This is a genomic window from Listeria marthii, assembly GCF_014227425.1.
GTDB classification, from domain to species: domain Bacteria; phylum Bacillota; class Bacilli; order Lactobacillales; family Listeriaceae; genus Listeria; species Listeria marthii.
The window spans coordinates 345,760-403,430 of record NZ_JAASWB010000004.1 but is presented as its reverse complement, the minus strand read 5'-3'; the positions used below and the strand labels follow the sequence as shown (position 1 = coordinate 403,430).

Here is a 57,671-nt window from a genome sequence, read left to right as displayed (position 1 = left end):
GTTTTGTAGAAAAATTTGCTTCATTTCCTCTGGAGTGTGATTGCTATATCGTTTAAATTGTTTAATCAAATGCGCTTGATCCGTAAAGCCATGTAGATAAGCCAGTTCTGCACCCGGCACACTCGGATTTCCATATAATGCCTGCAATACTTTTTGAAAACGAATCAGTTTTGCCGTCTGTTTTGGCGCGAGTCCCATGTGTTTTTGAAATAGCCGTTCTAACTGTCGAACAGATACAACTCCTAGCGCAAGTTGATTAGGGTTTTGTAGCAACTGATTGATACTGTTTAGAAAATCAGGATGAACTCGTTTGCCAAGCGTCATTAATTTTCGCAGTAAAAATTCTTCTAGTAAAGCGATTCTTTCGGTGTTCGTCGTCGTTTCGGAAAATGCTTCTCGGAAAAACGGAGCAAATCCGGCAAACATAGCTTCCGGCTCATTCACCCGATTCATACTACCAGCCAAGTCCTGCTCGACAAATAAAAACAGTGACCACGCATAAAATCGCACGGCAAAAAGCTCAGAACTACTTTCATCATTGGCTTCAAAAGGTGCATCACTAACGCCAACAAACATAGCGTCCATAACTAACCCTGTTTCGCTATCAATTGTAAAAATAATATCCGCACATAAATCAGGAACTACTAAATTATTTCCCGGGAAATCTCTATCATCCGCTTCCCAAAAACAGCGAATATACCCCGCTAGCGCCGCACTTGGTAGATATTCTTTATAGCCAGCACGTTTCGGTGTAGCTACAATAGGATAAAACGAGCTTAATTTCGCCATAAAGAAACCTCCTTTTCCTCATAGTACCACAAAATTTTCTCTTTAATCATGCTTCTTTCTTTTATTTATGGGTATTAAGTAAATAAGGGGAAAACTTTTGAGAGGGTGATACAAAATGTCTGCTTACAAACGGATTCTTGTTGGTGTTGATGGATCAAATGAAGCGGAAGCCGCGCTAAGACGAGCTGTTCAATTTGCCAAAATGGACGGCGCTACGCTTGGTATTGGCTTTGTCGCGGATGTGCGCCGGATTGCACCATTAATCGATTATGAACAAACCTACGCAAAAAAAGCCAAAGCTTACGGAGAAGAACTAGTTGAAATGTACAAAAAAGAGGCAGAAAAAGCTGGCGTAGCGCAGGTCGAAACTTTTGTTCACTTTGGTACGCCAAAAACTACTTTTAATAAAAAAATAACACGGAATTTTGAGCCTGATTTAATTTTAGTCGGCGCAACTGGGCTTTCGGCAACGGAGCAATTTATTCTTGGTAGTGTTTCTGAATATACGGCCGCTCATGCACCTTGTGACGTTATCATTGTTCATGCAAAACCATGGCGCAATAGAAAGACTGTCGAAAAACTTTAATTCATGTATAATGAAGTTATTGATTATACGGCAGGAGGAGAAAAAATGACAGTTAGTAAAGTTGCCATTGCTTCAGACCATGGTGGAATTGAATTACGCAAAAGTATTATTTCTTATCTTGAAAGTGTTGGTATTAGTTATGAAGAATTTGGTCCAGAAGCGCCGGAATCAGTGGATTATCCGGGACTTGCTATTACCGTTAGTGAAAAAGTCGTGAACCAAGAAGTCGATCGCGGTATTTTAGTTTGCGGCACGGGAATTGGTATGAGTATTGCGGCCAATAAAGTAAAAGGTATTCGTTGCGCGCTTGTTGGTGATACATTTAGCGCTCATGCAACTCGCGAACATAATGATACAAATGTCCTTGCACTTGGAGCGAGAGTCATAGGCCCAGGTTTAGCAGAAGATATTGTCAAAATTTGGCTAAACACCGATTACGAAGGTGGCCGACATGCAAACCGTGTTGGACAAATTACAGCGTACGAAGATAGCCACGCTTAAAAAATAATCATAACGACCAAGTCTAATTATGGACTTGGTCGTTTTTTATAGCCATTTTATTAATTGTTCACAAATAGTAATTTGTTCCCTTTTTAATATCACAAATGAGAACATTTACGCATTGCAAACAAGAACGTTTGTTCGTATAATATATATAAGCATTAGCTAATTATTTGAAATATTGGAGGTGTCATCATATGAGCTATCAAGATCGTGGCATGAAGAAATGGGGCGGTTTTTTATTAAGTGAACATACCGAGGCGATGCAAAACGCTGAGCCAACGTTAGTATGGAAAGAAGCTATGACTACAGAATTTATCGAGAGCGTACTAGCTAGCGCGATGACACATCAGTCTACGCTTGTTATCCAGAAAAAGCCGCTAGATCCAGAAGCATTTCCCGAAAACGATATTATTGGTCGTATTTCGGGAGTGGAAAACAACATTATTTATATTAAAAACTCTGACGGTGTTATCCCACTTTCCTTCTCTGCTATTCGAAATGTAGAAGAAAGGAGTGTAGACAAATGGTACAAGTAGAAGACTACAGCCGTGCACCGCGCCGAGATATTTTGTGCATTGATATTAAATCGTTTTTTCGCTTCGGTTGAATGTGTCAAACGCCGACTGAATCCGCTTGAAGCTTATTTAGTCGTCATGAGTAACGCCGACCGAGCTGGCGGCCTCGTTTTAGCCGCCACACCAAAAATGAAACAAGTGCATCACATCAAAACTGGCTCAAGAATGTACGAACTGCCCACTTGGGACAAGCGAATTATTATCGCACCCCCACGAATGAAACTATATTTAAAAGTAAATGCTATGATCCAAGCCATTTTCAGACGGTATGTTCCCGCTGAGTTTATTCACGTTTATAGTATTGATGAATGCTTTTTAGACATCACCGGGTCGCATTTGCTGTTCGGTAGTACGGAAGAAATCGTCCGCAAAATCCAGCGTGACATTTTAGAAGAGTTGCGACTTTATGTCACAGTCGGAATTGGTGACAACCCACTTCTTGCAAAACTCGCACTCGATAATGTTGCCAAAAATCGCGATGACGGAATCGCTGAATGGCGTTATGAAGATGTACCAGAGACCATTTGGAAGATTAGGCATTTGGATGATGTGTGCGGAATTGGTCGCCGGACTGCGGTTCGACTTCAAAAAATGGGGATTTTTAATATGTACCAGCTAAGCCAAACGCCGCCCCAACTATTAAAAAACGCAATGGGTGTGGTCGGCGAGCAACTTTATTATCACGCTCACGGTATTGATTACAGCCTTTTAAATGAAAAATATGTCCCAATTAGTAAAAGCTACGGAAAAAGCCAAATTCTCGAAAAAGACTATCACGTCCCGGCTGAGGTAGAAATTGTGATTCGCGAAATGGTTGAGGAAGTAGCTATGCGTTTGCGGCAAAATCACGTGGATACCGCGGTTATTCATTTGAGTGTCGGATACAGCAAATACAGCATAAAAAAAGGATTCAGCCATCAAGCTAAAATCCCTCCTACGAGTAGTAGTCATGCGCTTATTCCTTATTTCCTGCAACTATTCAGGCGTTACGATGAACGAGAGCCCGTGCGTTCCATTGCGATTTCATGCGGTAAAATCACTTTAAAAACCGGGCTGCAACTCAATTTGTTTGAAGATGCTACCCGCACTTTAAATCATGAGCAATTAGAAATAACTGTCGATAAAATTCGTACGCGCTATGGTTTTAAATCACTTATGCACGCAAGCAGTTTGCTAAATGGAGCGACTGGGCTAAAAAGGTCTGAAATGGTTGGTGGTCATAAAGGCTAGCTTATTCTGGTTTCACGCGGAATAAGAAATCCTGTACCATTGTCGTAAATATTTTCGGTTGTTCAATTTGCAAATTATGACCCGCAAAATCAAGGATAGCAAACGATGCATGTGGATATTTTTCTAGCAAAGTAAGTCCGTCCGCATATCCTACATGGTCATCTTGCCGACCAAATAAGAATAATGCCGGCACATCAAATTGCGCTTTTTCATCCGGATCAAAGCTCAGCGCATAGTTCGCAGATAATCGGTTCAAAAATTCACCGTCCGCATTAATCATCCCAGCCATCACTTCCGACAAGAAACGATTCCAATTTCGCGCGGTTAAAATGACACCACTTTTCGAAAAGTAGGCGCGGTCTTCTTTAGACAGCGTGCTTACAAATGTCTCATCTTGATACATGACTTTTTGTTCAGGCAAGGTTCTTCGTTCTTTTTCTGGATAGATTACCGGGCAAATAAGTAAGAAACCAAGCACTCTATCAGGCATTTTCGCTGCGATTCCGCGAGCTAAATAACCACCATATGATTCCCCGGCGAGTACAAATTGCTCGCCCGGAATTACTGCTTCAATAAATTCTAATAAAAGTGTGAGCACATGGTCGGCATTTTGGATGGAATCGTAATTCTCGGTTTTTCCCATTCCTGGTAAATCCAAATAAATGCGCGAAAATGGGCTTTCTTTATCAAATACTGGTTCCATACAGCCAATCATTAACTGCGAATCTGGCGCGAAGCCATGAATCATTATAATTGGTATTCCTTCACCATATTTCTCATAATAAACGTCTACGCTACGGATTGTTTTATGCATCTTAATTCCTCCTGGCGTTTACTTTTATCATAACATATTATTCTTCTGCCATCCGGTACCCAACCCCTACTTCTGTCAAAATATAAGCAGGTTCGGCAGGATTTTTTTCGATTTTGCGCCTGATGTTACTCATGTTTACCCGGAGTGCTTGATTTTCACTTGAATACGGTCCCCAAATTTCGCGAATAATAAAATCGTGCGTGAGAACTTTCCCAGCATGGCGCGCTAACAAGAGTAAAATTTTATATTCGATTGGTGTAAAATGAATTTCCGTGTCACCCATTTTGACAAGTCGGCGGTCGTCATCGATATACAGGTTTTGAATTTGAATTACGTGGTCATTTGGCGTTTCTTTATTGCTCGGTTGAATATGTCGCAAAGCAGTCCGAATGCGCGCCAGTAGTTCTGATGTGCCAAATGGTTTCGTAATATAATCATCGGCACCGAGGTCAAGCGCGGTCACTTTTTCCCGTTCATGATCACGCGCGGATACGACAATGATCGGCACTTTGGACCAAACACGAATATCACGAAGCACATCAAGCCCCTCCACATCGGGCAAACCAAGGTCAAGCAGCACAACGTCTGGCGAATGGCTCGCCGTCTGCTCCAGCGCTTCCTTGCCGTTCACTGCTTTAATCACCGAATAATCACTAGCAGTCAACACAGCCGAAATAAAATTACTGATGCCTTCTTCATCTTCCACAATTAGCACAAGTCGCTTGCTGTTCATTTTCCATCTCCTCCGTCTAATGGCAAAGTGAACCAGAAAGTCGCCCCGCCATGTTCGTTATTTTTCGCTTCCAAAGTCCCGTCATGCGCCCGAATAATCGACATACAAATCGATAATCCAAGCCCTAAACCACGAGACATATCCGAACGTTCCCGCGCCTCTACCGCAAACGTGTCAAATAAGTCAGGCAAGCGGGTTTCCGGAATTCCTTTTCCATTATCACGCACACTGAAAATGGCATTTTGCTTCGTTTTCGTCACATTTACCCATACTTCCGCATCAGGACCACCGTGACGTAGCGCATTTTCCATCAAATTAATAAGCACTTGCTCAATGAGCGTGCCGTCCATCGGAACCATGAGCAGATCACGCGGCACTTTAACATGGATAGTTCGGTCGGTGAAGCGTTTTTTAATTCGGCCAACTGCTTCGCCAACGATCTCTTCCACGGCTTCCGGGGCGCGTTCCAAACTCACCAAGCCTTCGCTAATTCGAGTGACAGAAAGTAAATTTTCGACCATCCGAATGAGCCAACCAGAGTCATCTTTAATACCTTTAATTAAGTTTCGCTCGGTTTCTTTATCTAGCTCGGTTTCTTTTTCAAGCAAGGCTGAACTTGCGCCAATGATGCCTGTAAGTGGTGTTCTTAAATCATGCGAAATCGCTCGCAGCAAATTACTTCTCATTTTTTCTTTTGCGGATTCGATGACGATTTGGCGCTGTTCTTCTGATAAATATTGCCGTTCTAAAGCCAGCGCGACTTGCGAGCTAATCATCCGTAAAAATATCCGGTTATCTTGTGTGAGTGGACCTTCTTCCGCCGAACATGAAACCCCAATGACACCAAGCACTTTGCCTTGTGACATCACTGGCATGTAATAACCAAATGCGCCCATTAGCGTATCAGTTCCTGCGCCCGCTCGTTTTTTATTTTTAAAAACCCAGTGCGCGACAGCTTCCTCGTCCGCACCAAGAAGCGCGTTCGCATCCTCTTTTCCTTCTGCTTGCACGAAAATCCCCTCATTGCTTTTGGCAGGGTCAGTCGAATAAAAAATGACGGAACGGTTAAATAAATGCACAATATATTCATTGGTTAAATTAATAATTCCTTTTAAGTTGCGCGTTACTAACAGCCGTTTATTGATTTCATAAAGCACTTCGGTTCGACGCTCCCGCTCAACGGCAAGACTCGCTTGTGTTTTAATCCGGACGGTTAGCGCACTAGTAATTAAAGCCACTAAGAGCATAATCCCAAAAGTCACCGGATAACCGGCTTGAATCGTATTAAATGTATAGAGCGGCGACGTGAAAAAGAAATTAAATAACATGACGCCAATGATAGAACCGAGAACACCGTAAACATAGCCACTTGTTACCCGAGAAATAATTAAAACAGATAAAATATACACCATAATAACATTTTGGTCGCCAATGCCAAATTCACTTAATCCAACACATATCGCTGTCGCCAAAGTGAGTAGCAAGACCATTTTCGCCATATCGTGCCACGTTAGAAAGCTTTTAAAACGCACTTTCATTCGGCGTTTTTTTGTCTGCGGTTGGCTGGAAGGGATAATGTGCATATCGACATTATCCAGATGCGTAATAAGCTGGTCTTCAAAATCATCTTCAAACAAAGACCGCAATCCCATACGCCGACGCGATTTCCCAACAACAATATTCGTAACTCCGGTCAAACGGGCATATTCAGCTACTGTTTCTGCGATATCGTGCCCAGCGAGCGTGACAATTTCTGCACCCAGTCGTTCCGCGAGTTCCATCGTTTCACGCAAACATTTTTTCTCCGCTTTGGTCATATAATCATTTTCTTCATTTTCAATATAAAGGGCAGTCCACGGAGCACGGAAAGCCTCGGCGGTGCGCGCGGTCCAGCGAATCAGTTTCGCAGATGATGGGGACGTCCCGATGCAGACGAGCCACTTGCTACTTGCGCGCTTTTCTGGATAAATCCCGGTCTGGTCATATTCATGGCTAATTCGGTCAGCCGCTTTGCGCATCGCAATTTCACGTAGCAATTTTAAATTTTCTCTAGTGAAAAAGTTCTGCATGGCCGTGCGTGCACGTTCTGGCTGATAAATCTTGCCTTGTTCTAATCGTTTTAAAAGTTCATCCGGTTCGATATCAATTAGTTTCACACGGTCTGCTTCATCAAAAACATAGTCCGGAATGGTTTCGCGGACAGCCACTTTGGTGATGCCTTCCACGATATCATTCAAGCTTTCGATATGTTGCACATTTACCGTTGTATACACATCGATTCCCGCTTGGAGCAGCTCTTCCACATCTTGAAAACGTTTCTTATTGCGCACGCCAGCCGCATTCGTATGTGCAAGCTCGTCCACCAAAATCAGTTCTGGTTTCCGTTTCAACGCTTCGTCCAAATCGAATTCTTTGAGCGCAATGTTTTTATGGTTGATTGCTTTAGGTGGAATAACTGGGATTCCAACTAACATTCTCAGCGTTTCTTCCCGAGCATGAGGTTCAATATAACCAGCAACAACATCGACGCCGGCTGCTAGTTGATCTTTGGCATCACTTAACATCGCGTATGTTTTCCCAACACCCGCCGCAAAGCCAAAATATATTTTTAATTTACCTACTGATGAATCTGTTTCTTCTTGCAAATTCACTAGTAGCGCATCCGGACTTGGACGATTCGTCTCCATATACTCGCCTCCAACTACTTACATTTTCAAACTATCTAATGCCAAATTGACTTGTAAAACATTCACAGTCGGCTCACCCCAGAAACCTAATAATCGGTCACTTGTGTTTTCCGCAATAATTTCTTTGACTACTTTGGTGGAAATTCCGCGTTCTCTGGAAATCCGGTCTACTTGGTACGCCGCTGCAGCCTCGGAAATATCTGGATCCACACCACTTGCTGATGCTGTCACGAGATCCATCGGAATAACGCGATTGTTCGTTGGGTCTAATTTATGCCACCAAGCAATCCGTTTTTCTACTAATTGTTTTTGTTCTTCGCTAGTCGGGTTTAAATTGGTTGCCGCGCCGTCACTCGCCGCCCGCCCAATCAAGTACTCAGGCTTAGTAAACGTTTGGCCAATCTCAGCAGAACCAATTTTTCCAGTTGTGCCATCTGCTAACTTTTCTTCTATTATACTGCCATTTGCTTTGTCGTGGAAAGCTGCACCTGCAATAATCGTGACAACACCCGGATAAACCACGCCACACACCAACGTCAAAAGTAGAAATCCAACAACTGCCGGCTTCCAAATTTGCATAAATCTTTTCATGTTTTCTCCCCCTCTTAAACGATTCCTAAAACAGTTAACAGCATATCAATCAATTTAATCGCGATAAATGGCGCAATCAGTCCACCAAGTCCGTAAATCAACATATTGCGGCTCAGTAATTTCCCCGCTGGCATTTCGCGGTACTTCACGCCTTTTAAAGATAGCGGAATGAGGGCGATGATAATCACAGCATTGTAAATAATCGCGGATAAAATCGCGCTCGTTGGACTCGTCAACCCCATTAAATTAAGTGCTTCAAGTTGTGGGAAAATCCCGTAAAACAACACCGGAATAATCGCAAAGTATTTTGCTAAATCATTGGCAACACTAAACGTAGTCAGCGCGCCACGTGTCATTAACAGCTGTTTCCCAATCCGGACAATATCAATTAATTTCGTTGGGCTAGAATCAAGGTCGACCATATTCCCGGCTTCTTTTGCAGCTTGCGTCCCCGTATTCATCGCAACAGCCACATCGGCTTGTGCAAGCGCTGGCGCATCATTCGTCCCATCACCTGTCATCGCAACTAAATGGCCTTCACGTTGATATTCGCGAATTAATTCCAATTTTGCTTCAGGAGTTGCTTCAGCTAGAAAATCATCCACTCCCGCTTCTGCCGCAATCGCAGCCGCCGTCATCGGGTTATCCCCAGTAATCATAATTGTTTTAATACCCATTTTTCGTAAATCAAGAAAACGTTCTTTCACGCCATTTTTCACGATATCTTTCAAATAAATCACGCCAAGCACTTGGTTGTTTCGAACGACGACAAGTGGCGTTCCACCAGCACCAGCAACCTTACTAACAATCGTGTCACACTCTTTCGGATACGTCCCGCCATTCGCCGTTACATAAGCACGAACTGCATCCGCCGCACCTTTTCGAATCGTATTTTCTTGATAATCAATCCCGCTCATTCGCGTGTTTGCGGTAAAAGGAACAAATTCCGCGTGCATTTCAGCAAAATCGCGACCGCGAATATCAAAGCGTTCTTTCGCCAACACAACAATACTGCGACCTTCCGCCGTTTCATCCGCAATAGAGGAAAGTTGCGCCGCATCCGCCAGTTCTTGTTCTGTCACACCATCCACTGGCAAAAATTCGCTCGCTTTCCGATTTCCCAGTGTAATCGTCCCGGTTTTATCAAGCAAAAGCACGTCCACATCTCCAGCCGCCTCAATCGCCCGACCGCTCATCGCCAAAACATTTGCTTGATTTAACCGACTCATCCCTGCAATCCCAATCGATGAAAGTAGCGCACCGATAGTAGTTGGCGCCAAACAAACGAGTAACGCAATCACATTCGTAATCGAAATCGCCGAGCCAGCACCCGCCTGTTTACTCGCAAATTCAGTAAATGGTAAAAGTGTCGCTGAAACCGCCAGAAAAATAATCGACAGCGTCACAAGCAAAATTTGCAAAGCGATCTCATTTGGCGTCTTTTTCCGCGAAGCCCCTTCCACCATCGCAATCATTTTATCTAAGAAACTTTCCCCAGAAACCGCCGTTACCCGAATAACAAGCCAGTCGGAAACAAGTGTAGTCCCGCCCGTCACAGCGCTTCTATCCCCACCAGACTCACGAATTACCGGCGCGGATTCCCCAGTTATCGCACTTTCATCCACCGAAGCCGCACCTTCAATCACTTCGCCATCCATCGGGATTTGCTCATTCGCAAGCACATACACAATATCGCCTTTTTTCAAATCATTCGAAGCTACCTCGACCACATCCGATTTATCATCCAAGTGTTTCAATTTTCGAGCCAAAACGTCTTTCCGAGCCATTTTCAAACTATCCGCCTGTGCTCGACCACGACCTTCCGCAATCGCCTCCGCAAAATTCGCAAACAATACCGTAAACCATAAAATCAGCGCAATCGCGAGCGTATATCCTGACTTCTCATCCGAAATCCCGAAAAAACCAAGAAAATAAAGGCTCGTCGCCAAAATTGCACCGACATAAACAAGCAACATCACCGGATTTTTCACTTGTAGTTTAGGAGACAGTTTTTTCATCGACTGAATCAGCGCATCTTTCCAAATACCATTTTCCATCATTTCCATTCACCTCATTTGAAAGTTGTAAAGAAGTCCGCAATCGGTCCAAGTGCGAGCGCCGGCAAGAAACTAAGTGCGCCAATAAGCACCACAACCCCGATTAAAAGACCGATAAACATGCCATTTTTCGTCGATAATGTCCCGCTGCTCGCTGCAACCGGACTCTTACCGGCCATATTTTGCGCCAAGTAAAGCGCTGCGACTAGCGGAATGAAACGAGCAAATAACATCATTACTGCGCCAACCATATTTGTAAATGTCGTGTCTGCCGCAAATCCCGCAAAAGCACTACCGTTATTATTTCCCATCGAAGTAAACGCATAGAGCACCTCAGAGAAACCATGCGCCCCACTCGCCGAAACCGAAGCTTGCACACTCGGCATCATCACCGCAACCGCCGTACCAAAAAGCGTCAACAGCGGCGGAACTAAAATAAGTAAACAAACCATTTTCATATCATAAGGTTCAATTTTCTTCCCTAAATATTCCGGCGTCCGCCCAACCAAAAGCCCCGCGATAAACACCGTCAAAATAATAAATCCAATCATCCCATAAAGCCCACTACCAACACCGCCAAAAATAACCTCGCCAAGCTGCATAAAGAACATTGGCACAAGCCCACCAAGCGGCGTCAAACTATCATGCATCGTGTTCACCGCACCGTTCGAAGCAGCCGTCGTTGAAGCCGCGAAAAGCGACGATCCACCAACACCAAAACGCACTTCTTTACCTTCCATACTTCCAGAAGTCGCAACCCCTTGGTAACTTGGCCCCGCAAATTGTTCAGAAACAGTAATCGCAACGACCCCAACAACAAAAACAATCAACATCGCCGTCATAATCGCCCGTCCTTGCTTACTGTCTTTCACCGCGCGCCCAAACATCACAACAAGCGCCACCGGAATAAGCAAAATCGCCAGCATCTCAATTAAATTAGTAAAACTAGATGGATTTTCAAACGGAAAAGCAGAATTCGCTCCGAAAAAGCCGCCACCATTTGTTCCAAGTTGTTTGATCGCAATTTGACTTGCAGCCGGCCCAAGCGGAATCAATTGTTTCGCACCATTTTCAAGCGTTTCCACAACCGAATAATCTGCAAATGATTGCACCACCCCTTGCGACACCAAAACTAGCGCCAATACAAGCGAAAGCGGCAACAAAATATAAAGCGTCACCCGAAATAAATCTTGCCAAAAATTCCCGACCGTTTTCTGTTTCTTCCATATAAAGCCGCGAATTACCGCAAATAAAACTGCAATCCCTGTCGCTGCTGAAACAAAGTTCTGTACCGTTAAGCCAATCGACTGCGAAAAATAAGATAACGCCGCCTCACCGGAATAAGCTTGCCAGTTCGTATTCGACACAAAACTCGCCGCCGTATTAAAGGCCAAACTAAAGCTAAGCCCCTCCATACCTTCTGGATTCAGCGGTAAAAACCCTTGCAACATCAACACAGCCATCACAAATATAAAACCAACCGCACTAAAAGCAAGCACCGATATCGCATAACGTTTCGCCGACATCCCAGCGTCACTGACACCCATCAAACGATAACCAAACCGCTCAACTGGCTCAAGCACTCTCGATAAAAACACCTTTTCGCCAATCATCACTTTATACATATAAATCCCAAGCGGCACTGCTAAAACTAATAACAATACAATAAAAAACACATCTTGCATCACAATATACTTCATAGATCCTCACCTCTAAACAACACATAAAATAAATACACCAACAAAGCTAAACCGATGATTCCAGCAATTACTAGAACAACACCCATTTTCCGTTCACCCCTTCACCGTACTCTTTCCACCACTAATCCTACCAACAAACGTATAAAGACAGTGTTAAGATTCTAAAGGCACGCATAAAGATTCCGTTAATATTACAATGTGTGTAAAAATTACACACAAAAAAAGCCAATGTGTAAGCAAAAACAAAATGAAAACCCTTTTATAGCCACATTTAAAGTTGGCACGGTACTTGCATATATAAATAAGTGTTAAGAGAATTATCTAGAGGAGGAATAATCATGAAAACAATCATGTTAGTATGTTCAGCAGGTATGTCTACCAGCTTACTAGTTACAAAAATGGAAAAAGCAGCTGAAGAGCAAGGCCTTGAAGCAAAAATCTTCGCAGTTGCAGAAGCAGAAGCAGCTAACCATTTAGACGAAATCGATGTTTTATTACTTGGACCACAAGTACGTTTCTTAGAAGGAAACATGAAGAAAAAATTAGAGCCAAAAGGTATTCCGCTAGCTGTTATTAACAGTGTTGATTACGGAATGATGAAAGGCGACAAAGTTTTAGAACAAGCATTAGATTTAATGAAGTAAAAAAAGGGTAATTACAGCTGTCTGGCTGAAAATTATAAAAAAATGGAAGAGGTAACGTACTAACACGAAGTTTTAGAAATTATGTATTTGTCTTAATCAGTGTTATTACTTTATCCTCAAAAAAGGAGAATAAAAAATGAATGGTTTTATCGCATTTATGGAGAAATATTTCATTCCCTACGCTGCCAAAATTGGTGGACAACGTCATTTAGTAGCAATTCGTGATGGTTTCATCACAACTATGCCACTAATGATTCTAGGGTCTTTCGCTGTTTTAATTAACAACTTCCCAATTCCAGCTTACCAAAAATTCATGAATAACTTATTTGGTGAAGGAACTTGGCAAGCATTCGGCGGAAACGTTTGGAACGGTACTTTTGCTATCTTAGCATTACTTATCGCTTTCACTGTAGCTTACAACTTAGCTAAATCTTATGACAAAGATCCACTTTCTTCCGCAGTAGTTTCTGTAGCAACTTTCTTCACTATCGGCGCAATTGCTCCAGGTGCAGACGGTATTGCAAACACTGGTGGTCTTGGATCAACTGGTCTTTTCTTAGCTTTAATTATTGCAATTCTTTCCACTGAAATCTTCACTCGTTTAAGTGGTAGCCCGAAATTAATTATCAACATGCCTGATGGTGTTCCACCGGCAGTTTCTCGTTCATTCGCAGCTTTATTCCCTGCAATGATCACTGTTTCAATCTTTGGTCTTATCACTGCGTTCTTCCAAGCAGCTGGTGTGACTAACTTAGTAATTTCTTTCTACGAATTAGTACAAGAACCGTTCATGGGTCTTGCAAACTCCTTGCCAGCAGCATTACTACTGGCATTCGTTTCTGCTTTCCTTTGGTTCTTCGGTTTACACGGTGCGAACATTATCGACCCGTTCATGCAAACAATCAATATCCCAGCTATCGAAGCTAACGTAAAAGCTCTAGAAGCTGGTAAAGAACTTCCTTACATCGTTAACAAACCTTTCTTTGACTCTTTCGTTAACTTAGGCGGAACTGGGGCAACTATCGGTTTAATCATTGCTATCTTTATCGTAGCTCGTAAACATAAAGCGTACATGACAGTTTCTAAATTGTCTGCAGCGCCTGGTGTTTTCAACATTAATGAACCAATGATGTTTGGTCTTCCAATCGTCTTGAATCCAATTATGTTCATTCCGTACATCTTGGCACCACTTGTACTTGTAACTGTAGCTTACTTTGCAACAGCTATTGGTTGGGTACCAGCTTGTACTATCGTAACTCCTTGGACTACACCACCAATTATCGGTGGAGCACTTGCAACACAAAGTATCGCTGGTGGCGTACTTGCAGCTGTAAACTTAGGATTATCTATCCTAATCTTCCTTCCATTCGCGAAAATTGCTCAAATTCAAGAGCTACGTCGTGAAAAAGAAGCACTTGCTGCTGAAGGCGTTACTGCAGAATAATTTTTAAAAACCAAAACTTTAAGGACGTGTTTACAGATGGATTTAGAGCAAACTATTATGAGCTTGATCGTGTTCGGTGGTAACGCTAAAAGTGATGCTATGTTAGCCATTGATTCCGCTAAAAAAGGGGATTTCGCTCAAGCAGACGAACAAATCGCCCAAGCAGAACAAGCACTACTTGAAGCGCATCATTCTCAAACAAAACTTATACAAGGTGAAGCACGTGGCGAAAAAACAGAAGTTTCCCTTCTACTCGTTCACGCACAAGACCACTTAATGAATGCAATTACTTTCAAAGATTTAGCGAAAGAAATTGTTGACCTTTATAAGAATAAATAAAACTTAAAAAACCAGTTGTCGTCATGACAGCTGGTTTTTTTCTTCTGTTAAATTAGCATCTGATCGGATAATCGCTAGCACAACGCCAACCGCAATAAAATTACCAAGCACAGCGCTACCACCATAACTAATAAAAGGCAGCGGAATCCCCGTCAGCGGCATAAGCCCAACAGTCATACCAATGTTCTCAAAAATATTAAACGCAAAACTCACTGCAAAGCCCGCTAAAACAAGCGAAGAGAAAGTATTCTTCATTAAAAGTGCCGCCATAATTAATTGGTGAATAAGCAGCATAAACAAAATCAGTAGCAAACTTACGCCAACAAAGCCAAACTGATGGCCAATTGTACTAAAAATCATATCTGTATGGCTTTCAGGAATATACGCATTGGTCCCCGAACTCCCCGTCATCATCCCCGAACCAACCGCCTTCATCGATAAATTGAGTTGATACACCGCATCCGGATCAGTCGTTGGATCAAGCCACGTTTGAATCCTCGAAAACTGATACGCATGAAAACCAATCTTTTCCAGCAAACTAATATGATACACAATAACATACATTCCTACCGTCGCAGTAGTTAAAATCAATGTAATAATCCCAACCATTAACTTCGTCGACCTGATTGCCAGCAAAATAATCGCCAGCGCCGTAACCCCGTAAACAATTGTCGTCCCGAGATCTGGTTGCTTCATAATTAACAGCAAAACAATCCCCGTCAGAACCGCCAAAATCCCCAATTGTTTCCATTTTTGCGCTTGATATTTCACTGCAAAATGCGCCAATACAAAAATAAAAATCGATTTCACTACTTCTGATGGTTGAAAAGATAGCCCCGCAAACCGATACCACCGCGTTGCTCCGTTAATATTTTGCACTAAGGGATTCGGAATAAGTATCCCCAGTAGCGTAATCACCATAATCACATACAGCCAAATCGCATGATGCCGTAAAAACTCTACCGGAAGCCGCGACACTCCAAAACAAGTCAGCGCACCGATTGCCAAAAACACCAACTGCATTCCTAAAAAATTCGTATCATACTGATTCGTCTTCTGCGCAAAATAAATCGCCACACAACTAACTAAAGACAATAAGAACACCGATAAAATAATCCGGTTATAAAACACATCTCGCTTCATAAATACACGACCTCTCTCGTTTTGTTCCGCCTTGCCGCCGCCAGCACAAATCCTACCGCACATGAAAGCATCACGACCGAACTTCCACCATAACTAATAAATGGTAGCGGCACCCCAGTAAGCGGAATAATCCCACTCACTCCACCAAGATTCAAAAACATCTGCACCGAAATCCAAGTAGCCACCCCAATACAAACCATCGAATCAAAAATAAACTGACTATGAATAGCAATATAAAGTGCCGTAAAGCTAAGCAACATCAATAACAAAATTGTCCAAATAACACCAAAAACACCTAGTTCTTCCGCAACCACCGTCATAATAAAATCCGTATGCGGCTCCGGCAAATAGCCTAATTTCTGAACACTCCCGCCGAGCCCATTCCCAAATATCCCACCACTTCCAATCGCATAATAACCATTCCTAAGTTGATAAGAAGCATCTAAATTATTAAGGTTAAATGGGTCCAAAAAAGCAAACCTGCCTAATTTTGCTGAACTAAAAAAGTCAGGGTGAAAGAAGTAAATCAGTGTTGCAACAAGTAAAAGGAGACCGAATGCCCAAATCGACACCCGGACAAGGCGTGTGAGGCCGACTCCGCTTGTTAAAAACAAAGCGACCCCAATGACACCTAAAATCAGCGCCGTCCCTAAATCCGGCTGTAAGAACACAAGCCCCACTGTTAGAAATAAAAATCCGAGCAACCAATATTGCACACGTACCCCACAACCTTTTTTCAAGAAAACTGTTGCGATTACTAATATTAGCAGTAGTTTCACCGTTTCTGTCGGTTGGAACGTAACGCCTGCAATAGACAACCAGCGTTGCGCATTGTTCGCCGCACTTCCCGTTAAAAGCACTAAAATTAACAAGCCGACCAAGCTCCCCGCCAAAATCCGCAACGTCCACCGCCGATAAAATAGTTGCACATTAATACGCGAACAAACAAGCAAGCCGACAAACCCCAGCCCATAAAAAATGAGCTGTCTATTAAAAAAGTATCCCGTCTCCACTTTGTAACGCATGATAGCAACCCCGTAACTCGTGCTATAAACGAGCAGCAAACTCCAAACCGCCAAAAGCAAATACGTTATAAAGAGCACGCGTCCTGCCCGCATTTAAATCCACTCCCGGAATTTCCGAATGTAAAGAGTTTTCACTAACTGCATCGTTGCCATATAGCCAACTAAAATCAAAATTAACCATGGGAAATAGCTACCTGGTAAGCTGACAAAACCAATACTATGACCAAATCCAGTAAACGGAATCACAATCCCAAGCGTCATCACAATAAGCGTCGCAATCATGACAGGTGCAGTTGCCCGACTTTGGATGAATGGTATTTTTTCTGTTCGAATCATGTGTACAACCAACGTTTGCGTAAGTAATCCGACAACAAACCAGCCACTATGGAATAAAGCTTGCTCCGCTACCGTATTCGCACTAAACACAAACCACATAATTAGAAACGTCGCAATATCAAAGATCGAACTCACTGGACCAATGCAGAGAATGAAGCGCAACATCCCTTTTTGTTCCCATTGGTGTGGCTTTTTCAAAAACGAACGATCCATTTTATCCCAAGGTAGTGTTAATTGGGAGAAATCATAAAGCAAGTTTTGCAGTAAAAGATGTAACGATAGCATTGGTAAAAATGGGATAAACGCGCTCGCCACCAAAACACTAAACACATTACCAAAGTTCGAGCTGGCCGTCATTTTCAAGTATTTTAAAATATTACCGAATACATTCCGCCCTTCCATCACCGCATCATTTAATACCGTTAAACTTTTCTCAAGCAAAATGACCGAGCTGGCATCTTTGGTAATATCCGCTGCTGTATCAACCGAAATCCCAACATCCGCTTTTCGAAGCGCCGGTGCGTCATTAATCCCGTCACCGAGGAACCCCACTGTATGCCCGGCTTTTTTAAGCAAACCAATGATTCGCGATTTTTGCATCGGCGTTAATTTCGCAAAAATATGGTATTTTCGCAGTTCGCGCGTAAGTTCTTCATCGGAAAGTTCTTCTATATCCGCACCTAGTAAAAACCCATTCGCTGGAATGCCGACTTCCTGACAAATCCGTTTCGTAACGATTTCGTTATCACCCGTCAAAACCTTCACGTTAATTTGATTTTTAAAAAGATGGGCGATTGCTTCTTTCGTTGATGCTTTCACTGGGTCGCGGAAACCTAGGAAGCCCGCAATAATCATTTGTTCTTCGTCGGTCTTAGTGAACGCTTCACCGACTTTTCCAGTTTTATAAGCCACAGCAATCACGCGAATGCCTGAGCGATTCATTTCTGCACACATTTCTTGTAGATCATTCTTTTCTGCTTCATTTAGTGTTGAAATAATGCCATCAAATTCCTTATGAGTGCATACAGTGAGCATTTCTTCCACCGCACCTTTTGTAATCATTCTTGTCTCCGTACTATTTTCGACCACCACACTCAAACGACGTCGATCAAAATTGAATGGAATCTCGCCAACTTTTGTAAAACCTGATGCAGTACTTTCATCCAACTTCGCAATTACAGCATGATCTAAAACATTTTTCCAACCCGTTTGGAAATAACTATTTAAATAAGCCATTTTTAGGACACTTTCAGAAGTTACGCCCGCGCTATCAATGTATTTCACAAGTTCTAGCTTATCTTCAGTGAGCGTACCTGTTTTATCCGTACATAAAATATCCATCGCACCGATATTTTGAATGGCGCTCAGTTCTTTCATGATTACTTTTTTCTTCGACATATTGATGGCACCTTTTGCCAAGTTCGTGCTGACAATCATTGGTAGCATTTCCGGCGTAAGACCAACCGCAATCGCCACCGCGTAAAGAAATGCTTCTAACCAATTGCCTTTCATGAGTCCATTAATCATAAACACAATCGGAACCATCACCATCATAAAGTAGAATAGCAACTTCGAAATTGATTTAACACCTTTATCAAAACTCGTGTCGCCGCGGCGTTCCGTAGCTGCAATTGATAGCGAGCCGAAAAACGTTGAGCTTCCTGTCCGCAAAACAACCGCCCGGCCATGCCCACTTAACACATCTGTCCCCATAAATAATAGGTTTTCCCGTTCAAAAATTTCTGGATTGGCACGTTTGTCTTCTACAAATTTTTCAGCTGGAATCGATTCTCCTGTAAGTGCTGACTGGTTAATTAATAAGTCCGTAGCCGAAATAACACGCGCATCTGCCGGAATAATATCTCCCGCCGAAATTTCAATCAAATCTCCAGGTACGATTGCATCTTGCATCACCAGATCCATGGAGCCATTTCGAATAACATTTACTCTATTTTTCACCATATTTTTCAGCGCATAGCTCGCCCGCTCCGCTCTACTCGTTTGAATAAAACCAAGCACTCCACTCGCGAGAATCATCAGCGCCATAATCACAGTCGCTTCCATGTCGTCCGTCAAATACGAAACAATCATTAACATCACTAGAATATAGATAAACGGATCGTTGAATGCTCGAATAAACAACCGTAAATTCGATACTTTCTTTTCTTCCACCGTTTGATTTGGCCCGAACTCCGCCAGCCGTTCCGTAACTTCGACGTTCGTTAACCCCGTTTCCATTACACCTAACTTTTCCAAAACTTTCTCTCTACCCATTTGTGATTCTTTGAGCAAATTGTTACCTTGCATTTTTCCATGTAGTTTTTTCATTTTCCTTGCCTCCAATTCTTTCTAGGCAAGCTGAGAATAACGTTTATGTGCGCCAGAGATGAAGGTTAGTCACTCTTGCAGCTTGATTACTATAATACGAGTCCGGTTCTTCTACTTCCTCTTCCTGTCGATAAGCCATTTGCCTTCATCTCCTTTCGAATTTTACCTAAGCTTAATTGTCTGAAAAAAAGATTGCCATTCCCAGATAATTATTTTTATAATAAACATGAAAAAAGTCCCTACCAAAACCTTGGCAAGGACTGCTGCATTTATACGCATACTAAAACAGACTCCCCTCGCTAAAGTTTTGGCACTATGCAACGTAAAGAATACTCTTAGCCACATTATGGAAAGCCTTAATCCGACAATCCCTGTTCTACCCATTGGCGTCTTTGGACATTTTTGGGCAGTGGCCTGTGTTTGCATAGGAGCCTCACCTAACAGGCAAAACTACATATTTATTATCGCTCTAATCGTCTACGAGTTTAACATAGAAAATCTAAGCTTACAAGACAAAATGTAAAATACTTAACTTTTATTTAACTTTTCGTGATTTATTTTAATAGTTTTAACAGGACATCTGCTAAAGAATCTGCTGTTGTTGTAATCGTTGGCGGGCGCTTGTAAATGTCATCGCGCACTTTTTCCACCATGATCAGTAAAATAACACTATTTAAAATTAAAGAAATCGCATCTGCTTCTTGCGCAGAGTTCTTACTTGGAACCATTTCTTTCACTTTTTGATTAACCCGCTCATACAAATATTCCACAATCGACGGATCAATAAACTCCATATCTTTGCTGCCCATTTCGCGGACAGAAATCACCATAAAATCACGATATTTTTCATAAATATCCGAAATAAATTGACTCGCCTGACGTAAAAATACTTTAGCGCTTTCAAAATCTTTATCAAAAAATTGATTGATTTCCGCCTTCATACTTTCAAATTGAACTTCCAGCGTCATATGAATGAGATTGTCTTTACTCTTAAATTTTTTAAAAATCGTAGCTTCATTTATTCCAGCGGCTTCTGCTAATTGTCTTGTTGTGGAGCCCTTAATGCCATGTTTCGCCATCATAGAAAGCGTTGCATCCATAATGGATTCATTTGTAATCATTATTTTACCCCCGTTCAACTAAGTAAGCACTTGCTTATATTCAGTATAACAAAGACAAGCCTTTTTGACAATTTAATTACAATTTGTCGATATCATTCATAAGCAATGTGAAGTATGTAATAATGGATGTAGAATATTTAAAAGAATTGGAAGTGACTTACCATGCAAAAAACAAGAAAAGAACGTATCCTTGAAACTTTAAAAGAACAAAAGAAAAACAAAAAAAGTAACAAGTTCAAAACTGGTGCAACGATTGCTGGGGTTACTGCCATCGCAACCTCTATCACAGTTCCGGGAATCGAAGTAATCGTTAGCGCAGACGAAACAGCGCCTACTGACGAAGCATCAAAAAGTGCAGAAGCAAACACAACAACAGAAACACCCGCAACTGCCACTCCTGAAAACACAACAGAAAAAATAACTGAAACAAAACCTACTGAAACAAAAGAACAAACAAAAACACAAGAAGAAGCGAAACCCGTAGCTGACAAAGTAGAACAAGCTCCCGCAGAACCCGCTACAGTTAGCAATCCAAACAGTGTAACAAGCTACTCTACACCAGCAACTTATAACCTATTACAAAAATCAGCACTCCGTTCAAGCGCAACGGTTCAAAGCTTTATTCAAACAATCCAAGCCTCTTCTTCACAAATTGCAGCAGAAAATGACCTATACGCATCTGTCATGATCGCTCAAGCAATTTTAGAAAGCGCCTATGGAACGAGCGAATTAGGCTCAGCTCCCAACTACAACCTTTTCGGAATCAAAGGAGCATACAACGGCCAATCTTATACAAAACAAACCCTAGAAGATGACGGCAAAGGAAATTACTACACAATCACAGCTAAATTCAGAAAATATCCTTCTTACCATCAATCACTAGAAGATTATGCCAAAGTTATTCGCAGCGGCCCAAGTTGGAACCCAAGCTACTACTCAAAAGCTTGGAAAAGCAACACAACTTCCTACAAAGACGCAACCAAAGCTTTAACAGGAACGTACGCAACCGACACGGCTTATGCAACTAAATTAAATGATTTAATCAGCCGATATAACTTAACACAATACGACAACGGCAAAACGACTGGCGGCAATTCCGGAAACACTGGTAACACAGGAAATACTGGCAATACCGGAAACACAAACAACACGAACGCCAAAATGTACACAGTCGTAAAAGGTGACTCCCTTTGGAGAATTGCTAACAACAATAAAGTAACCATCGCTAATTTAAAAGCTTGGAACAACTTGAAATCCGATTTCATTTACCCAGGCCAAAAACTTAAAGTAAGCGCCGGATCTACTACAACAAATACAGACACATCCAAACCGAGCACAGGCACAAGCACATCAAAACCAAGTACAGGCACGAGCACAAACGCTAAAGTTTACACAGTTGCAAAAGGTGACTCCCTTTGGAGAATCGCGAACAACAATAAAGTAACCATCGCTAACCTAAAAGCTTGGAACAACCTGAAATCCGATTTCATTTATCCAGGTCAAAAACTTAAAGTAAGCGCTGGGTCTACTACAACAAACACGAATACAAATACGAACACATCTAAACCGAATACAAACACAAATACATCCAAACCAAGCACAGGTACGAGCACAAACGCTAAAGTTTACACAGTTGCAAAAGGTGACTCGCTTTGGAGAATCGCTAGCAACAACAAAGTAACCATCGCTAACCTAAAAACTTGGAACAACCTGAAATCCGATTTCATCTATCCGGGCCAAAAACTTAAAGTAAGCGCCGGATCTACTACAACAAATACAAACACAGCTAAACCAAGCACAAACACACCAAGCAATTCCACAGTAAAAACATACACTGTCAAAAAAGGTGACTCCCTTTGGGCCATTTCCAGACAGTATAAAACAACTGTAGATAACATTAAAGCTTGGAATAAACTACCAAGCAATATGATTCATGTTGGTCAGAAATTGACGATTAAGTGAATATAAAAAGCCTAGCTCGTGAGTGAGATAGGCCCTTGACTGCGGATAAAGCGAGAAATTGCTTTGTCTGCGGTTTTTTTATTATTAACAGTTATTTTATTGGCTTATCCGTTTTATTCTTAACAGCTGGAATAATTGCAATCGCGAAAGAAACCGTTGCAACTATTAATACTACAATATTAAAGTTGTTAAAAATAAGCGTTCCTAAGCTAAACAACACAATAAAGAAAATTAAATATCCTATCCATTTTTTATAATTCAATATTATTATCTCCTCACATGAAACATTTTTATCTTCTAACTTTTTGATAACTTGTAGTTACCGCACCTTTCCAAGTGCTCTTATTGTTTGTAAATTCATCAATAACTTTATAATAGTGATATGTTTTATCTGATTTTTTATAAATGGTTTGTCTCATGTACTTATAACCTTTAAAATTACTACTTAATCCAGTTGTTACCATCGCTCTAGCCACCGGATGCCCCATTGGAACGGCTGTCAATCCACCAGCTAACAATGCTTGGTATAAAGTATTAACGCCAGACAAATTCACTACTTGTTTCGAAACAAATTTATAAGTAGATCCTCCGGATTCCGTTTGATTAGCAAATAACATCATCCGTGGTGGTTGAGTAATTTCTACGCCCGTATTTAAATCAGATATAGCTTCCCCAACAGAAACAGAGTCTTCGATATTCGCCGAAGATGCGATTGGAACCAAATTAACAAAAATTAAAGTAGCTGTTAATGCAATCACAAGATGTTTTTTCATGATTTTTTCATTCCTTTTTATTTTATTTTATTTCTAAGAAAAGAATATCATAATAAACCAATGTATAACCAAAAATGTAATGAAATGTCCGATTCTTGTCATGAACGACTTAATTCTGGTTAAAACTCGTCTTGTTTAAACACAAATTGCGTAAAATAGCTAAAAAAATAGTTCATAATATCACTATTTGCGGTTATATACACTATTTTATTCATCAAAAGAAAAAAGTTTAATTTCAAACTACATATTTATGCCATTTTCATTCCTGCTTTTCCATAATGCGACTTTATAATTTGAATATATCGTATATTTATTCAGCGTTGCAATAACTTACAACCAGAGGAATAGCTGTATCTATGGATGAATCACTTACGTTTGCTATGGTTTTCACCACGCTCGTTGTGCCTATACTAGACTTTAATAAACCAAAAAAATAATCGTCTTTACACTTTGACGGGTGCGAAAAGACGATTATCTATCAATTTTCAAACCTTGTCCACCGTCTTTTTAACGGTGCTACTGTTAGGGAGTCATGTTAGCGCATGGCTCTCTTTTCATTTACATAGTAACACATTTCAAACTGATTTGCCAAGGTCTGAAACAAAAGAAAAACAGATAGCCCTTACCTCCTATCTGTTTCTCCACTATCTGTTTTAAAAATGATGAAAACTCTCCACCGGCATTACAAACACTGTTGCGCCGCCAACTTGGACTTCGATTGGATAAGGCACGTAGGTATCTACTGTCACTCCAAGGGACGCGGATGGTGTCATCATTTGTTCGCGTGCTTTGCAGTTTTCTTTAATAATTGCTAGGGCATCTTCTACACGTTCATCTTCTGTACCGATGATGAATGTGGTGTTGCCTGCTTTTAAAAATCCGCCTGTAGTGGCTAGTTTTGTCGCACCGAAATTGCCTTTTGTTAGTGCGTCAGACAAACGGTTGCTATCTTGGTCTTGGACGATCGCAAATATCAGTTTCAAAGAAATCAACCCTTCCTAAAAATCTATCTTTTTTCTATTATAGCAAATAAATGTCATTTTAAAGAGTGATATGCACTTGTGGCTAGGGGTTTAAGTCACATTTGATGTTAGGATAATTGTCGTAAAATATCGGCTAAAATGGTTTCTGTGATTTCTTCAGGTGTCTTTGTAGCATCCACTCGCATAAAACGGTCCGGGAACATCTTGATGACTTTTTCATAGCCGGCTTGGACTTTTTCATGGTAGGTAATGTCTTCTTTATCCAAACGATTAACTTCACGGCCTTTGTTGGCGGCGATTCTAGCTAAACCGACTTCGGCAGGCACATCTAGATAATACGTCCGGTCAGGCAATGTATCTTCAATCGCATATAAATTCACTTGTAAAACTTGTTCCATATCCATGTCACGTCCGGCACCTTGGTAGGCAAGTGAGCTATCCATGAAACGGTCGCAAAGTACAGTTTTTCCTGCTTCCAAAGCTGGGCGGATTGTTTCAACGACATGTTGACGGCGCGCTCCTGCAATAAGTAGCACTTCTGTTTTCGGGTCCATTTCTTCATTGCCAATTCCGAGGACGATGTTTCTTACTTTTTCTGAAATCGGGCTGCCACCCGGTTCGCGGGTTTTAATAAAATCGATGCCAGCTTCCGTCATTTTTTGATTGAGTAGTGTTCCTACTGTTGTTTTTCCAGAGCCATCTGGGCCTTCAAGTGTAATAAAAATTGCTTTCATTTAGTAATTTCCTTTCCCTTTCGCGTCGCTTTCTGTTTGATTATAGCATAAATTAGCGGAAGACACGGATGTAATTCGCGGCTAGTTTTTCGCCGCCTTGGTAGTGGCGTGTGCGAATGCTTTTTAGTTCGCGAATGTGTCTTTCTGTGATGCTTTCTCCACGGATTACGGCTGGTATCCCCGGCGGATAGAGCGAGATTGTTTCGGCTGATACACGGTCGCCCGCTTCATCTATGGAAATAAATTCGGTGGCGCGCGCGTGCATTTCTTCATACGTTAGCGCGAGGCTAGATGCGCAAGGTGCCGACATTTCGTACGGTTCTTTCGCGATTTCTTTTTTCACCGGAGAATGAATCCGACTAATCGGTGTGAAATCGATTCCTTTTTTAATTAATGGTAAAATCAGTAGCACTTGTGATTCGTCGGCTAGTTCTGGGAAATAAGAGCTCTCTTCAAAAATCGCTTGCAGTTCATAGCCTGTGTAGCCCGTTTTGCGGACGATTATTTTCAGTGGATCATCTGGCAAAATAACGTCAAAATGGTTTTTCGTTAGCCATTTAATCCATCTGGCGCGCATTTTCCAAAAAGCTTCCACATCAGCCGCCGTGTAGGTTGCCGCATATTTCCGCGCAGCATCCAGTGACGCCATAATTAAATAAGATGGGCTGCTCGTTTGAAATACTTGCAGATAATAAGGTAGTTTTTCAAAAATCGGCAAGTCATTCACTACATGCAAATAGGATCCCATCGTCAGCGCCGGCAACGTCTTATGCGCCGACTGAACGACCACATCCGCGCCAAGCTCCACCGCACTTTTCGGAAACTCTGAGCTTGTTAAAAAGTGGGCTCCGTGCGCTTCATCGACAAACACAACCGCGCCAAAATCATGAGCAATTCGGATACATTTTTGCAAATGGAAAGTTGTTCCGTAATAGCTTGGATAAGTGAAAATACATAGTTTTATATCTGGATGATTATGTAGGGTTTCTTCAATAAGTTCTGGGGTTACACCACTCGCGACGCCGACTTCTTTATTCGTTGCTGGTGTTAAAAAAATCGGCTCTCCGCCTGCCAGTTCGATGCCGTGCAAAATAGACTTATGCGCATCTCTCGGCACTAAAACTTTTTCCCCACGCTTCAAAGTCGCCATAATAACCGCCAAGCTTCCTCCGCTTGTCCCGTTCACTAGAAAATAACTTTTTTTACTCCCATAACATTCTGCAAGTAACTCTTCTGCTTCCAAAATCACATCTTCCGGATGGTGCAAATCGTCCATTCCAGTGATTTCGGTTACGTCCCATTTCAATAATTTTTGCCATGCATCTGGATAAATGGCTCCACTTTTGTGTCCAGGAACATGGAGTGATATTGGGCAGGATTTAGCATGAGCATCTAACCGTTCCACTAAAGGCATTTTAGATTGATCTCGCATAACAATTCCCCTTTTCAAATTCTCTCTTTCATTGTACCATTTTGCTGGATTTATGACACATTCTTGCAGTTTTAAAGCGTTTTCATTTTATAAGTTGTATAATAAAAGTAGCAACCACGTTTTGACTTTCTAGTAAAGGGAAATTGAGGTAAGAGGACTATTTTAAAGGAGGTTTTTTGTCAGATGAAGAAGATTCTTAACGGTACAGATCAAGTTGTAGAGCAAATGGTGGAAGGTTTAGTTAAATCGCACGCAGATATTGTTCACCGTGTTGAAGGAACTCGCGTCATTGCAAGAAATGATAAACGTCCAGGCAAAGTCGGGCTAGTAAGCGGTGGGGGTTCTGGTCACGAGCCGGCTCATGCTGGTTATGTAGGTCGCGGAATGCTATCTGCGGCTGTGTGCGGCGATGTTTTCACTTCCCCAACTCCCGACCAAATTTATGAAGGTATAAAAGCCGCAGATCAAGGCGCTGGTGTGCTTTTAATCGTGAAAAACTATACCGGAGATGTAATGAATTTTGAAATGGCGGCTGACTTAGCCGATGCTGATGATATTAAAGTAGAACAAATTGTAGTAGATGATGATATTGCTGTGGAAGACAGTACTTTTACAACAGGACGCCGCGGTGTAGCCGGAACAGTTCTCGTGCATAAAATTATCGGGGCTGCCGCAGAAGCAGGCGCATCCCTTGAAGAATTGAAAGCCCTTGGCGAAAAAGTCATTGCTTCTGTTAAAACGCTTGGGGTTGCACTTTCGCCGTGTACCGTTCCCGAAGTTGGACATCCTGGATTTGAGCTTGGCAATGACGAAATCGAACTCGGCATTGGTATCCACGGTGAACCAGGATTTACACGAGAAAAAATTATGCCATCTGCAAGTTTAGCTAAGCAACTATACGAACGGATTAGCAATGAAAGCAAACTCCTACCTGGTGATAAAGTGGTTGTCCTTGTTAACGGCATGGGCGCAACACCACTTATGGAACAATATGTTTTCGCAAATGATGTCCATGTACTTCTAAAAAATGCCGGCGTTCGCGCGGAAAAAACACTCGTTGGAGATTATATGACCTCGCTTGAAATGGCCGGATTATCCTTAACCATTTTAAAATTAGAAGACGAAAAATGGGTTGATATGTTGAAACTCCCAGTGGACACAATTGCTTGGTAATAAAATTTGGAGGAATGAATCATGACTTATGATAAAGATTGGGCATTACGCTGGTTAAATGATTTCGGCGAACGTGTACAAGAAAATAAACAATTATTAAGTGATCTCGACCAAGCGATTGGTGACGGAGACCATGGTATCAATATGGCTCGCGGACTCAGCGAACTCAAAAAAGCTTTTGCAGAAAAAGAACCTGCCGACCTAAAAGATGTTTTCAAAACGGCCGGAATGACAATGGTCAGCAAAGTTGGCGGCGCATCCGGCCCACTTTATGGAACAGCATTTTTAAATATGAGTAAAGCAATTGATTCGGATACAATCGATGCGGTCGGCCTTACAAAAGTAATTGAAGCTGGTCTAGAAGGCATCGAAAAACGCGGTAAATCTCATGCTGGTGAAAAAACGATGATTGATGTTTGGGAACCAGTTGTTCACGCGCTTCACCAAGAAGATTTGACCGATGATGTAGTCGATGCGGCCTTACAAAAAACCAAAGATTTAAAAGCGACTAAAGGACGGGCAAGCTATCTCGGCGAACGTTCGATTGGCCATCTTGACCCAGGGGCATACTCTTCCGCCCTATTATTCCACGCAATGATTCAAACGGAGGTGAGCTGACCTATGGCTAAACCTTATGGCATTGTTATTATTTCCCACTCCAAAGATGTCGCAAAAGGTGTCCATGATATCATCAAAGAAATCGCGCCAGACGTTTCTATCACCCACGCAGGTGGAACCGAAGATGGCGGCATTGGCACAAGTTTTGACGCAGTAAATGAAGCCATTGAAAGTAACAAAGCTGACAAAGTCTACACTTTCTATGACCTTGGAAGCGCCAAAATGAATATTGAAACCGTAGAAGAAATTAGCGAAAAGGAAATCATTCTCTTTAATGCACCAATTTTAGAAGGTGCGTATGCTACTGCGGCTCAAGTTCAAATGGACGAGAAACCAGAAGTCATCGCGGAAAATTTAAAAGGAATCGAAATTAAATAAGTTAAGCCCCCTTGAACTCTTATTGTTTGAGGGGGCTTTAATTATCCTAACTGAAAACAAAGGCGAGGGTTTTCCGTGGTATAATGACATATATAATTTCCCATTCTAAAAAGTTAGGATTTGAAACGATGAATATTTTAATTAAAATAAGAGAATTAACCAATTTAACCAATAGCGAAAAAGAACTTGCCAACTATATTCTAGCAAATCCGCGAAAAACCCTGCAGTTCAAGCCTAAAGAGCTAGCCGCGGCCGCATTCGTTTCTACTGCAACCATTTACCGTTTAATTAATAAACTAGGAATTAACGGCATCGGCGAACTAAAAATCGAAATCGCCACAAGCCTCCGCGAAGCAACCGCAGAAAAAGAAATAAATTACGATTATCCGATTTTGGAATCAGACACGCCCTACCAAATAATGACCAATCTACAACAGATTTACAAAGGAACCATCGATGAAACGTTAAACATCTCCGACCCAGAAGAACTCGTTCGTATCGGTGAAAAACTGACTAAAGCGAAAATAATTGATGTCTACGCCGCATCTGCCAATCTTTTTTTTGCTCAAAATTTCAAATTTCAAATGCAGGAAATTGGGGTTTTAGTCAACGTTCCTGAAGAAGATTATATCCAAAGCTTGTCCGCAGCAAATAGCGACAAAAACCATATTGCCATTGTTGTTTCTTACGGCGGCCGCAGCCGAACACTTCAAAGAGTCGTCAAAATTCTATCCGAAAACGATGTCGAAATCATTTTAATCACTTCAATGCAAACAAATCCGTTAGTCGAATTCGCCACTCACAAAATCTATATGGCGTCCGCCGAGAACCATTACAACAAAGTCTCCTCGTTCTCGACAAGACAGTCATTACTCAGCATTTTCGACACGCTATATTCCGTTTATTTTAATCACGATTACGACAAAAATATCCAATACAAAACCACCAATTATCAAAAAATGAACAGCGAATTGGAATGATTTTTCAAAAAGGCGATTGATTTCCTTTTGAATTGAAAAAAAGCTCTCAATCTACGCCATTTCGCACTTTCCTTTATTTTCTAATGATACAATAAAGAAAAAAAGGAGCTAAACTAAATGACGACTCAAGCGATTATTTTAGATATTGATGGCACTTTATTGAACGACGACAAAAAAATCTCCACTGAAACAAAAAAAGCACTCATCACAGCTCAACAAAATGGCGTTAAACTTATCCTCGCTTCCGGCAGACCAACAACCGGAATGCACCTTTACGCCGAACAACTAGAAATGGAAAAATACCACGGTTTACTTGTTTCATACAACGGCGCCAAAGTAGTAGACTGCCAAACAAAAGAGGAATTATTCAACCAAGCGCTCACCGTTGCAGAAGGAAAAGCCGTTCTAGAACATATGAAAAATTTCGAAGTAAAAGTGATGATTGATAAAGACGACTATATGTACGTGAACGATGTATTTGACTGTTATGTCCCTTATAAAGGCGAAGAAATCAACATTATTCAATATGAATCCCGCGGCGGTAACTTCAAACTCTGCGAAAAAGATGATTTAGCAGCATTTTTAGATTATCGAATTAGCAAAATACTAACTGCCGGCGATCCAGCTTATATGCAGGAAAATTACCAAGCGATGATGGCGCCTTTCAAAGATAGCCTGAACTGCGTCTTCACGGCCGATTTCTATTTTGAATTCACCGCACAAGGCATCGACAAAGCCAAAGCACTTGATACCATTTTAACTCCAATGGGAATTAGCCCAGAAAACATTATCGCATTCGGAGACGGGCACAACGACATCACCATGGTTGAATACGCTGGAACAGGCATCGCCATGAGCAACGCCGTCCCTGAATTAAAAGCAGCAGCCAGTTCCGTAACTTTATCCAATAACGAAGATGGCATTGCGCACGTGCTAAATAGTTTAATTCCGAGTTAATTAAGAAAAGGCTGAAATTCAGCCTTTTTTTATTGCCATCATATAAAAAATTGCTCCTATCTACCCCTTCTTTCTACAGAAATTCCTCATTTTCTGGTATGCTTAAATTAATAAACTAAAGTAGGAGGTAAATTAAATGACACTTTCTTTCTCGGATACATACAGATTGAACAATGGAATCGAAATGCCTAGACATGGTTTTGGGGTATACAAACTCACTGACGAACAGCGGATGCGCACAGCACTGGAAACTGCGGTGGATGTTGGCTATCGCTTGTTTGATACGGCTTCATTTTACCATAATGAAAAAGAGCTGGGAGATTTCTTTCTGTCCAGCGGCTTAAAACGGGATGAGTTTTTTGTAACGACAAAAATGTGGAATACGGAGCAAGGTTATGATGAAACGCTTCGTGCCTTTGAAAAATCGCAGAAAAAATTGCAATTAGATCAAGTCGATTTATATTTAGTTCACTGGCCAAAGCAAGATACTTTTTTTGAAACTTGGCGCGCTGTGGAAAAATTATATGATGAAGGGCTTGTTCGCGCGATTGGCGTAAGTAATTTCGAAGCGCATCACCTCGATCGCCTTCGTACAAGCGCCAATGTACTTCCGGTAGTTGATCAACTTGAAACACATCCACATTTCCCTAATCAGCTTCTACATCGTTATTTAGAAGAATTACATATTGTTCACCAAGCATGGAGCCCACTTGGTCGTGGTGGTGTTTTACAAGAGCAAATCCTCATCGACCTAGCGAAAAAACATAGGAAATCACCTGCACAAATTGTACTTCGTTGGCATTTACAAAACAATATCTCCATTATTCCAAAATCAGAAACGCCTTCCAGAATTAGAGAAAATGCAGCTATTTATGATTTTGAATTAACAGAAGCAGATATGCGCCAAGTCGATCGTTTAAATAATGGCGAACGCGTCAGCCATGCACCAGATGTTATGTATGTGAGATCAGAAATTTAAATAAAAAAATCTACTAAACCAACTTGGCTTAGTAGATTTTTTTATTTGCTCCGTAATTGGCGTTTGCGCGCTTCTTTGAAAAGATAGAAGTAACGAGCTTCTGCTTTTTTCTCTTCATATTCTAAATTAGGATCATATTCAAAGCTTTTGCGCATTAACACTTTTTGTTTGTGCCACTTTTCTTGCGAGACTTCAATCAATTCCATCAGATAAGCATCATAGGATTTGTGTAGTTTACCAATTTTCTTGTCTTTTTTCCGACCAAACTTATTGCTTCTGGACTCCATTTTATCACCTCGGTTTATACTTCTCTTCGTCCTTCCATCGCTTTAGAGAGCGTCACTTCGTCAGCGTATTCTAAATCTCCGCCAACTGGAAGGCCGTGCGCAATTCTTGTTACTTTTATGCCTGAAGGTTTTAATAAGCGCGAAATATACATTGCGGTGGCTTCCCCTTCAACATTCGGGTTGGTGGCTAAAATAACTTCTTCAATCGTGTCATCTTGCAAACGTTTCAGCAAATCAGGAATGTTAATATCTTCTGGCCCAATCCCATCCATTGGTGAAATAGTACCATGAAGCACGTGGTATAAGCCGTGGAAATCACGCATTTTTTCCATTGCAATAACATCTTTGGATTCTTGTACCACACAAATAACACTTCGATCGCGTGACGTATCTGCGCAAATATAACACGGGTCTTTATCCGTAATATGACCACAAACGGAACAAAAACTGAGATTTCGCTTTGCATCTACAAGCGCTTTTGCAAAATCTAGTACATCGTCTTCTTTCATATCTAGCACATAAAACGCTAGTCGAGCTGCCGATTTTGGTCCGATTCCCGGTAATTTCATAAAACTATCTATTAATTTCGTTATCGGCTCAGGATAATGCATAATTCGTCTTCCTCTCACCTTCAAAATACACAATGTTTCACGTGGAACATTCTATTGAAAAATAGTTGAGACTCTTGTATACAAGCCAAGAGTCTCAAACCAAACAATATTACATTCCAGGAATATTTAATCCTTGTGTGAATTTGCCCATTGTTTGTGAAGTTGTATCTTCAATTTGTTTTAATACATCATTTGTCGCTGCAAGTACTAAATCTTGTAGCATTTCGATATCTTCTGGATCAACTACTTCTTCATTTATAACAACATCTGTAATGACGCGTTTACCAGTAGCTTTTACTGTAACCATTCCGCCACCAGCTGTTCCAGTGAACTCTTGAGCTTCTAAATCAGCTTGAGCTTTCGCCATTTCCTTTTGCATTTTTTGCATTTGTTTCATCATACCTTGCATATTTCCCATTCCACGCATGAATAATCTCCTCTTTCTTCTATTGTTTTTTAATCTTTAATTTCAAGCAAATCTTCACCAACGAGTTTCGCCGCTTCTGCAACAAAAGGATCTTCCGCTGGTTTTCTAGCTTCCGGATTTGCACCGTCCTCCGCATCGCCGTCGCTACCATGACTTTGAAGGAAATTTTCTCTTACATCGGCCCATTGATCTTCTGGGATTCCAATAAAAGTATAATTTACTTGCGTCAGTCGTGCAATACTCGACGTGATGGTTTCAACAAAGTTCGGATTATCCATCGCCATTTGACAGTGAATCTCATGCTTAAATTTTAACACAAAAGTGTCCTGAGATGCAGCTACAGGTTCTGCGTCATTTAAAAGGGCTGCTTGAGACGCCATCAACATGGATAACAACTCGCCCCAACAACCACGAATTAATTGTAAACTCTCTTTTTTAGCCTCGCCTAGCACATGATTGATTTTACCAATCGGTGCTTTAAATTGCTTACCGTTGTTGATTGCTTTTTTAGAACCGCCACGATTTTGTGTTGGTTTATCAGCTGGTGCTGCTCCGGCTCCACTAGCAATTTGTTTTTTCAGCGTTTGAATCTCTTGGTTCATTTGCTCTAATTGGCGTTTTAAATCAGAGACATCACTTCCAGAAACCGCATCAGCTGGCACATTTCCGCCGCCTATAGCTGATTGTCCCGCTTGTGTTAACTGAACAAGCGCCACTTCTACATAAATACCTGGATGATTTGAAAAGCGCATTTGTTGTTGCGCTGCATTTAAAATTTTCACAAATTCATATACTTTGAGTGAATCTGCTCGTTTTGCCAAAGCGACAAAATCATCATCAATTAACGCCCGCTCTAGCGTTTCTTCCAGATTTGGCGCTTTTTGATAAAGCAGCACATCTCTAAAGAATACGAGTAAATCTTCCACTAAACGAACTGGGTCTTTACCTTCTGCAAGTAAAGCAGTTAACGTCGAAATAGCTTCTGCTGCGTCACCATCAAACGCTGCACTTACTAACTTTGTAAGCAAGTTTTGCGCAACAGATCCGGTGATTTCAAGCGCATCTTCCACGGTTACTTCTTCCGACCCGTAAGAAATAACTTGATCAAGCAAACTTAGCGCATCTCGCATCCCGCCTTCAGCCGCACGCGCAACAATCATCAATGCTTTTTCGTCATAAGGAATTTTTTCTTCTTCTAAAATAAATTTCAAACGACCAATAATATCTTGTGTCGTAATTCGTTTAAAATCAAAGCGTTGTACCCTCGAAATAATCGTTAGAGGTAACTTATGCGGTTCTGTTGTTGCCAAAATAAAAATGACATGTTTCGGCGGTTCTTCCAGCGTTTTTAGTAGCGCATTAAACGCTCCCGTCGACAACATATGCACTTCATCGATAATATATACTTTATATTTCGCCACAGTTGGCGCATATTTCACTTTTTCCCGGATATCTCGAATTTCTTCAACCCCGTTGTTACTGGCAGCATCGATTTCAAGAACATCTGGTATAGAACCATCCGTCGTCCCCTTACAAATCTCACATTCATTGCAAGGCTCTCCGTCATGGCCATGTTCACAGTTAATCGCCTTCGCAAAAATTTTCGCCGCACTAGTCTTCCCTGTCCCCCGAGGCCCAGAAAATAAATAAGCATGCGAAGTTTTATTTTGCACAATGGCATTTTTAAGCGTTTTCGTCACATGTTCCTGTCCAACAACATCCTGAAACGACTGCGGCCGAAAAACCCGATACAAAGCCTGATACGCCATCTGCCACTCTCCTTCACCTAAAACCATTTTAGTAGTTTTATTATAACGTATTGTTGAAGAAGTTTCAAAACGTTGTTTGTTTTGATCTACTTCTTCAATATAAATCTGAGCAAAGCGATGATTTAATCCTTAATAGAAGTTTCAAAACGTTCTGAGTCGGCTAGCCTCAAAAAACAACCCAAAAATCAAAACCATCCCAAGTCAAACAGTCTTAAAATCCACCCCAACAACCCCAATCCAAAAAAAGAACCAGACCCCCGAAAAAGCCCGATTCCAAACCCTTACTGTTCACTTTTAGCAGCTAATTTCTCCTGTTTCTTCTTACTCTCATTAATAACGGAAAGCTCAATCGATCTCAGCAAGTTTTTCACACGTTTTTTCCGGAAGAACCCAAACATAAAACCAACAATAATATTATTCATCTTATTCATTGCTTTTTCTGTTTCGATTAATTCGTTATACGTCACTTCACAAGTTGTTTCGCTCGTGGATTTAATCGTATAAGTTGTTGTATGTGTGTTTACCCGACTGCTTGTTTCAAATTGATATAAATCATTAGGAGTAACTTTCAAAATTTTTGTTGTCGCAAGCGCGCCGTTAGACATTGTACGTTGGTATTTATATCCTTCTAATTTGCGTACTTGCAGCGTTTTACCAGTGGCATTTTTGACGTCATAGATTGCTGAGCTCACAAGTGTATCAAAGCATTCTTTTTGGGATATATATAATTTCTGTGTGACATTCACTTTTCAATCGACTCCTTCTAATTCTTTTCTTTCTTATCTTTACGGATTTTTAGCACAATGAATACACAGCCAATTAAAACAACCGCAAGTCCTGTAACTAGAAGAGGTACACTAGCCATTCCATCTTTTCCATAAGAGGGACTAAACATAATAATAATAAGACCTATACTAATAAGAAATAGTGCATTAACAATTTTCATCTTCAACCCACACTAACTTGGAAATAGAGTACAGAACCTATTTCAGTTGCTTTAATAGTTTCTTTGGCAATTTTTGCTGCCTTTTCTTCATCTTCAATATTTGTTTCAAAAGTAAGTTTCATGCCTTTTTCATCTATTTTTTTAAAAGTTACACCGTCTTTATCGTATGTTTCTAGTAATTCAGTAATGTAATCTCGTTTCATTGGACAATTAAGAATAATCATTTAAAAAAACCTCCTTTTATATAGTTTAACTTTATCTCTCGCTTCTTGCAATGAATAAAAATGGTGCAGGAATTCCTACATGATATACTGGCTAGGCGCAATTTAGCTGCACCTAGCCAGAAACTTATTATTTCCTAAGCTTTCATCTCTTCTTCTGGTACACCAACGCGATTTGCGGTAATAACAAATGGTACCCAAATCAAGAACGCGACGACCATATTTATGAGTGAAATTACTGGTGCCATCCAATCTCCCCCTGTTGCTAAGAAGGAATTCAGAAGTGGCGGCATTACCCAAACTACTGCAATTTTAACTGGCCCGACAATGCCGAGTGTTGTTGCAAAGTAAGCGATTGTTACCATTACCATTGGCGCGATAAGGAATGGTATTAAGTAAATTGTATTTAATACGATCGGTAAACCAAACATGATTGGTTCGTTAATATTAAATATACCTGGTGCAAGAGACAATTTCGCAACTGTTCGTGCATCCGCTCGTTTCGAGAACATTAGTAACGCGATAATTAATACAAGCGTACCACCTGAACCACCCATCCATACATACGCATCGAAAGAACCACGTACCCATTCGAATGGTAATTTAGCGCCTTCTTGTGCCGCACTAATGTTTTGTAGTTGTGCTGTACCCCAAAGTGACTCTAGAACCGGAGCAAGTACGTTCGGACCATGAATCCCGAAGAACCATAGTAATTGTACTAAGAAAGTAACTAGTAAAACAGCTCCGTAGCCTTGCGATAGTGATAATAGCGGTTCTTGAATTGTTTTGGAAATCCAAGTAATAACGTCCATATTTGTGATTTTGAAGAATGCCCAGTCAATAATACCAACAACATAAAGTGCAACTAACGCAGGAATAATCGCCGCGAAAGCTTTACTTACAGCTGGAGGAACAGAATCTGGCATTTTGATAATAATATTTCTGCGCATTAATTTCGCATAAATAATAGTTGATATAAAACCGAAAATCATTGCGGTAAACAAGCCGGTACCATTTACTTGGCTTAGGCTAAAGAATCCGTAAATTCCAGCAAATTCTTTTGGTAAAGTAGCTACATCGAAATTTGCATTAGAAGCCGCAATCGCAGCTTTTACTGCATCTAAGCTAACAGTAACAGTTAAGTTCATAACAAAAGCAGCAAGAGAAACTAGCCCCCCAGCTAATCGATCCACTTCATATGCTTTTGATAAATTATACCCTAGTGAAAAGGCAAAAATAATTGAAACAATTGCTAACGTCCCATTGTATACATATCCATTAATATCGATAAGTGGTTGCATCGCTTCCACAAATCCTGTCCATCCCCAGTCAGTTGGAAAATCCCTAAAAAACGCATTTAAAAGTACTGCAATTGACCCAGCCATAGTGATTGGCATTGTTGAAATAAAAGCATCACGTAATGCAACTAGATGTTTTTGTGAACCAATTTTTGCTGCTACCGGCACAAAATACTTTTCTAAAAATGCTGTTAATCCATTCATATTTTATCCTCCCGTAAACCTTTTTTATTTAGCGCTCATCTCTTTAAACAAAATATAATTTTTATGTATACATCCCTTTGAGTTTATCAGCTATATCTGTTTACTTTGCCCTAGCAATCCCTATTACTAAAACAAACCAGATGGAATCTTTGCATGACCTCGTGAAATTTTGGGAGTCCTCCTCTCCGCTTCATGATAAGGCTTACATTTCGATTCACTTTAATCTATTGCAATTTCCGTGCCAAGTACTATTTTAGGAAAATATATACGTTAATCTCTTGTAAACCTTGTCTTTCTTACATCCAAAGCTCTATTACACACATAGCGCAAAAAACTGTGTAAGTAAGCGTTAACATTACACAGTTTTACTAATTTATCCATTTTCCATTTTGTGTTATAATGAGCATAAGATAAGTAATACCAACGAGTCGAGGTGATAGTTATGGCAGTCAAACGCGATATGCCGGAAGAGTCAAAAAATAGTAAAGTCGTCAAAAAAGAACATTTTTCGATTGTGTTTCCTGATGATATAAAAGAACCCGCAACCGTGGAAGAAAAGAAGAAACAAGATACTGAAAAGAAAACAGATGATAATTAATATAAGAAAAGCACTTACCAACTGATAATATTGCTTTTTTTATGCGAAATATGATATCATATAAATGAAAAGAGAGCCATGCGCTAACATGACTCCCTGAGCAGTAGCACCGCGTAAAAGACGGCGGCTATTAACTAATAATTACACGAAGTAACCATCGATCAGCTCGCTAAAGTGGATCAGATGGTTATTTTTTTGGTTTGTTAAAGTCGAGAATCATCACGACGAGGGTGGCAAATACCACCGCAAACGTCAGTGCTTCATACACAGACACGGCTATTCCTTTCTAGGAGTAAAACCTTCTATAACCAAGAGGCATCACCCCCGTTCCTGGAGATTTAGCCACCATCTTTTTCACTTTACTACTACTAAATTTATTATAGCATAAGAAAATGTTGTAAACCAAAGTCCTAATGCTCGAAGTGAATTCCAGTTATTAAAACTTTTAAGCAACTATTAAGTAACATTTAAATTATGTCATACTTTTAAAAAGAAATTTTTTAGAGAGATAAATATATTGCTGTTAAGATAAACTTACAAATGAAAAGAGCATCCCCACGGATGCTCTTTTTTATTTTATAGAGAAGATAACCATTTCTTTATCATCATCAATTCGGACATTTACGTCCATGCCTAATTTATCTTTAAAAAGTGCCGTAATGTTTAGATAATCATCATAACTACCGATATCACTTTTTTCGTATCCTTGTAGAATGGTTGGTTTAATGCGCACGATGTAATCATCATTGGACGTTTCTTCCGGATTGTAGGAATAGATTTTCTTGCCGTTTTTGTCGAAAAAGTCGTAGGTTGCATATGATTCATTATTTGTTATATAGACGTCTTTTTGGGTCACGTAGGCGTTATCTGCGACGCTATAATCGATTAGGCCTGAGTAATATTTATTGGTAGATGGTTCATTGATTTCGTATTGTTTATAAGCTAGGCGGAATAAATAATCAATATTGTAGTAACTGTTTACGCGGAAGTAAAGATTTTTATCTTTGGATTTCTTATCGACACCAATATCTGTAGCGCTAATTGGGAAAACCTCGTATAATTTACCATCTATTTCGTAAGCTACTTCATACTTATCAAACACCTCTTGGCGCTGAAAAAAGCCGAACATAATTGCTAAGATTGCAATAATTCCTATTAAAATTGCGATGATTAAAGCCGGTAGCCATTTCTTTTTTGATTTTAGTTGTTGCATTATTTTCATCCTTTGTCATGAATTGCTTTACTATTTTATATTGTACCAGTTTATGTAGCATTATACATTATTTTGTAAGAATAGGCGATGTTTGTAGAAAAAAGACTACTCTGCGCTAGGCAAAATAGTCTTTTATATATTTAAAATTAGTGTCGCGCACCTCATATCGACATGCAATCATCTGCGTTACCCTGATAGTTAGCTCGGGCCAGGCAACCTCGCGGCACATGAGAAGCACTGCTTAATGCTGCTTCCTTCCGGACCTGACATGGTTCACAGGTTCCCATTGCGCAAGACCCAACCTTCAACACCACTTGTCAAGGGCAGACCAAACAATTACGATGCCTCAAATGAGGAATTCAACCCCGCTAGAGCGGATTGCGGGTTACAGGGCGCCGCTACCTCCCCGTCTAGCACGACAAATTTGCTACCAATAATTAGTTGCCAAATAAAAAATTATTTAGCGCAAACTCTGAAAAGAGCTCAATTACTAGTGTACCTTTTTCATGTAGAAAGTGCAAGCGGAAAGGAAATATTTTTTAACGTAAGTAAACACTCATGATTGCTGCGATAATCGTACCAACTACACAAATCCCTACTAGCGTTAAAGCGATCCATACTATTTTTTTATTCATGGTTTTCTCCCCCTCGTTATCACTTTTCTTTTAGTGATTATATCATGAAACTCAAAATTTAGCTGTTAATATCAAACTTCTTTTGCCAACTATTTAATTGGCTGTAGCTAGACATTAGTTGTGTTGTGACTTGTTTGAAAATCAGGCGCAGTTCTGCATATTTTTCGACATTTTCGCTTGGGTGATATACAGCTTTTATTGGTAGGGTGTGTTTAAGGTTTAAGTCTTTTAAAATCCCTAGCGAACGCATGCCAATAATTGCTGCGCCTAAGCTCGATCCTTCGATTGTATGAGGTACACGTATTTCGCGGTTCAAAATATCAGCGAGCAACTTGCACCAAGCCTCGTGCGCAGATATCCCGCCAGTTACATAAATAATATCATCCGGCGCTGAAACTGCTTCATAGACTTCCGCAAGATTAAACGCGATTCCTTCCAAAATGGCCCGGATAAAATGCGCTTTAGTATGATTAATCGTCAGCCCAACAAAGCCACCACGAATATCATTAGTCCAAAACGGAGCGCGCTCTCCTAACAAATATGGCTGGAACAAAAGTCCGGCCGCACCAGGGGGAATTTCTTCCATTTTCGCAATAAAGCTCGCAAAATCACGCTGGCTAATTTCTTCCGCAGAACCAAATTGATGTAGTCCCCAATCAACCACTTTTCCACCGTTATTCACTGCGCCACCTGCGATAAAATAACCATCCCCAGCCCCGTAACAAAATGTCCGGCCGCGCGAATCTATTTGGAATTGATTGGTCAGCTTGCGAACTGCGCCACTTGTGCCGACTGTGATTGTAACATCATTGCTACCAGTCGCTTGAATTCCAATATTAGCAAGCGCCCCGTCACTCCCACCTACGATAAATGGCAAGTCTTCTGGAATCCCCATTAAGTCAGCGTATTCTTTTGACACACCTGTTAATTGATAGGTTTCCGGCACCACTTTTGGTAGAAAATCGGGTGTTAATTTTACAATTTCCATCGCTTCAAATTCCCAGTCGTGCTCCATAATATTGTAAAGCCCCGTGCCCGACGCTAACGATTCATCCATCACCCAGACACCAAACAAACGATACAAAATATACGATTTAATATCGACAAATTTCTCAGCTCGGTTAAATAATCTCGGTTCCACTTCTTTCAACCAACAAATTTTGGCAAAGGGGCTCATCGGGTGTATCGGCGTCCCTGTGGCTTCATACAGTTGAAACAAGTAATTATCTCTTTTTACTTTTTCGAGCGTCTCACTGCTTCGTCCGTCCGCCCAAGTGATACATTCAGTCAAGAGCTCTCCGTTACTCCCAACCATAATTAAACTATGCATCGCTGAACTAAACGAAATTCCCGCTAATTCATCTTTATTCACGTTTTTCATTACAGCTTTTATGGATGTTAAAACTGCTTCAAAAATTTCCGTGGGACTTTCTTCTGCTTTTCCAGTTTCATCGGTAATTAGCTCATAATGCGTCGCTTGCCGGAAGATCACTTCTCCTCGTTGATCAAACAGCACTGCCTTTGTACTCGAAGTCCCAATGTCCACGCCCATTATGTATGATTTGCTCGTCAAACAATTCACCCCGCGATTTCTTTTCTTTTTATTATACGTCAAATGGAATAAATTTTGGGGCTGGGCTACTTGGCTTTTTCAGCAAACAAAAAAAGCTAGAGAAATTCTCTAGCTTAATTTATACCGTAAAATGTTTTTATTCGGCTCTCTTCGCCTAATACAATAAGTGTATTTTTATCCGCGAATTTAAGCACTTCTTTTGTATTGGCTTCACTTTGCGAGACACAACCTAATGTGTAATTGTATTTTGGTGAATCGACATGATAAAACACAGCGGATCCTTTACCTTTTACACGGTTAGCGTTGTATTTCACTTCCATTCCATAGGTGTACTGCGGAATTTTCATTTTTTCATCTGCAGAACTTGAGGAATTGCGTTCTTGCCAAGTATTATAGTATTTGTCGTTGGAATTAGAAACCCAGTAACTTCGATTGGTAATTGCTTTAAAACTAAGCTTTGTGCCGGGATTACCTTTTTGCCCGAAAGCAAGGCCTGTACGGTAAACACCCACTGGTGATCCAGAACTTTTCTCAGAGAATTTCGGATCGAAGCCCCATTTGCCGATATGACTAGCAAAATGACGAACTTCATACCAATTGCCCGCACTATTTTTTTGGTAAAGGTATGTTGTTGCTGTTGTGCCTTTTGGTCGTGTTGTGATGATTGCTTTTTTACTGTTCCAAAGTGCTGGAACGGTGTCCGCAATTGTTGGTTTGCCAATATTTGTAAAGGCTCGTGAGTCAATCCAACCGATGTTAGTATTTCCTAGCTTGCAATAATACCATTTAGCTCTTGCGGTTTTTCCTTCGCGTGTAATAATCAAAGTCTTTTTGTCGTATTTCTTAGCTGAACCGAGATACTTCACTGTACTACTCGTTTTGTACATTTTGCTATGAATACCATCATTTCGTTTGGACTGATTGACTACCCCTTTTAGGTTGACTGCTTTGTCATAAATGATTTTTTCGTAGGATGCTGCTTCGGCGTTAAAGGAGTGACCAAGTAGGCTAACCATTAAAACAATAATTAAACCGCTTAATAACTTCTTCATTATTCGCTCCTTCTTTTTGAGTTATTCCCTATAGCAAAATTAGCTTATTTTTTACGTTTCCTAAGTAATAAAACTGCTACAAGAATAACTATAACACCCGCTACCACGAAAATCCATTCTGCACCTTTGTCGCCTGTGCTTGGTAAATCTAATTTGTCATCATTTGCTACTTTTATAACGTCCGCAGGTTTTGCGGTTGCGCTTTTGACTGCTTTATTTGTTTCGATCTTTTTAACTTTATCTGGAGCTGTTACGACTGCTTCATTTTCTTTTTTGGCTGGAACTTGATACGTTACTTCTTCGCTAAAATTACCTGCTTCATCAAATGCATAAGCGGTGATTTGTTTTGGTGTTGTAGCCCATTCCGCGTAAAAATTGCCGTCTTTATCCGCTTGTACTACTCCTTCTCCAAAATTTTCATCTTCGGGAGAACTCATGTAGACACTTGCGAACGGTGTAGTTTTACCAGTGAAAATTTTTGTTTCAACATCAAAATTCATGTTTGTAATTGTCAGTTTAGCGGTTTGTGCTTTGACTAAATAATTGAGCTTGACTGCAGTTGTTTTGCCGTCTTCGCTATTTCCGAGCAACGTTACTTCTTGAATGCCTATTCGCGCTGTGCTTAGCTTGGAGTTAGCCGCTAATCGGTAATCCGTTAATTTTGTACCCGTATGTTCGGCTAGTGTTTCGGTAAAATCATTGAGCGCAATCTTGCTGTTTTGCTCATAGGAGTAGACTTCCGGTGAATCAGTAATATCGATTGTTGTCTGCACTTTAGTCTTTTGTGGTGGTGTTACTGATGTATCTTTGCTAGGTTCTGCTTTTTCTTCAGTAATTATATTTTTAGTAGAATTAGTTGTTTTTTCTTCTGTGGGCGTTGAGTTGTTACCATTTTCATTTGTTTCAGCGTTTGCTGCCAATGAGAATGGAATGATTAGACAAGTTACTAATGCTGTGAGCACCAGCCCGTGGAATTTTTTCATAATAAATTCCCCTTTCATTTTGCTTAGTTTAATCATAAGCAGAAATGTGGTGAAAGTCAATTTTAAATTACAGTTTTGTTACAATTATTAAAACTGCGCTACAAAAAAAGGCTCACTAAGAATGAACTTAGTAAGCCTCGAAATTATAATTCGATTGGTCGATCTAGTTGATAAAGTCGCTTGTAGCGTGGTTCTTCTGCCATTAATGCAGCATGTGGACCTTCCATTAGCGTTTTTCCTTCTTCTAAAAATAACACGCGGTCCATTTTTTCTGCCCCAACTAAATGATGCGTTACCCAAATAAGTGATTTATCAGCTAACGTTTCGAAAATCGTCGCTAGTAAGTCGCGTTCTGTTATTGGGTCCAGGCCAACTGTTGGTTCATCTAAAATGACAATCGGTGTATTTTGCAGCAAAATCCGAGCTAGCGCGATACGTCCTCGTTCTCCGCCTGAAAAACGTTCGCCCATCTCACTCATTTGTGTATGGTAGCCATCTGGCATGCTCATAATAAAATCGTGCAGTTGAACTTTTTTCGCAGCTTCGTATACTTCTTCATCCGTCGCGTCTTGATTTCCCAGCCGAATGTTATTTAAGACAGTTGTGCTGAAAAGATGCGCTTTTTGGTTTAGCATCGAGGTTAATTCAGGGATTTGTGGTCGCAAGTTTTCTACTTCAACGCCGTTCATTGTTACTTTCCCGGCAGCTGGAAGTAATGCCCCTTGAACTAATTTAAGAAAAGTTGATTTCCCAGTACCGCTTCGGCCGATAATCGCCACTTTTTCGCCTTGTTGTAACGTGAAGTCAAAACCGTTTAAGATTTCTGGTGACTTTTTATCGTACGCGAAAGTTAAGTTTTCCGCTTTTAAAACAACTTTTTCAGTGTTAATTCGCTCGATTTCGTTCGTTTCTTCTTCAAAAGTCGGTAACGTCGGGTCTTCTATTTTGTCTAAACGAGCAAGTGAATCTTGGTATAACGATTTGTCACTTATAGCACCTGAAACTGGCACAAATGCTTCTGCGAGCGCCATTATCGCCAAAACAAAAGCGGCAATCATCGTTCCCGAAAACGCACCATCACGCGACTCTGCTGTGCTCCAATAAACCATTACGATAACCATAAAACCAACGACTAGCTGGCTAAAGAAATCGCGCCAATTAACAAAATGAAACTGTTTATTTTCTGTTCGAAGCATGTCCGCCTCGTCTTTTTCGTAGTTCGAAATAAATGTTTTTTCACGTCCACTAAATTTCCAATCACTAATCCCAAAAACAGCATCAGTGAATTTTTGATATAGACCATTTCGACCTTGTTTTAAATAAGCGTTCTTCCCGCGAGCATATAAAAGTGAGACCCATGGTAAAACAAGTACGAGTAAACCAATCAAGAGCACGAAGAGTGCAGCGAATGGAATTGAAAATGCTCCAAGCGCGATAACTACTCCGGCATAAAGTACCAAGCTCACAATTGCTGGCAGCATCGTTGTTAAATAGAAATTTTGCAAATGCTCAATATCGCCAGCCAAAAGACCAAGAATGTCGCCAGTTTTATAGCGTGATTTTAGTAGTAAAGCTTGCGGTTCGAGTAAACGATACAAGCGCACACGCATTTTTTCGAGAATTCTAAGGACGAGTGAATGGCTCGAAAGTCGTTCCACATAGCGCGAAACCGAGCGCATAATACCAAACGCTCGTACTCCAACGGTCGAAATGTACACAGCCATAATCGATTCCGGCATCAAGGACGATTTCGAAATCAAATGGCCCGACGTGAACATAAGCGCCCCAGCTGACGCAAAAGTAAGTGTTCCAAGGAAGATGACAAGTAAAAACAAGCCGCGGTTTTCTTTAATATATGGGATAATCCAGCTACTTTTCCGCATCATACTTCCTCCAATTGGGCTTTGACTAAATTGTAATAGAAACCTTTACGCGAAAGTAATTCTTCGTGCGTTCCAGTTTCGACCACAGCCCCGTGGTCTAAAACGATAATCCGGTCCATTTCAAGCATCCAGTGCAAGCGATGCGTTGCGAAAAAGACAAGTCGATTTTCAAATAAGTCGAGCATTGGTTTTTTTAATTCATATTCTGTTTCAATATCTAAGTGTGCTGTCGGTTCATCCATTAATACAACCGGACGATCTGTCAAAAATGCTCGAGCAAGCGCGACACGTTGTTCTTGTCCGCCACTCAGCATCCGCCCAGCTTCCCCGACAAGCGTGTCATAGCCATCTTCAAGTCCAGCCACAAGTTGATTCAAGCCAGCTGATTCGGCAGCTTTTTTCATTTCTTCAGCAGAGGCATCGGGATGATAAAAGCGAATATTCCCAGCAATCGTATCGTGAAAAAGATACGGATGTTGCGGAATGTAAGTAACTTGAGTTTGCCAATCAGTCGAAGCAAGCGCCGCACCACTTTCCCCATTCCAGCGAAAATCGCCCGAAGTTGGTGTCAAAAAGCCACTCAAAACATCAATCAGCGTTGATTTCCCAGCACCCGTCGCGCCAATAATCCCAATTTTTTCAAAACCTTTCACGGTGAAACTGGCTTCATGAAGCGAATCGGCATCATCTACGCCATGTTTTACGGTGATATTTTCAAATGAAAACTCGGTATTTTCGGCAAAAGTTGTTAGCGGTAGCGCGGCCATTTCTGGTTGATCTGCTTTGGCTTGGTCAATAATCCCTTGAATGACGCGGCCAGCTTCTTGTCCGTCGAGTGTGGCATGGTAATCCGAACCAACTTCCCGAACTGGTAAAAAGTATTCTGGCGCAAGGATTAAGACACTCAGCGCAATCGGCAAGTTCATATTGCCATCAATCAGCCCAAGACCGAGGAACAATGCAACGAGCGCAATCGAAAGCATCGTAAAGAAATCGAGCGCAAACGAAGACATAAACGCCACACGCAATGTTTTCATCGTCGCTTTGCGGTAACGCGAACTAACCGAGGCAATTTTCCCTTCATGGTCGTGACTGAGCCCTAAATAGCGCAACGTTTCCAACCCTTTTAGCGAATCTACAAAGTGATTGGACAGCACACGATACGTTTCAAACTGCGAATCAGCTTGCTTTTTCGCAGCTAATCCTAAAATAATCATAAATACAATTAAAATCGGCAAAGTAATCATTAAAATAAAGGCCGACGTCCAGTCTTGAAAAGCAATATACACCCAAATCATCGCTGGAATAATTGCCATATTCATCATTTTAGGTAAAAACAGTTCCAAATAATTCCGGAAATCCGCCACACCTTCCATAACCATCGTTACAACTTTCCCAGTTCCTTCCGCTCGAGCAAAACGTGGTCCAAGTGCAAACAGGCTATCCAGCAACTCTTCCCGCATCATTTTCGCCAGTTTCGCAGCATAACGGTAAACGATTTGTTTCTTCCATACATTCAAAAAGTGACGCAAGAAATAGGCCCCCGCGAAGAGACCTATTTGTATTGTGACTGATTGAAATGGATGCTCGTGAAATAAATCGGTAATTGCACGAGCTAAAGTTATCGCCATCACGATAATCGCAGCACCTTGAACAAGCGTGAAAACTGCGAGAATCGCCATTATTTTTTTAATTCCTTTGTAGTTCCTTAAATCTTTTCCCATTAATACGTCATTTTCTCCTTACTAGAAACGCGCTTACGGAAAACATAGTAGCTCCAAATTTGGTAACCAAGAACAAACGGCAATAGCGTAACGGCAACTATCGTCATCACACTAAGCGAATATTGTCCGGAAGCTGCATTTTCTATAGTTAAATCAAACGCACTGTTGATAGAACTGATCATTACACGTGGGAATAGTGACACGAAAATCGTTGCAATCGTGAAGACAATTCCAAGTCCGCCGAATGTAAATGCCAAAATATCGCGGTCTTTCCAGATGAAAAGGGCGGATAGCAAGTACATTACGACTACAATTCCAATCATTAGCGGTACAAGTACAGGTCTAACTTGGAACATATCTGTATTGAAGTAAGCAAGTACAACAAAGATTAGTAATGCTGGTACAGTAATAAACCAAACCCGTTTCGCCATACGACGAGCGCGGTCTTGAATATCTTCTTCTGTACGTAAAGTAATAAATAGTAAACCGTGAAGTAGGCACATAAGCGTAATCGTTACGCCGCCCCATACGGAGAATACAGTGATGTAATCAAAGAATCCAGCATACATATCCATATCACTATTGATTGGCATACCTTGAATCAAACTAGCGAATAATACACCGAACAGGAATGGCGGTAAAATACTACCGAAGAAAATAACCCAATCCCATGTTTTCACCCAAAGTGCCGAATCTTTTTGACCACGGAATTCAAAAGAAACACCACGGCCGATTAGCGCAAGTAATAGGAATACTAGCGGAATATAATAACCACTAAACATTGTTGCATACCAGTTAGGGAAAGCGGCGAAAATCGCGCCCCCTGCAGTTAATAACCAAACTTCATTTGCATCCCAGAACGGCCCAATCGTATTAACGAGTACGCGGCGTTCCAGTGCATTTCTAGCCATAAAACGTGTAGACATCCCAACACCAAAGTCAAAGCCTTCAAGGAAGAAGAACCCAATGAACAAGATGGCGACTAATAAAAACCATAACTCATTTAGTGACAAAGCTTTCATCCCCCTTATCAAACGGATCTACGGAAATCTCTGCTTTTTCTGGTTTGTGTCCGTCTGGTCCTTTTTTAATTTCGCGTATAAATAAGTAAACCAACAGAATGGCTAAAATCGTATAAATCGTCGAGAACGCAATTATCGAGAATAAAATTTGTCCTGCTGAAACGTTTGGCGATACAGCATCAGCGGTTTTCATGTAACCGAAAACTACCCATGGTTGTCGCCCTATTTCTGTCATAATCCAACCCATGGAATTCGCCAGGAACGGGAATCCAATCATTGGAATCATCAAACGTAAATACCATTTTGCATTAACAAGTTTTTTCTTCCAAGCAAGCACGATACCGATTAGCGCGAATAAAATCATTAACATACCAGCGCCAACCATGATACGGAAGCTCCAAAATGCTGTTTTAACTGGTGGGATGTAGTCACCTTCACCATATTTTTCTTCATATTGTTTTTGCAGGGTGTTCATACCTTCAACACTACCAGTTAATGTTCCGTAAGATAAGAAACTTAGCGCGTATGGGACATTGACTTCCCATTCGTTTTTCTTCTCTTCCGGGTTAATTTTGGCAATCATCGTCCACGGAGCAGGGTCGGCTGTATCTTCCCATATCCCTTCCGTCGCTGCCATTTTCATTGGTTGTGTTTTAACCAAGTATTGCGCTTGCGAGTGACCACTGAAAGCCACACCAAAACCACCGATTACCGCCATGACCATTGCAATTTGGAATGATCGTTTAAAGAAGGCGACATCTTGTTTTTTGAGCATCTTATACGCACTGACACCGGCAATGAAAAAGGCCCCAGTGGCAAATGCCCCGAATATAACGTGCGGGAATTCCACAAGTAGTTGTCCATTAGTAATAAGTTGCAAGAAGTCATTCATTTCCGCACGGCCATTTTTAAATTCAAAACCAACCGGATGTTGCATAAATGAGTTCGCTGCTAAAATCCAGAAACTAGACATAATTGTTCCGATTGAAACAAGCCAAATACAAGCTAAATGTAGCTTTTTGCTAAGTTTATCCCAACCAAAAATCCAAAGTCCGATGAACGTAGATTCCATAAAGAATGCAAGTAACGCTTCGATTGCAAGTGGTGCACCGAATACGTCCCCAACAAATCTAGAGTAATCCGACCAGTTCATCCCAAACTGGAATTCTTGAATAATACCGGTTACGACACCGACCGCGAAGTTAATAAGGAAAATGTGTCCCCAAAACTTCGACATTTTTTTGTAAATTTCTTTCCCCTTCACGACATACAACGTTTCCATAAGAGCAACCATAAATACAAGTCCAATTGAAAGTGGTACAAATAAGAAATGGAAAATTGTTGTTGATGCGAATTGAAAACGGGCTAAAAATAGTTTATCCACCCTTTTCTCCTCCTTTTTAAGCTAAAAATTACTGTTTCGTTCCTTGATTTGTGCTTCTTTCTTAAAAACCTTGTGAAAAACCGCCCAAAGTGACGCCTCCAGTTGCTCTGTAATTCACAAAGCATAATACAATAATATGTAATCCTTATTTTCCAAAGATTTAGGAACTAGTTAAGAAAGATTTTTACTTTATAATGAGTTCTATATGGAGTATATTTTATCCTATTTTGCGGCAAATTTATTTAGTACTTTCGATGTTATTTTGTTTTTGTTAGATTGTGATGATTTTCGCAATTATTATCTGGCTGTAAATGTTGGTAAGGCTTATTGCTTTTTATTTCACAATAACTTTCATAAAAGTATCATTTCGCATAATGAGCATTAAGACCTATTTAATTTATTCCGTTTTCGCAGTTCTTGGAAAAAACTTTTTAACATTTCGCTGCTTTCGGCTTCCATTAATCCAGCTTCTACTTCACACGTATGATTAAATCGGTCATCTTGAAGCAAATTCATTAATGATCCCGCTGTTCCGGCTTTTGGATCCTTTGCCCCGTAATAAACCTTTTCAATCCGCGAAAGCAAAATGGCACCGCTACACATCGGGCACGGTTCTAGCGTAACGTACAGTTCTGCACCGCTGAGTCGCCATGAATTCTGATGTTTACACGCGTCTTGAATGGCAAGTAATTCCGCATGGGTCACTGCATTTTGGCTCGTTTCACGCAAATTATGCGCCCGGCCAATAATTTCTCCATCTAAAACAACGACTGCACCAATTGGAACTTCCCCAATTTCTCGTGCTTTCTCGGCTTCTTCAAGCGCTTGTTGCATAAAGAAAGCTCGTTCCATCTATGCACCTCATTTCTAAAAAGTCACTTACAGCTATTTTAGCATAGCTTGGATTAGATGTAAGAACAATCTGCTCAAATTTTCACAGGAACACTTTAGTTGCTTTCACGGAGCATTTATATTACCATATATTAATACTAGGTACTAAAACAAAATTATCAAAATATACAATCTACTTATAAAGGAGAGTCATTATGAATTCAGAAAACTTAATCGCTCCAGAACTTTATAATATTACTGACGAGATTGCTAAATTCAGTTCTGAAAAAACTGCTTTAATTTGGAAAAACGACCATGACGAAACAAAAACATGGAGCTACCGCCACCTACTTGAACAAGCGAACAAATTTGCCAATGTGGTTAAAGACGCTGGGATTAAAAAAGGCGACCATGTAATCGTTATGACACCTAGACTACTAGAAACTTACGCTATTTATATGGGCTTATGGAAAGCTGGTGCCATTATTATCCCGGCATCGGAGCTACTTAAAGCGCACGACTTAGAATACCGCATCCATCACGCAAACGTAAAAGCAATCGTTTCTTACAATGGAATGACTGCCGAATTTGATAAAATTGAAAATACGCCTTCCGTTTCGAAAAAAATCATTGTTGGTGATAAATTATCTGGCTGGGATCATTACGAAACATTGATGGAAGACGCTTCGACCGAGTTTGAACGCGTAGAAACTTCTCGCGATGACGCTTGTCTGCTTGCTTTCACGAGTGGAACAACTGGTAATCCTAAAGGTGTTGTACATATCCACGGTTGGGGTTACGCGCATATCCGTATTGCGGCCGATCATTGGCTAGATATTCACGAAGACGATATCGTTTGGGCTACAGCTGGCCCCGGTTGGCAAAAATGGGTTTGGTCTCCCTTCCTTTCTGTACTTGGAAAAGGCGCGACTGGCTTCATTTACAACGGACGTTTTATCCCTGAAAAACAACTTCATTTACTGGAAGAAGAAAAAATCAATGTGCTATGCTGTACGCCAACAGAATACCGTTTAATGGCAAAAGTGAACAATCTGCGCGAACACGATTTAAGTTCACTTCGTAGCGCCGTATCAGCGGGCGAACCTTTAAACCGCGAAGTAATTCAAGTTTTCCAAGACAATTTTGATGTTAAAGTTCGTGACGGTTACGGCCAAACGGAGAGCACGCTTTTGATTGGGACACTTGTTGATACGCCGATTCGCCCGGGTTCGATGGGCAAACCGATTTTGCCAGAATACATGGCGATTATTGATGCTGATGGCAATCCGGTCGGCGTTGGTGAGATTGGTGATATCGCGATGCGTAGAGACTTCCCGGCACTTTTTAAAGAGTATTATAAAGAACCAGAACGTTTGCAAAAAGCGATTCGTGGCGACTATTTCGTTTCTGGTGACCGAGCTATTCGCGATGAAGATAATTATTACTGGTTCCAAGGCCGGAATGACGATATTATTATTAGCTCGGGTTACACGATTGGACCGTTCGAAGTAGAGGACGCGCTCACACATCACCCAGCCGTAAAAGAAGTCGCTGTTGTCGCAAGCCCCGACGAAATCCGCGGAACCGTTGTAAAAGCATTTATCGTCGTAAAAGATGGCTACGAGGGCACCGATGAGCTTGTGCATGAATTACAAACATTTACGAAAGAACAAACTGCTCCATATAAATATCCACGCCGGATTGAGTTTGTTGAGGCATTGCCGAAAACGGATTCTGGGAAAATTCGCCGCGTCGAGTTGCGTGATGCGGAGTTTGCTAGTGTGCATGGATGATGTTGTAGAAAAAAAGGAAGTCCTCAGTTGAGGACTTCTTTTTTATTTATTCGCTGTACCATTGTTTTTCAGTGAAGCCGTGCTCTTTACGAAACGCTTCTGTATATTTTTGAAGCAAGTAACTTTTGACAAAGTCTGGGTAAAAAAAGCGCACGGGAATAGCTACCAATAGAAATACAACAATAGCCACTAATAATATTTGACCCAAAGGAACTAACATTGTAGAAATCCACGAGTCGTCATTTAAAAGCCAAAATTTATTCATTCGATAAATCTGCATACCCGCTATAACAATAACAACTCCATAAATTAAGGACTTATCAACAATTTTTCCCCACAAAGGAATTTTAATTGTTGAATCAAAGTCTGCTAATTCGTTTATTTCGAGGTATTGTAAATATTTGTAGATTGCAAAGCTAACCAGTGTAACACCACCAACCGCGCTAATAGTTTGGATCACAATTTGCGCTATATATTCATCTTTTATTCCCGCTGAAAATGCTCCGAATACAAACCATAATCCTAGTGAAAAAATAACCGATATAATACTAAAAATAATAGAACAACATGAATAAAATCTTGATAAATAGTTTTCTGAGAAACTTTTTAAATTTATCTTGAAAAAATAAATGATTGTGACTAAAACAACAACCCATTCTATTAAGGCAAATACCGGGCTGCTAACAACCCAACCAGAGAAGGTGCTCGCTAATAGGATTTCAATACTGATGATAATTGCAAAGATAATATATCTCAGAAGCAACATTTTTTGGTTCATTGTTTTTTCTATGGTTGTCTTGTTGATTACTTGATTGGCTTGATTAAAGCTGATTTTTCGGATGATTTCTTTGTTGAATAATATATTCGTCAGTTTCATTCCCCGTACCATTCTTTTTCTGTAAACTCATATTCTTTCTTGAATTCTTCTGCGTACTTTTTATAGATATATCCGTCTACCACAGCTGCCGTATTCAAAAGAAGCGTTGGAAGCAATGTGATTATAACTAAAATTGCTACACCTATGACCATAAGGATTGCTGATAGAATTGTTCCCGCGAAGGTTCCATTTAATCCCGAGAGAGCATCTGAATTAGATCCGTCAATCCACCATTTATTAACCCGATAAAATTGCATCCCCGCAATTACTATTACTATAAAGGTCACTAAAACCGCAGATAATATTTTAACAGCCTTTATCGTTCCTTTTTTCTTGCCTAGCTTTCCATCATTTGCTAAATACTTTGTCCGAACATTTTCAATTAGCTTGATCTTGGTGATATACAACGATAAGCAATATCCAAATAAAATATACAGACAAGCAGCTATTCTATTTATCATTATACTATCTGATATTTCAATCGACGTGATGTAAAAAACAAAGGTAGTTTGTGTAAATAAGTATACAGACAATGCGTATGCTGCATTCTTGAAATAGAGACTACTTCTAAAATACCCTATGCAAATCCCTATAATTATTATGGATGCGAGAATCGGAAACACGTACCAGTTATATCCCGAAAACAAGCATATTAGCCAAGAAATACTAGCGAATACGAATATTTTTAGCGTTCGGGGAAATATTTCTTTACCCGTGCCGTTTAGAGTTTCATATATGTGGTGTAGTGAATTTTTTTCTAAGGTGTTTTCAAAAGAAATGGAATCTAGTAGTTTTGATAATGTGTTCATTTTTATATGTCTATTCACCATACCATTCCTTATCCGTGAACTCGTATTCCTTTTGAAAATCCGCCGAGTGCTTTTTATAAATAAGACCGTTCACCACAACTGATGATTTTAAAAGAGACGTTGGGAATAGCGTGAATAGTGCTAAATTTGCTAGGCCGATAAATATAGAGAAAATGTATATAATAGTTCCCGCAAAAGAGTCATATGAATAATCGTAATTGTCGCTGTTATTCCACCAATCACTATTCATCGTATAAATTCGCGTTACCAGCATAGCAACTACCAAAGAAACCCCTAAAATAGTGGCTATTATTTTTAATACCTTTATTGTTTTTCTTTTTCTGATTAATTTTCCATCATTTATCAGGTAGTTTATCTGCACATCTTCAATTAGTCTAATCCTTATAATGTAAAAAGAGAGGGCATATCCTAATAAAATATATGTAATAGCAAATGTTTTAGTTAAATCTGGATTTCTCCAAGGCATCCAAACAGAGAAGAAAAACAGGACTGCAGTTTGTGTTATTAAGTAAACAGAGATTGTGTATGCTGCATTTTTAAAATAAGGTTTACTTCTAGCATATCCTATGAAAATACCTAGGATTATAATAGATGCGGTGATTGGAAAACCAACCCCTTTAGCCCCAGAAATCAAACATATAAGCCAAGAAAAACCAGCTAAAATGTATAGTTTCAGCGACTTGGGCATTACTTCTTTTCCTGTGCCATTTAAGTTCTCATATAGCCGATGCATTGAATTTTTTTCTAAGGCGTTCTCAGAAGAAACGAAATTTATTAGTTTGGTTAGTGTGTTCATTGGTTGCTCCTCGCATTTTCTTGTTGAAATTCTGTTGCATATTTTTTTAGCAAGATACCGTTTGTAATTATTTTTGGATTAAATACTAATGTTGGGAGTAGCGAGAAAATAATTAGAAGTAGTAGCAAAAAAATCCCGCCGACTAATACCACTAAAGCTCCGAGCCATTCATTTTGGATAGATATTACACTTAGCGAGCTATCATCCCCAGTGAACCACCATTTACTTAGTCTGTATATTTGAGTTCCAAGGATAACCATTACTAGCATTCCTATTAAAAGTTTAGAAAATCCTTTATCCCATATTTTAATTGATGCGGATTTTTCCAGGTTGATATTATTGCTTTTTAGATAATTTAATATCATTGCTTTACAGCGGAAATAGCTAAACACCGCAATCAAAAACAAATAACACAGCGCTACTAAAATGTAAAAATCTCCGAAAGGTCTATCGCCATTGACTCTTATTCCTAATATTAAGCTCACGGTAATAGTCTGGAGCATTATATATTTAGCTAGCTGCCATCCAAAGTCTTCCAAAAGCTTGTCGCTAGACTTCAAAGTACAATAATAAATATAGCTTATTACTATAATTAGAATAAGGATGATTGTTATAACTATAGAATTTTTTAACGGCAAAAGTGCCATAAATCCACAAAAAAGTGCAAGAATAAACAGTTTCAGACCTCGTGAAGTGTCGGTCTCTTTTGCGCTTTCGTCTCTTATATCTAGTAACTGATTAGCTTCCTTAAAAGAGATTTTGATTTTCATAAAAAAACTCCATTTCTATCTGTAATTTCATGAAGATTTGAGTTAGACTTCCCGCAAGTCTTTTGAAGCCATTTTATCACAAAAACACCGCTCTTTGCACTTTAAATCACAAACATTTCCCGCTTTCGTCCCACAAAAAAAGCCAGCAACAGCGCTGGCCATTTTTTAGCGATTTAATTCACTTGCCGCTTCCTCATCTAGCACGACTGTGAAGTTAGGGTGTAATTGGAAAATGGAGCTTGGAATATCTTCTGTCACTGGGCCTTGCAGCGCTTTTTTGATGATGGCTGCTTTTTTCTTACCGTTTGCGAATAGGATGACTTGTTTTGCTTGCATGACGTTTTTTGGTCCCATTGTTACGTAATATTCTGGGACTTTTTCTGCGTCACCGCCTACTTCTCCGAGCAAAATATCGAACATGTCTGGGCGTGATTGAACGGAAACAAGGCGGGTTTCGTCACCGAATTTTGTTACGCCGGGCAGGTTTCCGCAAAAATGACCGTCTTCGCCAATGCCAATTAAAATTGCGTCCAAACCGCCTACTTCTTTCAAATGAGCTTCGTGTTCTGTATAGTTTTTCGTGTCTAACATATGAATTTGTTCTTCCGGGATTCCTGCTGGATCAAAATACATTGCTTTTAAATTGGCAATGGTTACGCCGTATTTTTCGTCGCCGATAGGAATTTCGTCAAAATTATAATAGCTTACATTCGTCAGTGGTGCTTTTTCTTTCATTTCTTCCACCAATAGTTCGTACATTCGCTTAGGTGTAGAGCCTGCCGTGATGGCCAAATGCACTGATTTGTCCTGATACATTTTTCCTAATAGCAGTTGCATCGTTGTTTTACTCATATTTTCGTAGTCTTTTTCCACAATAATTTTCATTTTTTTCACCTCTCGCTTTGAATTACCTTTATGATAAAGTGTATAGTAGCTATAGAGTCAAGACGAAAGGGTGATACATGTGGAACCGCTTTTTTCCATTGGGGAAATGGCCAAGAAAAGTCAGCTCTCCATCCAACGACTGCGTTATTATGACAAAATCGGGCTTTTGGTCCCTGCTTTTACCGATCCTGCTTCTGGATACCGCTACTATAAAACGGCTCAAGAAGAACAACTCAATCTCATCCAAGCGCTTCAATACATGGGGTTTTCCTTGCAAGAACTCAAACAATATCTCGACAAAAACACATCGGAAAGTTTGCCCGATTTACTTATTAAATATCAGCAAAAATTAATCGATGAAGAAGCTCGCATTGCTCGTAAAAAGTGGCTTATTGACCGATATCAAGGCTTGTTAAAACGGGAAACCGAAAAGGCAGAGCAACTAACTGCTTCCCGACTTTTGCTTACAGAACCACTCCTCACTCCTGTTCATGCGGATATTCTAAACGACCCTGTTTTCCATCAAGAAGTTCAGAAAACCGTGAGCCGACTTGGGCTTTCGAAAAGTTATTTGCAGTTTCCCGGTTATTTTGTTTTAGGCGGGCAGGCTTATCTTTTTGTTGAGCTGGATCATTCGATTGGCGCGCCCGGCGAACGTCATTTAGCATCAAGTGAGCGGCAGGCATTTGTCACTCCTCAAAACTGGCAAACGCCGGCTGAAAATGCAGATTACCTTTTACAAGAAACGGTTGCTTGGATAGATCAAGAGCTGGTTCGTGGTTATTCCTATGAAACAAAATTAACTTTTGAATAGATATTTTAGCAAGATTGGTTATAATAGAAAGAAATAATGTGGAGGTGAGTGCCGTGGAAATCAAGCAAATCAAGGCAAAAGATACGCAGGACATTAGGCACCGGGTTCTTCGCCCGGAACAACCTGAAAGTAATGCGATTTATCTACATGATGATTTGGAGGATACGTTTCATCTAGGCGCTTTTGAAAATGATGTTTTACTCGGGATTGCGAGTTTTTATCTGGAAAAATCGGCTGTTATTACGAACCCTACGCAGTACCGTATTCGCGGGGTGGCGACTGAACGGCGGATGCGTTTGAAAGGCTTAGGTACGGCGCTACTCGCGGATGGGGAAGCGGAAATTTGGAAACGAGATGCTGATCTTATTTGGTGCAATGCGCGGATTGTTGCTGTTGGATTTTATGAAAAACATGGCTATCGTAAAGTCGGCAAATCGTTCGTCATTCCCGGTATCGGCGAACATTACTTAATGACAAAATTGAATCCAAATAAAAAAGTGGATCAAGATAGCTGATATCTTGGTCCACTTGCTTGTTATAATTTAGAATATGGTTGCGTATGAATCATCCAAGAAATGCCGTATTCATCGACGAATTGGCCCATTTTACCGCCCCAAAACTGCTCTGCGA

58 protein-coding genes, 1 other RNA gene and 1 riboswitch (2 of these 60 only partly in view) are annotated in these 57,671 nt (G+C 40.5%); of the genes, 18 read left to right on the top strand and 41 right to left on the bottom strand.

Going from position 1 to position 57,671, the window contains the following annotated elements:
• Positions 1–789, bottom strand: the 5' portion of a protein-coding gene (locus HCJ55_RS09665) for a helix-turn-helix domain-containing protein (RefSeq protein WP_185517951.1). The gene continues 18 nt to the left of window position 1, outside the view; 789 of the gene's 807 nt are visible here — the first part of the coding sequence; it begins with the start codon at positions 787–789; its stop codon lies beyond the left edge, outside the window.
• 115 nt (positions 790–904) lie between these two features.
• Here HCJ55_RS09665 and HCJ55_RS09660 point away from each other — a divergent pair, with 115 nt between their 5' ends.
• From HCJ55_RS09660 to HCJ55_RS09645, 4 genes are all read left to right on the top strand, one after another.
• A complete protein-coding gene (locus HCJ55_RS09660; RefSeq protein WP_008948893.1) occupies positions 905–1,375 on the top strand; it encodes a universal stress protein in 471 nt (156 codons plus the stop codon).
• Positions 1,376–1,420: 45 nt separating this feature from the next.
• Positions 1,421–1,876, top strand: a complete 456-nt coding sequence (gene rpiB, locus HCJ55_RS09655) for a ribose 5-phosphate isomerase B (protein ID WP_008948894.1) — start codon at positions 1,421–1,423, stop codon at positions 1,874–1,876.
• 197 nt (positions 1,877–2,073) lie between these two features.
• On the top strand, positions 2,074–2,415 hold the full coding sequence (locus HCJ55_RS09650; protein WP_008948895.1) for a hypothetical protein: 342 nt from the start codon (positions 2,074–2,076) through the stop codon (positions 2,413–2,415).
• A 12-nt stretch (positions 2,416–2,427) separates the two neighbouring features.
• Entirely contained in the window at positions 2,428–3,684 is a 1,257-nt protein-coding gene (locus tag HCJ55_RS09645) for a Y-family DNA polymerase (protein WP_185517948.1), read from the top strand.
• 1 nt (position 3,685) lies between these two features.
• Here HCJ55_RS09645 and HCJ55_RS09640 read toward each other — a convergent pair whose 3' ends face one another.
• The 7 genes from HCJ55_RS09640 to HCJ55_RS09610 are packed head-to-tail and all read right to left on the bottom strand — an operon-like array spanning position 3,686 to position 12,352.
• On the bottom strand, positions 3,686–4,498 hold the full coding sequence (locus HCJ55_RS09640; RefSeq protein ID WP_185504334.1) for an alpha/beta fold hydrolase: 813 nt from the start codon (positions 4,496–4,498) through the stop codon (positions 3,686–3,688).
• A gap of 37 nt (positions 4,499–4,535) precedes the next feature.
• Positions 4,536–5,231: a response regulator gene (locus tag HCJ55_RS09635; protein WP_185502900.1), complete on the bottom strand. Its 696-nt coding sequence runs from the start codon at positions 5,229–5,231 to the stop codon at positions 4,536–4,538.
• Entirely contained in the window at positions 5,228–7,918 is a 2,691-nt protein-coding gene (locus HCJ55_RS09630) for an ATP-binding protein (RefSeq protein ID WP_185517946.1), read from the bottom strand. Before HCJ55_RS09630 ends, HCJ55_RS09635 begins: the two co-directional genes overlap by 4 nt.
• A gap of 18 nt (positions 7,919–7,936) precedes the next feature.
• The gene (gene kdpC / locus HCJ55_RS09625; protein WP_185506424.1) at positions 7,937–8,509 is read right to left on the bottom strand and encodes a K(+)-transporting ATPase subunit C; all 573 of its coding nucleotides are present in this window, start codon (positions 8,507–8,509) and stop codon (positions 7,937–7,939) included.
• Between the two features lie 14 nt (positions 8,510–8,523).
• Positions 8,524–10,569, bottom strand: coding sequence for a potassium-transporting ATPase subunit KdpB (gene kdpB, locus HCJ55_RS09620; protein ID WP_185517944.1), 2,046 nt, complete (start codon positions 10,567–10,569; stop codon positions 8,524–8,526).
• A gap of 11 nt (positions 10,570–10,580) precedes the next feature.
• On the bottom strand, positions 10,581–12,266 hold the full coding sequence (gene kdpA, locus HCJ55_RS09615; protein WP_185517941.1) for a potassium-transporting ATPase subunit KdpA: 1,686 nt from the start codon (positions 12,264–12,266) through the stop codon (positions 10,581–10,583).
• Positions 12,263–12,352, bottom strand: a complete 90-nt coding sequence (locus HCJ55_RS09610; RefSeq protein WP_015455298.1) for a potassium-transporting ATPase subunit F — start codon at positions 12,350–12,352, stop codon at positions 12,263–12,265. The genes kdpA and HCJ55_RS09610 overlap by 4 nt, the downstream gene beginning before the upstream one ends.
• A 252-nt stretch (positions 12,353–12,604) precedes the next feature.
• Between HCJ55_RS09610 and HCJ55_RS09605 the strand changes: the two genes are divergently transcribed.
• The 3 genes from HCJ55_RS09605 (at position 12,605) to HCJ55_RS09595 (ending at position 14,693) form a co-directional block, all read left to right on the top strand.
• Positions 12,605–12,910 (top strand): PTS sugar transporter subunit IIB, encoded by a 306-nt coding sequence (locus HCJ55_RS09605; RefSeq protein ID WP_008948903.1) that lies wholly within the window; start codon positions 12,605–12,607, stop codon positions 12,908–12,910.
• Between the two features lie 136 nt (positions 12,911–13,046).
• Positions 13,047–14,354, top strand: coding sequence for a PTS sugar transporter subunit IIC (locus tag HCJ55_RS09600; protein ID WP_185502895.1), 1,308 nt, complete (start codon positions 13,047–13,049; stop codon positions 14,352–14,354).
• Positions 14,355–14,390: 36 nt separating this feature from the next.
• Positions 14,391–14,693, top strand: coding sequence for a PTS sugar transporter subunit IIA (locus tag HCJ55_RS09595; RefSeq protein ID WP_003722042.1), 303 nt, complete (start codon positions 14,391–14,393; stop codon positions 14,691–14,693).
• 21 nt (positions 14,694–14,714) lie between these two features.
• Here HCJ55_RS09595 and HCJ55_RS09590 read toward each other — a convergent pair whose 3' ends face one another.
• From HCJ55_RS09590 to HCJ55_RS09570, 4 genes are all read right to left on the bottom strand, one after another.
• Positions 14,715–15,836: an FtsW/RodA/SpoVE family cell cycle protein gene (locus HCJ55_RS09590; RefSeq protein WP_008948908.1), complete on the bottom strand. Its 1,122-nt coding sequence runs from the start codon at positions 15,834–15,836 to the stop codon at positions 14,715–14,717.
• Positions 15,833–16,954, bottom strand: a complete 1,122-nt coding sequence (locus HCJ55_RS09585) for an FtsW/RodA/SpoVE family cell cycle protein (protein WP_185504329.1) — start codon at positions 16,952–16,954, stop codon at positions 15,833–15,835. The genes HCJ55_RS09590 and HCJ55_RS09585 overlap by 4 nt, the downstream gene beginning before the upstream one ends.
• Positions 16,955–19,525 (bottom strand): magnesium-translocating P-type ATPase, encoded by a 2,571-nt coding sequence (mgtA, locus tag HCJ55_RS09580; RefSeq protein WP_185504328.1) that lies wholly within the window; start codon positions 19,523–19,525, stop codon positions 16,955–16,957. It lies immediately after the preceding gene.
• 285 nt (positions 19,526–19,810) lie between these two features.
• Positions 19,811–19,977, bottom strand: a riboswitch (M-box (ykoK) riboswitch).
• Positions 19,978–20,079: 102 nt separating this feature from the next.
• Positions 20,080–20,646, bottom strand: a complete 567-nt coding sequence (locus HCJ55_RS09570) for a TetR/AcrR family transcriptional regulator (RefSeq protein ID WP_185502891.1) — start codon at positions 20,644–20,646, stop codon at positions 20,080–20,082.
• Positions 20,647–20,808: 162 nt separating this feature from the next.
• Between HCJ55_RS09570 and HCJ55_RS09565 the strand changes: the two genes are divergently transcribed.
• Positions 20,809–22,608, top strand: a complete 1,800-nt coding sequence (locus HCJ55_RS09565) for a 1,4-beta-N-acetylmuramoylhydrolase (protein WP_185517939.1) — start codon at positions 20,809–20,811, stop codon at positions 22,606–22,608.
• A gap of 91 nt (positions 22,609–22,699) precedes the next feature.
• Here HCJ55_RS09565 and HCJ55_RS09560 read toward each other — a convergent pair whose 3' ends face one another.
• The 5 genes from HCJ55_RS09560 to HCJ55_RS09540 form a co-directional block, all read right to left on the bottom strand.
• Positions 22,700–22,870 (bottom strand): hypothetical protein, encoded by a 171-nt coding sequence (locus tag HCJ55_RS09560; protein WP_185399656.1) that lies wholly within the window; start codon positions 22,868–22,870, stop codon positions 22,700–22,702.
• Between the two features lie 28 nt (positions 22,871–22,898).
• Positions 22,899–23,381: a hypothetical protein gene (locus HCJ55_RS09555; protein WP_185504325.1), complete on the bottom strand. Its 483-nt coding sequence runs from the start codon at positions 23,379–23,381 to the stop codon at positions 22,899–22,901.
• A gap of 653 nt (positions 23,382–24,034) precedes the next feature.
• Entirely contained in the window at positions 24,035–24,364 is a 330-nt protein-coding gene (darA, locus tag HCJ55_RS09550; RefSeq protein ID WP_003722052.1) for a cyclic di-AMP receptor DarA, read from the bottom strand.
• 107 nt (positions 24,365–24,471) lie between these two features.
• Positions 24,472–25,098 carry a dTMP kinase gene (gene tmk / locus HCJ55_RS09545; protein ID WP_185517937.1) on the bottom strand — a complete coding sequence of 209 codons (627 nt, stop codon included), beginning with the start codon at positions 25,096–25,098 and terminating at the stop codon, positions 24,472–24,474.
• 52 nt (positions 25,099–25,150) lie between these two features.
• Positions 25,151–26,530 carry an aminotransferase class I/II-fold pyridoxal phosphate-dependent enzyme gene (locus HCJ55_RS09540; RefSeq protein WP_185517935.1) on the bottom strand — a complete coding sequence of 460 codons (1,380 nt, stop codon included), beginning with the start codon at positions 26,528–26,530 and terminating at the stop codon, positions 25,151–25,153.
• 183 nt (positions 26,531–26,713) lie between these two features.
• Here HCJ55_RS09540 and dhaK1 point away from each other — a divergent pair, with 183 nt between their 5' ends.
• The 6 genes from dhaK1 to HCJ55_RS09510 all read left to right on the top strand — a co-directional run bounded on the left by dhaK1 (position 26,714) and on the right by HCJ55_RS09510 (position 31,615).
• The gene (gene dhaK1, locus HCJ55_RS09535; RefSeq protein WP_185504323.1) at positions 26,714–27,703 is read left to right on the top strand and encodes a dihydroxyacetone kinase subunit DhaK1; all 990 of its coding nucleotides are present in this window, start codon (positions 26,714–26,716) and stop codon (positions 27,701–27,703) included.
• A 21-nt stretch (positions 27,704–27,724) separates the two neighbouring features.
• Positions 27,725–28,321, top strand: a complete 597-nt coding sequence (gene dhaL1 / locus HCJ55_RS09530) for a dihydroxyacetone kinase ADP-binding subunit DhaL1 (protein ID WP_008948918.1) — start codon at positions 27,725–27,727, stop codon at positions 28,319–28,321.
• 3 nt (positions 28,322–28,324) lie between these two features.
• Entirely contained in the window at positions 28,325–28,699 is a 375-nt protein-coding gene (dhaM1, locus tag HCJ55_RS09525) for a dihydroxyacetone kinase phosphoryl donor subunit DhaM1 (protein ID WP_185517933.1), read from the top strand.
• 128 nt (positions 28,700–28,827) lie between these two features.
• Entirely contained in the window at positions 28,828–29,679 is an 852-nt protein-coding gene (locus HCJ55_RS09520) for a MurR/RpiR family transcriptional regulator (RefSeq protein WP_185502886.1), read from the top strand.
• Positions 29,680–29,796: 117 nt separating this feature from the next.
• The gene (locus HCJ55_RS09515; protein WP_185517931.1) at positions 29,797–30,636 is read left to right on the top strand and encodes a Cof-type HAD-IIB family hydrolase; all 840 of its coding nucleotides are present in this window, start codon (positions 29,797–29,799) and stop codon (positions 30,634–30,636) included.
• 136 nt (positions 30,637–30,772) lie between these two features.
• Positions 30,773–31,615 carry an aldo/keto reductase gene (locus HCJ55_RS09510; protein WP_185517929.1) on the top strand — a complete coding sequence of 281 codons (843 nt, stop codon included), beginning with the start codon at positions 30,773–30,775 and terminating at the stop codon, positions 31,613–31,615.
• A 41-nt stretch (positions 31,616–31,656) separates the two neighbouring features.
• On the opposite strand, the gene HCJ55_RS09505 is transcribed toward HCJ55_RS09510, so the two are convergent.
• From HCJ55_RS09505 to HCJ55_RS09470, 8 genes are all read right to left on the bottom strand, one after another.
• On the bottom strand, positions 31,657–31,902 hold the full coding sequence (locus HCJ55_RS09505; protein WP_185502883.1) for a YaaL family protein: 246 nt from the start codon (positions 31,900–31,902) through the stop codon (positions 31,657–31,659).
• 14 nt (positions 31,903–31,916) lie between these two features.
• Positions 31,917–32,513 (bottom strand): recombination mediator RecR, encoded by a 597-nt coding sequence (recR, locus tag HCJ55_RS09500; RefSeq protein ID WP_003722062.1) that lies wholly within the window; start codon positions 32,511–32,513, stop codon positions 31,917–31,919.
• 109 nt (positions 32,514–32,622) lie between these two features.
• On the bottom strand, positions 32,623–32,940 hold the full coding sequence (locus HCJ55_RS09495) for a YbaB/EbfC family nucleoid-associated protein (protein ID WP_003722063.1): 318 nt from the start codon (positions 32,938–32,940) through the stop codon (positions 32,623–32,625).
• A gap of 29 nt (positions 32,941–32,969) precedes the next feature.
• Entirely contained in the window at positions 32,970–34,709 is a 1,740-nt protein-coding gene (gene dnaX, locus HCJ55_RS09490; RefSeq protein WP_070266726.1) for a DNA polymerase III subunit gamma/tau, read from the bottom strand.
• Between the two features lie 281 nt (positions 34,710–34,990).
• Positions 34,991–35,455, bottom strand: coding sequence for a DUF3284 domain-containing protein (locus HCJ55_RS09485; RefSeq protein WP_008948925.1), 465 nt, complete (start codon positions 35,453–35,455; stop codon positions 34,991–34,993).
• A gap of 17 nt (positions 35,456–35,472) precedes the next feature.
• The gene (locus HCJ55_RS09480) at positions 35,473–35,655 is read right to left on the bottom strand and encodes a DUF3188 domain-containing protein (RefSeq protein ID WP_003727657.1); all 183 of its coding nucleotides are present in this window, start codon (positions 35,653–35,655) and stop codon (positions 35,473–35,475) included.
• Between the two features lie 2 nt (positions 35,656–35,657).
• On the bottom strand, positions 35,658–35,879 hold the full coding sequence (locus HCJ55_RS09475; protein ID WP_003722067.1) for a hypothetical protein: 222 nt from the start codon (positions 35,877–35,879) through the stop codon (positions 35,658–35,660).
• A gap of 134 nt (positions 35,880–36,013) precedes the next feature.
• The gene (locus HCJ55_RS09470) at positions 36,014–37,378 is read right to left on the bottom strand and encodes a PTS sugar transporter subunit IIC (protein WP_003722068.1); all 1,365 of its coding nucleotides are present in this window, start codon (positions 37,376–37,378) and stop codon (positions 36,014–36,016) included.
• A gap of 442 nt (positions 37,379–37,820) precedes the next feature.
• On the opposite strand from HCJ55_RS09470, the gene HCJ55_RS09465 reads away from it, so the two are divergent.
• Complete coding sequence (locus HCJ55_RS09465) at positions 37,821–37,976, top strand: hypothetical protein (RefSeq protein ID WP_185517927.1); 156 nt, start codon at positions 37,821–37,823, stop codon at positions 37,974–37,976.
• A gap of 571 nt (positions 37,977–38,547) precedes the next feature.
• Here the strand turns inward: HCJ55_RS09465 and HCJ55_RS09460 are convergent.
• From HCJ55_RS09460 to tadA, 10 genes are all read right to left on the bottom strand, one after another.
• Positions 38,548–39,189: a hypothetical protein gene (locus HCJ55_RS09460; RefSeq protein WP_185502882.1), complete on the bottom strand. Its 642-nt coding sequence runs from the start codon at positions 39,187–39,189 to the stop codon at positions 38,548–38,550.
• A gap of 152 nt (positions 39,190–39,341) precedes the next feature.
• Positions 39,342–39,608: signal recognition particle sRNA large type (gene ffs, locus HCJ55_RS09455), an RNA gene on the bottom strand.
• Positions 39,609–39,882: 274 nt separating this feature from the next.
• Positions 39,883–41,397, bottom strand: coding sequence for a gluconokinase (locus HCJ55_RS09450; protein ID WP_185517925.1), 1,515 nt, complete (start codon positions 41,395–41,397; stop codon positions 39,883–39,885).
• A 113-nt stretch (positions 41,398–41,510) separates the two neighbouring features.
• Positions 41,511–42,449 (bottom strand): GW domain-containing glycosaminoglycan-binding protein, encoded by a 939-nt coding sequence (locus HCJ55_RS09445; RefSeq protein ID WP_185517923.1) that lies wholly within the window; start codon positions 42,447–42,449, stop codon positions 41,511–41,513.
• A 44-nt stretch (positions 42,450–42,493) separates the two neighbouring features.
• The gene (locus HCJ55_RS09440) at positions 42,494–43,432 is read right to left on the bottom strand and encodes an LPXTG cell wall anchor domain-containing protein (RefSeq protein WP_185517921.1); all 939 of its coding nucleotides are present in this window, start codon (positions 43,430–43,432) and stop codon (positions 42,494–42,496) included.
• A gap of 143 nt (positions 43,433–43,575) precedes the next feature.
• Positions 43,576–45,315 (bottom strand): thiol reductant ABC exporter subunit CydC, encoded by a 1,740-nt coding sequence (gene cydC / locus HCJ55_RS09435; protein ID WP_185518015.1) that lies wholly within the window; start codon positions 45,313–45,315, stop codon positions 43,576–43,578.
• The gene (gene cydD / locus HCJ55_RS09430) at positions 45,315–47,039 is read right to left on the bottom strand and encodes a thiol reductant ABC exporter subunit CydD (RefSeq protein WP_185517919.1); all 1,725 of its coding nucleotides are present in this window, start codon (positions 47,037–47,039) and stop codon (positions 45,315–45,317) included. The genes cydC and cydD overlap by 1 nt, the downstream gene beginning before the upstream one ends.
• Entirely contained in the window at positions 47,039–48,052 is a 1,014-nt protein-coding gene (gene cydB / locus HCJ55_RS09425; RefSeq protein ID WP_185504314.1) for a cytochrome d ubiquinol oxidase subunit II, read from the bottom strand. The genes cydD and cydB overlap by 1 nt, the downstream gene beginning before the upstream one ends.
• Positions 48,039–49,445, bottom strand: a complete 1,407-nt coding sequence (locus tag HCJ55_RS09420) for a cytochrome ubiquinol oxidase subunit I (RefSeq protein WP_185391865.1) — start codon at positions 49,443–49,445, stop codon at positions 48,039–48,041. Before HCJ55_RS09420 ends, cydB begins: the two co-directional genes overlap by 14 nt.
• A gap of 381 nt (positions 49,446–49,826) precedes the next feature.
• Entirely contained in the window at positions 49,827–50,297 is a 471-nt protein-coding gene (gene tadA / locus HCJ55_RS09415) for a tRNA adenosine(34) deaminase TadA (protein ID WP_008948948.1), read from the bottom strand.
• 194 nt (positions 50,298–50,491) lie between these two features.
• Between tadA and mbcS the strand changes: the two genes are divergently transcribed.
• Positions 50,492–52,069 (top strand): acyl-CoA synthetase MbcS, encoded by a 1,578-nt coding sequence (mbcS, locus tag HCJ55_RS09410; RefSeq protein WP_185517916.1) that lies wholly within the window; start codon positions 50,492–50,494, stop codon positions 52,067–52,069.
• Positions 52,070–52,115: 46 nt separating this feature from the next.
• On the opposite strand, the gene HCJ55_RS09405 is transcribed toward mbcS, so the two are convergent.
• From HCJ55_RS09405 to HCJ55_RS09385, 5 genes are all read right to left on the bottom strand, one after another.
• On the bottom strand, positions 52,116–52,946 hold the full coding sequence (locus HCJ55_RS09405) for a hypothetical protein (protein ID WP_185517915.1): 831 nt from the start codon (positions 52,944–52,946) through the stop codon (positions 52,116–52,118).
• Positions 52,943–53,353: a hypothetical protein gene (locus HCJ55_RS13935; RefSeq protein WP_260451380.1), complete on the bottom strand. Its 411-nt coding sequence runs from the start codon at positions 53,351–53,353 to the stop codon at positions 52,943–52,945. The genes HCJ55_RS09405 and HCJ55_RS13935 overlap by 4 nt, the downstream gene beginning before the upstream one ends.
• A gap of 412 nt (positions 53,354–53,765) precedes the next feature.
• The gene (locus HCJ55_RS13930) at positions 53,766–54,572 is read right to left on the bottom strand and encodes a hypothetical protein (protein WP_228464326.1); all 807 of its coding nucleotides are present in this window, start codon (positions 54,570–54,572) and stop codon (positions 53,766–53,768) included.
• On the bottom strand, positions 54,569–55,342 hold the full coding sequence (locus tag HCJ55_RS09390) for a hypothetical protein (RefSeq protein ID WP_185517913.1): 774 nt from the start codon (positions 55,340–55,342) through the stop codon (positions 54,569–54,571). Before HCJ55_RS09390 ends, HCJ55_RS13930 begins: the two co-directional genes overlap by 4 nt.
• 165 nt (positions 55,343–55,507) lie before the next feature.
• Entirely contained in the window at positions 55,508–56,227 is a 720-nt protein-coding gene (locus HCJ55_RS09385; protein ID WP_185504309.1) for a glucosamine-6-phosphate deaminase, read from the bottom strand.
• Between the two features lie 79 nt (positions 56,228–56,306).
• Between HCJ55_RS09385 and HCJ55_RS09380 the strand changes: the two genes are divergently transcribed.
• Together HCJ55_RS09380 and HCJ55_RS09375 are read left to right on the top strand one after the other, a co-directional pair.
• Entirely contained in the window at positions 56,307–57,041 is a 735-nt protein-coding gene (locus HCJ55_RS09380; RefSeq protein WP_185517911.1) for a MerR family transcriptional regulator, read from the top strand.
• 53 nt (positions 57,042–57,094) lie between these two features.
• On the top strand, positions 57,095–57,556 hold the full coding sequence (locus HCJ55_RS09375; protein WP_185502871.1) for a GNAT family N-acetyltransferase: 462 nt from the start codon (positions 57,095–57,097) through the stop codon (positions 57,554–57,556).
• A 20-nt stretch (positions 57,557–57,576) separates the two neighbouring features.
• On the opposite strand, the gene HCJ55_RS09370 is transcribed toward HCJ55_RS09375, so the two are convergent.
• On the bottom strand, positions 57,577–57,671 hold the 3' portion of the coding sequence (locus tag HCJ55_RS09370; RefSeq protein WP_185517910.1) for a VOC family protein. It continues 349 nt past the right edge of the window; only the last 95 of its 444 coding nucleotides appear in the window; its start codon lies off the right edge, out of view; its stop codon occupies positions 57,577–57,579.

Bases quoted from the DNA above. Each gene is read 5' to 3' on its own strand.
- HCJ55_RS09385 (WP_185504309.1), bottom strand. From the start codon at position 56,227: ATGAAAATTATTGTGGAAAAAGACTACGAAAATATGAGTAAAACAACG.
- kdpC (WP_185506424.1), bottom strand. From the start codon at position 8,509: ATGAAAAGATTTATGCAAATTTGGAAGCCGGCAGTTGTTGGATTTCTA.
- HCJ55_RS09605 (WP_008948903.1), top strand. From the start codon at position 12,605: ATGAAAACAATCATGTTAGTATGTTCAGCAGGTATGTCTACCAGCTTA.
- HCJ55_RS09515 (WP_185517931.1), top strand. From the start codon at position 29,797: ATGACGACTCAAGCGATTATTTTAGATATTGATGGCACTTTATTGAAC.
- HCJ55_RS13930 (WP_228464326.1), bottom strand. From the start codon at position 54,572: ATGAACACACTAACCAAACTAATAAATTTCGTTTCTTCTGAGAACGCC.
- HCJ55_RS09595 (WP_003722042.1), top strand. From the start codon at position 14,391: ATGGATTTAGAGCAAACTATTATGAGCTTGATCGTGTTCGGTGGTAAC.
- HCJ55_RS09505 (WP_185502883.1), bottom strand. From the start codon at position 31,902: ATGGAGTCCAGAAGCAATAAGTTTGGTCGGAAAAAAGACAAGAAAATT.
- HCJ55_RS09480 (WP_003727657.1), bottom strand. From the start codon at position 35,655: ATGAAAATTGTTAATGCACTATTTCTTATTAGTATAGGTCTTATTATT.
- HCJ55_RS09610 (WP_015455298.1), bottom strand. From the start codon at position 12,352: ATGGGTGTTGTTCTAGTAATTGCTGGAATCATCGGTTTAGCTTTGTTG.
- tmk (WP_185517937.1), bottom strand. From the start codon at position 25,098: ATGAAAGCAATTTTTATTACACTTGAAGGCCCAGATGGCTCTGGAAAA.
- HCJ55_RS09555 (WP_185504325.1), bottom strand. From the start codon at position 23,381: ATGAAAAAACATCTTGTGATTGCATTAACAGCTACTTTAATTTTTGTT.
- HCJ55_RS09390 (WP_185517913.1), bottom strand. From the start codon at position 55,342: ATGAAAATCAAAATCTCTTTTAAGGAAGCTAATCAGTTACTAGATATA.
- mbcS (WP_185517916.1), top strand. From the start codon at position 50,492: ATGAATTCAGAAAACTTAATCGCTCCAGAACTTTATAATATTACTGAC.
- HCJ55_RS09470 (WP_003722068.1), bottom strand. From the start codon at position 37,378: ATGAATGGATTAACAGCATTTTTAGAAAAGTATTTTGTGCCGGTAGCA.
- HCJ55_RS09510 (WP_185517929.1), top strand. From the start codon at position 30,773: ATGACACTTTCTTTCTCGGATACATACAGATTGAACAATGGAATCGAA.
- HCJ55_RS09640 (WP_185504334.1), bottom strand. From the start codon at position 4,498: ATGCATAAAACAATCCGTAGCGTAGACGTTTATTATGAGAAATATGGT.
- recR (WP_003722062.1), bottom strand. From the start codon at position 32,513: ATGCATTATCCTGAGCCGATAACGAAATTAATAGATAGTTTTATGAAA.
- HCJ55_RS09590 (WP_008948908.1), bottom strand. From the start codon at position 15,836: ATGAAGCGAGATGTGTTTTATAACCGGATTATTTTATCGGTGTTCTTA.
- HCJ55_RS09570 (WP_185502891.1), bottom strand. From the start codon at position 20,646: ATGATTACAAATGAATCCATTATGGATGCAACGCTTTCTATGATGGCG.
- dhaL1 (WP_008948918.1), top strand. From the start codon at position 27,725: ATGACTTATGATAAAGATTGGGCATTACGCTGGTTAAATGATTTCGGC.
- HCJ55_RS09630 (WP_185517946.1), bottom strand. From the start codon at position 7,918: ATGGAGACGAATCGTCCAAGTCCGGATGCGCTACTAGTGAATTTGCAA.
- tadA (WP_008948948.1), bottom strand. From the start codon at position 50,297: ATGGAACGAGCTTTCTTTATGCAACAAGCGCTTGAAGAAGCCGAGAAA.
- HCJ55_RS09600 (WP_185502895.1), top strand. From the start codon at position 13,047: ATGAATGGTTTTATCGCATTTATGGAGAAATATTTCATTCCCTACGCT.
- HCJ55_RS09585 (WP_185504329.1), bottom strand. From the start codon at position 16,954: ATGCGGGCAGGACGCGTGCTCTTTATAACGTATTTGCTTTTGGCGGTT.
- HCJ55_RS09635 (WP_185502900.1), bottom strand. From the start codon at position 5,231: ATGAACAGCAAGCGACTTGTGCTAATTGTGGAAGATGAAGAAGGCATC.
- HCJ55_RS09650 (WP_008948895.1), top strand. From the start codon at position 2,074: ATGAGCTATCAAGATCGTGGCATGAAGAAATGGGGCGGTTTTTTATTA.
- HCJ55_RS09565 (WP_185517939.1), top strand. From the start codon at position 20,809: ATGCAAAAAACAAGAAAAGAACGTATCCTTGAAACTTTAAAAGAACAA.
- HCJ55_RS09520 (WP_185502886.1), top strand. From the start codon at position 28,828: ATGAATATTTTAATTAAAATAAGAGAATTAACCAATTTAACCAATAGC.
- HCJ55_RS09660 (WP_008948893.1), top strand. From the start codon at position 905: ATGTCTGCTTACAAACGGATTCTTGTTGGTGTTGATGGATCAAATGAA.
- HCJ55_RS09445 (WP_185517923.1), bottom strand. From the start codon at position 42,449: ATGAAGAAGTTATTAAGCGGTTTAATTATTGTTTTAATGGTTAGCCTA.
- HCJ55_RS09475 (WP_003722067.1), bottom strand. From the start codon at position 35,879: ATGATTATTCTTAATTGTCCAATGAAACGAGATTACATTACTGAATTA.
- dhaK1 (WP_185504323.1), top strand. From the start codon at position 26,714: ATGAAGAAGATTCTTAACGGTACAGATCAAGTTGTAGAGCAAATGGTG.
- HCJ55_RS09465 (WP_185517927.1), top strand. From the start codon at position 37,821: ATGGCAGTCAAACGCGATATGCCGGAAGAGTCAAAAAATAGTAAAGTC.
- mgtA (WP_185504328.1), bottom strand. From the start codon at position 19,525: ATGAAAAAACTACATGGAAAAATGCAAGGTAACAATTTGCTCAAAGAA.
- kdpA (WP_185517941.1), bottom strand. From the start codon at position 12,266: ATGAAGTATATTGTGATGCAAGATGTGTTTTTTATTGTATTGTTATTA.
- cydD (WP_185517919.1), bottom strand. From the start codon at position 47,039: ATGGGAAAAGATTTAAGGAACTACAAAGGAATTAAAAAAATAATGGCG.
- dnaX (WP_070266726.1), bottom strand. From the start codon at position 34,709: ATGGCGTATCAGGCTTTGTATCGGGTTTTTCGGCCGCAGTCGTTTCAG.
- HCJ55_RS09460 (WP_185502882.1), bottom strand. From the start codon at position 39,189: ATGCAACAACTAAAATCAAAAAAGAAATGGCTACCGGCTTTAATCATC.
- kdpB (WP_185517944.1), bottom strand. From the start codon at position 10,569: ATGATGGAAAATGGTATTTGGAAAGATGCGCTGATTCAGTCGATGAAA.
- cydC (WP_185518015.1), bottom strand. From the start codon at position 45,315: ATGCGGAAAAGTAGCTGGATTATCCCATATATTAAAGAAAACCGCGGC.
- HCJ55_RS09540 (WP_185517935.1), bottom strand. From the start codon at position 26,530: ATGCGAGATCAATCTAAAATGCCTTTAGTGGAACGGTTAGATGCTCAT.
- dhaM1 (WP_185517933.1), top strand. From the start codon at position 28,325: ATGGCTAAACCTTATGGCATTGTTATTATTTCCCACTCCAAAGATGTC.
- HCJ55_RS09440 (WP_185517921.1), bottom strand. From the start codon at position 43,432: ATGAAAAAATTCCACGGGCTGGTGCTCACAGCATTAGTAACTTGTCTA.
- HCJ55_RS09405 (WP_185517915.1), bottom strand. From the start codon at position 52,946: ATGAAACTGACGAATATATTATTCAACAAAGAAATCATCCGAAAAATC.
- HCJ55_RS09495 (WP_003722063.1), bottom strand. From the start codon at position 32,940: ATGCGTGGAATGGGAAATATGCAAGGTATGATGAAACAAATGCAAAAA.
- rpiB (WP_008948894.1), top strand. From the start codon at position 1,421: ATGACAGTTAGTAAAGTTGCCATTGCTTCAGACCATGGTGGAATTGAA.